Source organism: Bacillus coahuilensis m4-4, from assembly GCF_000171615.1.
Classification (GTDB): domain Bacteria; phylum Bacillota; class Bacilli; order Bacillales; family Bacillaceae_K; genus Bacillus_T; species Bacillus_T coahuilensis.
In genome coordinates this window covers 57,672-108,135 of sequence record NZ_ABFU01000042.1, presented here as the reverse complement: position 1 = coordinate 108,135, position 50,464 = coordinate 57,672, and the positions used below count along the sequence as shown (strand labels likewise).

Below are 50,464 nucleotides of genomic sequence, written 5' to 3'. Positions count from 1 at the left end.
AGAACTGGCTCCTATCATAGGAACCATTTCTCTGCCACTTCTTCTATTACATTTTTCCTCCAAGCGTCATGTAACCAGCATGACATGCATATAGCATTTTACTTTAATATAGTAAACTATTTTACTCATACATCGTAAAAAAGTGATGCCATTATGCATCTACTTTTTTTATTTACTTGTAATAATTGGTCTACGGCTTCTCTCACATTCGTTGTACCTTCCTTTACTTGTTCTTTCATTAAAGGAAGTAACGTCTGAACTTGTTGCTTTTGATAAAATTGGTCTAGTATTTCTTCTTCTAAACTTGAACGAAGCCATTCCAGTCTCTGATTTGTTCTTCTTTGAATAAATTGTCCGGACTCTTTTGTTGTTTGGATAAATGCTTGGATGGTTGTCCAAACTTCCTCTAACCCTATTTTGTAGTGGAAGAAAGTGGATAGGCCTTCGTCGTCCAGCCTGGTGTGGACGGCTGTAAGAAATGAAGTAGTTGATTTAATTCACTCACAGTCTTATTTGCTTTACCGACGTTATCACCATCTGCTTTATGAACAAAGAGTCCATCAGCGAGCTCCATAATCCCTTTTTTCATCCCTTGAAGTTCATCACCTGCACCCGTTAAGGTTAAAAGCATAAAATAATCTACCATTTCACGGACAACATACTCACTTTGACCTACTCCTACGGTTTCTACAAGCACGATGTCATATCCAGCCGCTTCACAGAGTAACATCGTTTCTCTTGTTTTCCTGTGAACACCGCCAAGTGTACCCGCTGTAGGAGAAGGCCGTATAAACGCAAGGTCATTTCGTGCAAGAGATTCCATTCTTGTTTTATCACCAAGAATACTTCCACCTGAAAGACTAGATGACGGATCAATAGCAAGAACAGCGACGTGTAGTCCTTGATCACAAAGCATGCTTCCAAAGCTTTCAATAAACGTACTTTTCCCTACTCCTGGAACGCCTGTAATTCCAACACGAATGCTCGTCTTCCTTGTTATAGAAGACAGTTTCTTCAACAGTTCTTTTGCTAAGATTTGATGATGCTTGGCCTGACTTTCAATGATCGTAATTCCTTTTGCCAGCCACTTTCGTTCGCCCCTTACGATTCCACTCACCATTTCATCTAGGTTAAGAGACTCATCTTCTGCACGTTTAAATCGCTTATTTTTCACGAATATCTTCCTCATACCCTAATCTAATAAAGATTTCCTCCAGAACTTTTGCCGCTGCGACAGGAATGACAGTACCAGGACCAAAGATTGCAGACGCCCCGTTGTTTAAAAGGAAATCATAATCTTTATACGGTATAACGCCCCCTATCACAACGATAATATCTTTTCTCCCTAGTGCTTCCAATTCATTCATTAATGCAGGAAGAAGCGTCTTATGTCCCGCTGCAAGTGAACTCACGCCAATCGCATGAACATCATTTTCAACCGCTTGTCTGGCTGTTTCTTGCGGTGTTTGAAATAATGGACCAATATCTACATCAAAACCCAGGTCTGCAAATGCTGTGGCAATAATTTTGGCTCCGCGGTCATGACCGTCTTGACCCATCTTCGCAATGAGAATGCGGGGTCTACGACCTTCACTTTCTAGGAACTCTTGAGAGAGAGCTTTAACCGTTTCAATCTCTTCTTCATTTGCATAATTAGACTGATACACTCCGCTTACAGATCGAATAAGAGCTTTGTGCCGACCACAAACTTGTTCGATGGCTCCAGATATTTCACCTAATGTCGCCCGAGATCTTGCCGCTTCAACAGTACGTTCTAGTAAATTACCTTCACCTTTTTTTGCCGAATCAGTTAATGCCTCTAACGCTGCCTTTACGTTTTCATCGTTACGATGTTCCTTTACGAGGGCAATCCGTTCTAACTGCTTTTTACGCACTTCTGTATTATCAATATCCAATACATCAAGGGGATCTTCTTTTTCTAAGCGATTCATATTCACTCCAACAATCTTTTCCATACCTGAATCAATCATGGCTTGGCGTTTGGCGGCCGCCTCTTCTATTTTCATTTTCGGGAGTCCAGTCTCGATTGCTTTGGTCATTCCTCCTAGCTCTTCTATCTCTTCAATATGTTCCCACGCCTTTTTCATCAGTTCATCTGTTAAGCTTTCCACATAATAAGAGCCACCCCATGGGTCAATAATGTCTGTAATGCCCGTTTCTTCTTGAAGGAATAACTGAGTATTTCGAGCTATTCTCGCTGAGAAATCTGTTGGTAAAGCGATGGCCTCATCTAGGGCGTTTGTATGAAGAGACTGTGTATGTCCCATGACAGCTGCGTGTGCTTCCATTAACGTACGCACTACATTGTTGAATGGATCTTGTTCCGTTAAGCTCCAACCTGATGTCTGGGAATGAGTGCGTAAAGCAAGGGATTTAGGGTTCTTAGGATGGAACTGGGACATTAATTCTGCCCACATTCTTCTTCCAGCTCTAAGCTTTGCCACTTCTTTAAAATAATCCATACCAATTCCCCAAAAGAATGATAGCCTCGGGGCAAACGCATCAATATCAATGCCAGCTGCTAATCCCGTACGTACATATTCGAGTCCATCTGCTAACGTATAGCCGAGCTCTAAATCTGCTGGAGCCCCTGCCTCTTGCATATGATATCCTGAAATACTGATCGAATTAAATTTCGGCATGTTTTTAGCTGTATATTCGAATATATCAGAAATAATTTTCATACTCATTTGTGGTGGATAGATATACGTGTTTCGGACCATATATTCTTTTAAAATATCATTTTGAATCGTACCTGAAAGCAGGTGCTGCTCAACCCCTTGTTCTTCCGCTGCTACGATAAAAAAAGCAAGCACCGGAAGAACTGCTCCGTTCATCGTCATGGATACACTCATTTGATCGAGAGGAATCTCATTGAATAGGATCTTCATATCTTCCACAGAATCAATCGCAACGCCCGCTTTACCTACATCCCCAACTACCCTCTCGTGATCGGAATCATATCCTCTATGAGTCGCTAAATCAAACGCAACCGATAATCCTTTTTGACCCATTTTTAAATTTCGCTTGTAAAAGGCGTTACTCTCTTCTGCTGTAGAGAAGCCGGCATATTGTCTAATTGTCCAAGGTCTCGTTGTGTACATAGTTGGGTATGGTCCTCTAGTATAAGGCTGCATACCTGGGAAGTCTCCTAAATGAGTAACAGATTCCAATTGTTTTTTGTAAAGAGAGAATCTCTTGATTCCTCTAGCTCTTTTTGAGTACTATATTCAGGTACTATTCTATCAAATTCGGCTTACTCACGAATCAACCCCTCCACTCTACTTACTATGGTACTAATTTTTTCTGGAATATCCTGACCTTTAATGATAAATCCATCTACATCAAATTGATCGGTTCCAGCTATATCTAATACGAACGATCTCGATTTAAATTTCTGTATAATTTCAGGAACCAACTGGTTATAGCTATCTTCTGTTCCGCACAAACAATAATAAGCATGATTGGTAGTGTTTATAAATGTTTCTACATCGTGGGCTGTTACACATTCTTCGCTCCAAATGGTTTCAATCCCTCCAGCCGCTAATACACCTGAAACATAATCTGCACGAGGCTTATATTCTTTTAGCTTTCCAAGTCCAATTACCCCTGCAGTAAATGACTGTTTAGGCAGGTCTTCAAATAATACGGGTAATCTTAACTGTGATAATGGGAGGATCTCCTCTCCCGTTAATCTATCGCCTATTGAATGCATCCCCTGCTTTTCTAGTTCTTCCTTTTGTCTTATATCTACATAGACATTCGTACCAATAAGAGAACACTCGCGAGTTTGAACCGAATGTTTCAATGCTTCTAGCTCAACTTTAAGTTCCCTTTGGATTTTTCCTGTTTTCATTAACTGGAGGATTCCACCTTCTCTTTGCTGCTCTTGAAACTTACCCCATGACTCTTTGATAAAATCATGTGTTATCGTCTCCACTGAGTAGGATCCCCCAGCAGGATCGATGACTCTATGTAATTGACTTTCTTCTTTTAATAAGGCATGTATATTATGTGCAATTCGATTAGCTAGATGTGATGTATTAAAGGGACAAATACATAAATAATCTATCCCTCCTACGACACCTGCAAAAGCTGCTTCAGCATGCCTTAATATATTTACATGGGAATCAATTTGGGAATGAGTGAGACAAGAAGTAGAGGCACTAATGACCATTTGAGTCTTATCTTCTTCTATGCCATATGCTTTTAGTAATGTCGTCCACACGCCTCTTGCTGCTCTGACTTTACTAATTTGAATGAAAAATTTTGAATCAATCGGCATCATAACAACCAATTTACTCATCGTTTTTTCAGGTGTCCAACCTATCTCTTTCCCCAACTCAATATATTCAACAGCAAGACTAAGCATACAGGCTAGCTCCATGAATGGATTTGCACCTGCCATATGATACGGGGTCAAATGGATTCCAATGGTTTTTAAGTTTGGTACTATTTGATCTAACCGTTCAAGACAATCTAACCAACTCTTTTTTCTTTATCGGACCACAATTTTCCTGTCGACACCATCTCAGTAATAGGGTCTGACTGGAATACTCCCCTCGTAGTAGATGGAAACGTTAATTCTTTCGCTAATTCAGATTGCTCGTTTGTCGATAAAGAAAAATGAATAGGTGTATGTATCTCATTTAATGCCGTTTGAATAATAGCGATTGGAAATTTCTTTTATTTCTTGACTGGTAAGAGACAAGCTATCCTGATTTTCTCGTGCTTTTCTTGAAAGATCAGATGGATTCACGTTAATCCAATTATTAGAGGATTTAGTAAAGCCTCTTGTGCTTAGTCCCTGACCTGGGAGTTCATCTACAGGAATATTCTCTATATCTTCTTGTGTGTATAGTGGTTTCGTCGAGTAGGTAGTGTGAATGCGTTTATTTAAAACATCACTTGATTTCCCTTTTAATGTTGTATCAACTAACGTTAACCATTCTTCTTTGGTTCTCTGCTCCATACGATTTGAACGAATCATCTTACCTATTCCCCCTTTATTTGTAATCGTTTTCAACCATCCCTACTATTATTTTAGTCTATTTAGAATTTTCGTGAAAGAGTTTTCCTCTTTCTATCATCTGTATTGCGAACAAAATAAAAAACATTCATTTTTGTGAATGTTTTTCAAGGACTTTACATTATACTGTTTAGTAGATGAATTCTTGTGCTTGTAAATAGAGGAACTAATTTATCATGGGGTATAAAGCTTTTATGTGTCAAAAAATGTTATTATACCGACTATTGCGATCAAAGTAGAACCAATGGAAAAAAGTAAGTCCCTCCGTTCTTTCTTCCTGAGCCAATTCGTATCAATATCCTTTTCTAAGATTAACCTTAAATCGTCTATAAATTCTACATACGTACCTTTGTCCGATCTATCCTTATAATACAGTTCCACATCTTTATGTTCTCCTCGTGCAGCATAATTTTTTATCTTAATGTGAATCTGTTCCCTGTTAAGCAATAAAGTGTAATTATCCCCGCTGTCTTCATAGTTCATTTGGAGATCATACCCTCGTTTTTCTTTCCACTTATGAATAGCTCTTAAAACGTTTTCTTTCGTTGTGCCTTTAACCTTTACTTTCTTTCCTCTTAAGAAAATTTGGCAAACCAACGTACTAAAAACAACGAGTAGAAGCATACCGATAAATTCCTTTGGTGCACCAAATAGTGTAGGTATAAAAGTTAGAGGAACATAATAAATGGTATCCATGGGGTCAGATTTTATCACACCACTTTGATCACTCTCTTTTATATAGTTATACACCTCATAGAGTGTTACTAAAAATAGCATAGTGACAAAAATTATAAATTCCTGTTCAAAAATATCCATGTTTTCACACTTTCATTTTTCTTCTTATTTTACCAATCTAGTAAAGATTTTTACACCTTATTAGGAATTTTTTTGACAATGATATGGTTTTCATGTAGTATAAATACGAACATTATTTATAAGCATAACTTTATTATTCGTTTTTAGGGGGATCCACCATGGAAAATGTATTTGATTATGAAGATATTCAACTAATCCCGGCAAAGTGCGTAGTTAACAGCCGTTCTGAATGTGATACGAAAATAACTCTTGGAAAGCATACGTTTAAGCTTCCAGTGGTACCTGCAAATATGCAAACCATTATGGATGAAAAAATTGCTCTCTATCTTGCTGAAAATGGATATTTCTATATCATGCATCGTTTTGAACCAGAAAAAAGAATCCACTTTATTAAAGAAATGAACAAGCGTAAGCTGTACTCCTCTATTAGTGTAGGAGTAAAAGAGGATGAATATGAGTTTGTCAAACAGTTAGCGAACGAAGGATTAACACCTGACTATATTACGATTGATATTGCTCATGGTCACTCTAACGCAGTGATTTCGATGATTCAACATATTAAAAAGTACTTACCTGAAAGCTTTGTGATTGCAGGAAATGTCGGAACACCCGAAGCGGTTCGTGAATTAGAGCACGCTGGAGCAGATGCAACAAAGGTTGGAATTGGACCTGGTAAAGTGTGTATTACAAAAATTAAAACGGGATTTGGAACAGGTGGATGGCAGCTAGCTGCCTTACGATGGTGTGCAAAAGCTGCAAGTAAACCAATTATTGCAGACGGTGGAATTCGTACACACGGTGATATTGCAAAATCAATCCGGTTCGGCGCTTCCATGGTGATGATTGGTTCTTTATTTGCTGGCCACGAAGAATCTCCAGGAGTTACAGTTGAACAAGACGGAAAGATGTACAAAGAATATTTTGGGTCAGCATCTGAATTCCAAAAAGGTGAAAAGAAAAACGTTGAAGGAAAAAAATGTTCGTTGAATACAAAGGACCACTTCAAGATACGTTAACCGAAATGGAACAAGACCTACAATCGTCTATCTCTTATGCTGGTGGTACAAATCTTGATGCCATTCGTCACGTAGATTATGTTGTAGTAAAGAACTCTATTTTTAATGGGGATAAAGTGTATTAACTACGTGAATTAAAAGCTGTAACAGGTTCTCTGTTATGGCTTTTTAGTCTGCATGAATTTTTGAATAGCAACCTGTTAGGCATATCACCTTAATTATGCTATATTCAACTATATAAAAAAATTGACCCCTACCCCACTTTAGAATGAAAAGGGTACGATGTTAGGAGTGTGGATAGTGAAGACATTTAATATTCCAGTAGAAGCAGCACTTGAAGTGATTGGTGGTAAGTGGAAAGTTGTGATTCTTTGTCACTTAATTGACCACGGGACCTTACGCACTAGTGAATTAAAACGAAGAATGCCGAACATTACTCAAAAGATGTTGACTCAGCAGTTACGAGAATTAGAAACAGACGGTGTACTTAGACGTATTGTGTATAATCAAGTTCCTCCTAAAGTTGAATATGAATTAACTGACTACGGAAACTCCTTAAACCCAGCCCTTAAGATGCTTTGCTCTTGGGGAGAACAACATATCGAAAAATCGGTTTCTGAAGGAGAAGAGGTAAGCTTACTTTCTGTGAAAGACTAAACACGATTAAATTGATTATCGGGTGAAATATGGGACATGTGTCTATTCCAATTCATCTCTTGTTAACATATTTTAGTTTATAAGAGGTGAATTTTTATGGTAAATTATCCAAAGTGGAATGAAGTTTCTTATGCAGGAGAAAATGCACCGCCAAAGAACGTGGAAACACCCTATGCTGAATCATGGAATATGTATTATTATACACATATTGGTGTAGGGTATGTTGAAGATGGGAATTATTGGAATCAATTATTTATTGGAAAGTAAAGGGGAATAGACAAAATGCAGAAGCGATTAGCTTCTGCATTTTACTGTGATGATTAATAGACAGATGTATTTTCCTTAGAAATGTTTTCTAAGATTTCTTTTACACGTTGTAAGAACTTACCGCAAATTAAGCCGTCAAGAACACGGTGATCAAGAGACAAGCATAAGTTCACCATATCTCTAACACCAATCATGCCATTTGGCATGACAACTGGACGTTTAACAATCGATTCGATTTGAACGATCGCTGCCTGAGGATGATTGATAATTCCCATCGATTGAACAGAACCGAACGAACCCGTATTGTTCACTGTGAACGTTCCACCCTGCATATCTTCGCCTGTAAGTTTTCCACTACGTACCTTAGTAGCAAGCTCTGCAATTTCACGGCCGATTCCTTTGATGGTCTTTTCGTCTGCATGCTTGATAACAGGCACAAACAGACTATCTTCTGTTGCCACTGCAATAGAAATATTGATGTCTTTCTTTTGAATGATCTTATCTCCAGCCCACATGCTGTTGATTTGAGGATATTCTTTAAGGGCTTGAGCAATGGCTTTTACAAAGAATGCAAAGTACGTTAAGTTAAACCCTTCTCGCTGTTTGAACTCTCCTTTTATGCTGTCACGGTACTCCACTAAGCTTGTAACATCCACTTCCATCATCATCCATGCATGAGGAGCCTCATGTTTGCTCTTCAACATATTTGCCGCAATGGCTTTACGTACTCCAGATACAGGAATTTCAATATCTCCTGCAGCTACAGGAATGGTAGTTGAAGCAGCTTTTGGAGCTTTTATATGAGAAGCTTCTGTCTGAACTGCTTGAATAGGCTCTGGTTTAACCTCTTCAACTTGAACGTCTCCTGCTTTCGGTATCGTTCCGGCTTCAATTAATTTTTGAAGGTCTTTTCTTGTAATACGGCCGTCTTTACCAGATCCCTCTACTTGATTTAGATCAATATCATGTTCATTTGCCATTGTTAATACGGCTGGGGAGAAACGCGCTTTTCCTTTTTCTCTTTTGACAGGAGCAGAGCTAGCCTTTTTCTCTTCTGAGCTTTGGTTAGCAGTAGCCTCCTCCTTCATAGGCTCTTTCTGACTACTTGTAGAAGCGGCTGATCCGCCTTCCGTTTCAATAGAGCAAATTACTTCTCCAACAGCAAGAGTATCCCCTTCGCCTGCCACTAGTTCTTTAATCGTACCAGTGAATGATGATGGAACTTCAGCATTTACTTTGTCTGTCATCACTTCTGCGATGGGATCATATTTATTCACTTTATCTCCAGGTGATACTAACCACTTGCTAATCGTACCTTCAGTCACACTTTCCCCCAGCTGAGGCATCGTCATTTTTTCTAAAGCCACACTATTTCCTCCTTTACGTCTACTTAAAATTCCGCCAGTTCACGCATTGCTTTTTCAATTTTATCTGGGTTTACCATAAAATATTTTCCATTGTTGGTGCATAAGGCATGGCAGGTACATCAGGTCCTGCTAAACGTTTAACAGGCGCATCTAGATCAAACAGACAGTTTTCTGCGATAATCGCCGCTACCTCGCCAATGATACTTCCTTCTTTGTTATCTTCCGTAACAAGTAATACTTTTCCTGTTTTAGAAGCTGCCTCAATAATAGCTTCCTTATCTAATGGATAAATCGTACGTAAATCTAGGATGTGTGCTTCAATCCCGTCTTGTGCTAAGCGCTCTGCAGCTTGTAATGCAAAGTGAACACATAGTCCGTACGTAATAACTGTTATATCATCACCCTCACGCTTCACATCAGCTTTTCCAATTGGAAGAGTGTAATCTTCTTCTGGAACTTCGCCTTTAATCAGGCGGTACGCACGTTTATGTTCAAAGAATAATACCGGATCCTCATCGCGAATGGCGGCTTTTAATAACCCTTTTACATCATAAGGAGTAGATGGCATAACAATTTTTAATCCTGGTTGATTCGCAAAAACGGCTTCAACAGATTGAGAGTGATATAAAGCACCGTGAACCCCTCCGCCGTAAGGAGCACGAATAACCATTGGACAGCTCCAGTCGTTATTAGAACGATAACGAATACGTGCAGCTTCTGAAATAATTTGGTTTACAGCTGGCATAATAAAATCAGCGAATTGCATTTCTGCAATAGGACGCATCCCATACATTGCCGCTCCGATTCCTACTCCAGCAATGGCAGACTCAGCAAGAGGTGTGTCGATCACGCGTTCTTCACCAAATTGATCATATAGTCCATGTGTGGCTTTAAACACCCCACCTTTTTCCCTACATCTTCTCCAAGTACGAATACTTTTGGATCTCTTTCCATTTCTTCACGAATGGCTAATGTAACTGCATCAATATAACTCATAACTGCCATGATTGATCTCCTCCTTACTGCTCTTCTGCGTATACGTATTTTAATGCACTTTCAGCGTCTGCATAAGGTGCATTTTCTGCATAATCTGTCGCTTCGTTCACTTGCTTCATGATTCGGTCATTGATTTCCTTTTCAAGGGCATCGTCCATTATGCCAACTTCTTTTAAATACGCACCAAATGTAATAATTGGATCATTTGTTTTTGGCTTTTGCCACTTCATCAGGAGAACGATATGTACGATCATCATCATCTGAGGAATGTGGAGTCAGTCGGTAGGATACCGTCTCAATTAATGTTGGACCTTCTCCTCTACGCCCTCTATCTGCTGCTTCTTTTACAGCTTTATATACTTCTAGAGGATCGTTACCGTCAACCGTGATTCCAGGCATTCCGTAACCAATGGCACGGTCAGAAACTTTTTCACATGCTAATTGCTTTTCAATTGGTACACTTATGGCATATTTGTTGTTTTCACACATAAAAATAACTGGTAATTTATGAACTCCCGCAAAGTTTGCTCCTTCATGGAAATCACCTTGGTTCGATGAACCTTCACCGAATGTTACGAACGTGACTAAATCTTTTTTCTCCATTTTTCCAGCAAGTGCAATCCCTACTGCGTGAGGTACTTGAGTCGTTACAGGTGAAGATCCTGTCACGATATTATTTTTCTTTTGTCCAAAGTGCCCTGGCATTTGTCGTCCTCCAGAGTTTGGATCTTCTTTCTTAGCAAAACCAGAAAGCATTAATTCCGTAGGAGTCATGCCAAAGTGAAGAACTACACCCATATCACGATAATAAGGGAGTGCATAGTCTTTCTTAGGATCTAATGCGAAAGACGCGCCTACCTGAGCTGCTTCTTGACCTTGACAAGAAATAACGAATGGAATTTTTCCCGAACGGTTTAGTAACCACATACGCTCATCAAGACGACGAGCCATGAGCATTGTTTCATACATTTGTACCACTTGATCATCAGATAAGCCTAATGCTTTGTGACGATTTTCTGCCATTTTGAAAAACCTCCTAAAATTCTTATCTATACGAATGAATTATGAATGAATTGCTTTTCCATCAACAGCTAGCGCTGCTTCTCCAATTGCTTCTGATAGAGATGGATGAGGATGAATGGTATGACCCACTTCCCAAGGTGTAGCGTCAAGTACGCGGGCAAGGCCAGCTTCAGAGATCATATCCGTAACATGGGGACCAATCATATGGACACCTAGAATATCATTCGTTTCTTTATCGGCAATGATTTTTACAAAACCATCTTTTCACCATAGACTAATGCTTTACCTATGGCACGGAATGAAAACTTCCCTACTTTTACATCGAAGCCTTTTTCTTTTGCTTCATTTTCTGTATACCCAACGCTAGCAATTTCAGGAGAGCTGTAAATGCATTTGGATACTAATGAGTAGTCAATTGGAGATGAGGTTTCACCTGCGATATGCTCAACCGCTAAGATTCCTTCATGAGACGCTACATGTGCAAGCTGTAGACCTCCTATAACGTCACCTATTGCATATATATGTGATTCTTTTGTTTGACCAAAAGCATTCGCTTGAATAAAGCCTTTTTCCACTACTATATCCGTATTTTCAAGACCGATTCCTTCTGTATTTGCTTGACGGCCTACAGATACAATTAGTTTTTCAGCAGAGAACTCTTTTGTTTCCCCTTTATGCTCAGCGGAAATGGTAATCCCTTCACCCTTTTGAAGAGTTTCAGGAAGTACTTTAGCACCTGTCACAATTTTAACGTCCTTTTTTCTTCATCAAACGTTCCATTTCTTTAGATATTTCATGATCCTCTGTTGGAACGATACGATCTGTGTATTCAACAACGGTTACGTCTACATCAAAATCACTTAACATAGAAGCCCACTCGATGCCAATAACTCCTCCACCTACTATGACAACTGACTTTGGAAGTTCTTCTAATTCTAAAAGTTCGTCAGATGAAAGCACAAATTCCCCGTCAATATCTAAACCTGGTAGGGTTCTTGGACGTGAACCAGTTGCGATCACGACATTTTTTGGAATAAGCATTTCATTTTCTTCCCCACTGTTTAACTCAACAGAGATAGTTCCTGGCATTGGAGAAAAAATAGAAGGTCCTAGAATTCGTCCTATTCCTTCAAACACATCAATCTTTCCTTGTTTCATAAGATGTTTGACACCCTTATGTAACTGTTCTACGATCTGTTCTTTACGCTCCTGAACTTTCGTAAAGTTTAAAGATACACCGTTAACTTCTACACCAAACTCGTCACTTTTCTTTGCAGTGGCATAGACTTCAGCACTTCTTAGTAGAGCTTTACTAGGAATACACCCTTTATGTAAGCATGTACCACCTAATTTTCCTTTTCAACGATTGCCGTTTTTAACCCTAATTGAGAGGAACGAATGGCTGCTACATATCCACCAGTTCCGCCACCTAAAATGACTACATCATACTCTGTTGCCATATGTTTCTCCTCCGTTCTAAACGTTTAATCCTGTCTTTACCTGATTTGGATATACTTTTGCTTTTTCTTCTCCAGTTAATACACGAAGTGCGCCTTCCGCTAACGCTTGAAGTTCATTTTCTCCAGGTTTAACCATAACATCCGCAATCCAACTAACTTGTTGAACGATTGTTGAAACAAAGTCCTTCCCATATGCAAGACCACCAGTAAGAATAATTGCATCTACTTGACCTTGTAATACGGCACTAGCGCTTCCAATTTCCTTCGCTACTTGATAAGCCATAGCATCGTATACTAGCTTTGCTTTTTCATCGCCTTTTTCTATTCTCTTTTCGACTTGAATCGCATCATTCGTTCCTAAATATCCAACAAGTCCGCCTTGACCTACTAGCTTTTTCATGATTTCCTCACGGTAAAAATCCCCAGAAAAACAAAGGTCTACTAAATCACCAGCTGGAACAGTACCTGCACGTTCAGGGCTGAATGGACCATCCCCGTGAAGACCATTATTTACATCAATTACTTTTCCACCCTTATGAGCACCTACTGTTATACCACCGCCCATATGAGTCACAATGAGATTTAATTCTTCGTACGATTTATTCAGTTCTTTCGCTACACGCCTTGCTACAGCCTTTTGATTTAACGCATGGAAGATACTTTTTCTTTCAATTAAGGAAAATCCAGACACCCTAGCAACATCTGATAATTCATCTACTACAACAGGATCTACAATAAATGAAGGGATATTAAGTGCACCAGCAATTTCATTTGCAATAATTCCACCTAGATTGGAAGCATGTTGCCCTGAATACCCTTTTCTAAGATCTTGAAGCATTTGTTCATTTACTTCGTATGTTCCACCCTCAATTGGACGTAGTAGTCCACCACGGCCACACACAGCACTTAGCTTCGAAACATTGATTCCCTCTTCATCTAATGCATGTAAAATCGTTGTTTTTCTGAATTCATATTGATCAATAATAGATGGATACTGATTAATCTCATCTGAGTCATGACGTAGCGTTTTTTCAAATACCACATCATCGTTATCAAAGACGCCAATTTTTGTTGAAGTTGAACCTGGATTAATGACTAATATTCTAAATTGTTCTTGCATTTTTTGTAAGACCTCCGTGTATTGCTAAATTGCAAAGGGGAAACGCTTTGCGCACAAAATAGAACACAAAGCGTTTCATTCATTATCTGTAGCTTAAAATATGCTTTCCATTTTGAAGGAATTGACTACGGGAACGTCTCATTCTTTCAATTCGTTCTTCTGCCATCCGATCGGCCGCTACATACGTCGCAATTCCATCTCGCTTAGAAATATTAAATACTTTTCAACATTATTATAAATAAGTTCTACTTTCTTCATCGCACGTTCAGCATTATAACCGTATAATTCATCTGCTACGTTTATAACACCACCTGCATTAATAACATAGTCAGGAGCATACGAAATACCTAATTCATGAATAAGGTCACCATGTCGAGTTTCTTTTAATTGATTGTTTGCAGCACCAGCAATAACCTTCGCTTTAATTTGAGGAATGGTCTCGTCATTAATGACAGCACCTAATGCACATGGAGCAAAAATATCACAATCAACATTATAGATTTCTTCAGGATTTACAGCTTTTGCACCAAATTCTTCTACAGCACGTTGCACAGCTTCTTTGTTGATATCTGTAACAATTAACTTCGCACCTTCTTCATGTAAATGACGGCAAAGGTTAAATGCCACATTTCCAACACCTTGAACCGCAACGGTTAAACCTTCTAACGAATCATGTCCGAATGCATTTTTCGCAGCTGCTTTCATTCCAACATATACACCGTAAGCTGTAACAGGAGAAGGATTTCCAGAAGAACCAAACGCAGGAGAAATACCTGTTACGTATGAAGTTTCTTCATGAATTAAATCCATATCTGCCACTGTTGTTCCTACATCCTCAGCTGTGATATAACGACCATTTAAACCTTGAATGTAACGACCGAATGCACGGAACATTTCTTCATTTTTATCTTTACGAGGATCTCCGATAATAACCGTTTTCCCCCCACCTAGGTTAAGACCAGCTGCTGCATTTTTATACGTCATACCACGAGAAAGTCGAAGAGCATCTTCAATTGCTGCTTCTTCAGAATCATATGTCCACATACGGGTTCCACCTAATGCAGGTCCTAAAGTTGTATCATGTATCGCAATAATTGCTTTCAATCCTGATTGTTCGTCTTGACAAAATAGTAATTGCTCGTAATCATATTGTTCCATGTAAGAAAAGATTTTCATTAGTGTTTCCTCCCCAAAATGTTGTTTATTTTGCTGAACAAATTGCTAGTGCCATTGAATATAATTTACTTTCTGCACTGTCTGCTCTAGAAGTTAGCACGATGGGTGCTTTAGCTCCAGCAATAACAGCACCTACTTTAGCATTTGCAAAGTACACAAGTGATTTATATAGAATATTTCCAGTTTCAATTGTTGGAACAAGCAAGATATCTGCTTGACCAGCTACTTCACCTGATATTCCCTTATGCTTTGCAGCTTCCATATTAACTGCGTTATCTAAAGCGAGTGGACCATCAACGATACAGTTAGGTATTTGTCCCTTCTATTCATAGCCGTTAAGCTAGCCGCATCAATTGTTGCTTCCATATTAGGATTAACCACTTCAACAGCACTTAATGGCGCCACCTTTGGTAGTTCGATTCCAATTGACCTAGCAACAGATACAGAGTTTTGAATAATTTGTGCCTTCTCTTGAAGAGTTGGTGCAATATTCATAGCAGCATCTGTAACAATGGTGAATCGATCATATCCTGGGATTTCAAACACGGCCACATGCGATAAAACTGCACCTGTTCTTAATCCAAATTCTTTATTTAACACAGCCTTTAATATAGTCGCTGTAGGTACATTCCCTTTCATTAACGCATTTGCTTCATTCTCTCGAACGGCTTTAACCGCTTGTTCGGCAGCTGCCTTAGGAGAACTGGCATGCTTAATTCGAACTTTTTCATGTTTTCTTAGCTCGGGTGCATATTGTTCAATAGCAGTATCTAACTCATCCTTGTGCCCAAAAAGAATGAATTCCCCTAATTCAAGCTGGAGTGCCATTGATACAGCTTCTAAAACTTCTTTATCAGAAGCTTCTGCCACAGCAATGGTGGATGTATCTTTTTCTTTTGCCATCGTAATTAGTGCAGATAATTTCATCGTATCAGCCTTTCATTAGTTGGAATCCTATTCAATATCTCCTTCAATTCCATATTTTTCAATCTTATAATATAGATTTCGTAATGAGATATTGAGTGCTTTTGCTGTAGCTGTTTTATTACCTTGTTTATCTTGAAGCTTACTCGTTAAGATTTGCTTTTCATATTCTTCTAGTAAGGTAGCCAAATCCTTCTCTTCATCAGTTAGTGGTTCTTTATTTTGAACGTTTTCCATACCATGGAATAAGTGGTTTTCCGATACATATTTTTCACTATGATTCATAAAAATAATGGCGTGACTTAATACATTTTCAAGTTCTCTTAAATTACCAGGCCAGTCATAGGATTGAAGTTTTTTTAGTGCCTCACTAGAAACACCAAAAATATTTCTTCCAAATTGCTGATTAATCTTTTCTATAATGTGCTCAGATAACATAGGTATATCTTCTTTTCGTTCTCGCAAAGATGGTAAGTGAATGGTTAGCTTTCCTAGTAACGAATATAATTCTTCATTAAACGCACCCTCTGCCATAAGTTTTTCAATATTAGCAGAGGAAGCTGCAAAAATTCTTACATCGCTCGTAAAATTTGTAGAAGCTTGAAAGGGTGTAAAGGATTTTGATTTAATAAAGGTGACTAGTTTATTTTGCACGTCTAATGGTAAAAGATGAATTTCATCTATGAATAGTGTGCCGCCGTTAGTTTCTAACAAAATGGACTCTTTTTTAAATAAATTAGCACCACTTAACTCACCCATTAGTTCCCACTCAATGTCTTCCACATTGTAGTTGGCTAAGTTCATCGTCGAAAGCTTATGGTGCTTTCTAGGACTAGTGTGATGTATGGCGTGTGCAAACAATTCCTTTCCAGTACCAGCTTCACCTCTTAGTAGAATGGAATGATTCATACTAGCTCCAATTTTCCCTTGAGCAATGGCTAGCTTAATATCGTCACTACTTCCAATAACATCTTCAAATGTATATTTCGCTTCAAGGGTTCGGATAATTCTTCTGGCTCTTTTTAAATCATTCGTTAATTCTTCAAGTTCTTGTCGATCATGTATGACACCAACACTACCTTTTAACACCCCGTCAACAATGATTGGAGCAACATTTACAAGCACTTCTTTTTCTTGTGGCCCTACTCTCAATCGCTTTCCGCGTATGGAACGTCTAGTTTCAAGAACCTTAAGATGAATACTTTCACCTTCACTAATGTCTACCGTTGCAGGCTTTCCTATCACTTGAGCTTCCTCTAACCCGGTTAATCTCGTATAAGCAGGATTAATTAAGAGTCCTCTACCTTTTTCATCAACAACCGATATAGCATCATCGCTAGAATGTATAATCGCTTGGAGCATAGTTTGAATTTCTTTTAGGTTGGTCACCTCTTCAGCCAGTGTCAATACTTCTGTGTGATCTTTAAAGACCGTAAGTGCGCCCATCGATTGATTATTGTGATCAATGATAGGAATTTTAGTGCACATGACCTTTAACTGATTTGGCAATACCAATTCTTGATTAGATTCTACACGTTTAGTCATAATGGTGTCTGATAATTGAAATACTGGGAAAACCTCATCTATATCTCTACCTAAAGCCTGTTCTTTCCTCATACCTGTTAGTTTTTCTGCTTGTCGATTAAATAGGATAATGTGGCGCTCTTCGTCAACACCAATCATACCTTCTTCAGTTGAGTTTAAGATTAAATCTTGTTTGAACGATCCTTCTTGTAACTGAAGAATAAGCTCTTCTTTTTCTTCAATTAAATTTGATAGAAGGTACGCTACTGATCCTGGTATTATCACCATATCCGTGGTTCTAGCATTAATAAGTTGTTGGAATAGAGTAGGATCTCCAGTAACATCCACAACGATTTGTACATCTTCGTTAAAGTAATCCCGCCAATCCATGCTGTAGGGAATTTGATACTGCTTTGCTAACTGAATCGCTTTAGCATCTGGGTTTTTATCCACGACTGCTACTACTTTTAAGGAGGAAGAATCAAGTAGCATAGAAAGAATGGCAGTACCACCTTTCCCTCCTCCAATGACGAGTACGTTGTGCAATTTCATTCCACCTCTTTGTGATTTTCCGTGCAAATCACTTCATACATTACTTATATTGTATATGAAAGCCCTTTCCTTGACAAACATTTTCTTTGCATTATAGTAAAATTGAACAAACTTGAAGGAGAGTATGTATGTCGAGAATTATTGCACTATTCATTATGTTAGTCCCTGCAATCCTTGCTGTTGTCGGAATTAAATTAATGAGAGATATGTTATTCGGAATCCTGCAAACACCTTTTCCATTTTTATGGTTACAATTTTTAATTGGTTTACTACTCTTTTTATTTGGCCTTGCTTTTGTTGCCGGATTCATATTTTATAGAGACAGAAAACGAAACAAAGTGCAAAAGCGATTTCAGAAATAGTCACTTCCTGTTAAATAACGGCACAACAAAAACTCCCTTGAAGCAGTTCTTCAAGGGAGTTATACTAATTTTTCATCTTTTTTCTAGCCTCTTCAGGAACATCAGTAAATACAGCTGTACATCCTAATTGGGCTAATCTTTCAATCGTTTCCATATTATTCACAGTATATGGTCTTATAGGAACGTTCATTTTTTTACAATCCACCAACAATTCATCGGTAACATAGTGGACAGGAGGGTGTATCCCTTCCACCTTTATGCTTTCTATATATCTTTCAGGGTGCACTAATTTGTCACTATACAAGGCTGCACATTCAATGCTGTTATTTAATTCTTTACATTTTAGTAAAGAATGGTGGTTAAAAGAAGATAACACAATACGACGATCAAAAGAATAATCTTTTATTAGTTCAACAACCTTTTTTTCCAATCCCTTGTATTCATATAGATTGTTTTTCAATTCTACGTTACACATTAATTGATTTTCTTTCAACCATTCAAAAACCTCATCTAAGGTGGAGATTGTTGTATTAAACCCAGTAAAGCGATAATCGTATGTAAAGGATTTTAATTCCTTTACGGTCATGTCTTTAATTTTCCCGCTTCCGTTCGATGTACGATTAATTGTTTCGTCATGAATCACTACGATTTGATGATCTTTTGTAAGATGAACATCTAGCTCTATGCCATCTGCACCCACTTGTTCAGCTGCTTTGAACGCTACCATTGTATTCTCGGGATAATTCCTTGAGTACCCTCTATGAGCAAAAATTTTCATGGTTAATCTCCTTCTACTGAATAGTGAAGTCTCCTCTTACTTAAAGAATACAGTCCCATACCGTGATCACCAGGTCTAATGATACGGTCATTTGACTTGATGATGGTGTTTGGAAAAGCGTGTAACGTAACATGAACTTGTCCCTCATTATTTAATTTAAGCCATGTTTCAAATCGACTTCGCTTCTCTTCAAGCTTATTTAGTTCTCTTAGCTCTTTATCTAACTTCGTTTGGAGATCATCTTTTATGACGGATTCCTCTATCATTTTCTCAATAGTCACTTTTTTCTGTTCCGAGGACTGCAATAATCTCTTGTAATTGTTTAAGAGCGTCATGTACTCCATCTCAAGCTGAAGTGGATCAAAGCCGCTTAATTCAATGGTGGTTAGCTTTTCCATTCGATTTCCGAGAGTAGAAACTGATAGCATACCTTCTACATGGACGATCCCACCAATTATACTCCCTTTTGGAGAAGTAACGTGAATATTCCTACATTTCACATGACAGCCTTTTATGTAATACCCTACACTTATTGTTTCATCGGCTTCTAAAATGCAATCGTTCCCGTGCTTGAGGTAAAGATTTTTCCCTGCCTTCACCATTGTATGCTCTGATCCAAAAATACCTCCTTTAATAAAGATATCTCCTTCAGTAGACACAATTTTTTCACAGTGATGAATGCCCATATTCCCAACTATTGCAATATCTCTCGATGCATTTACACTGTATCCTGGTTGAACAGTCCCCTTCACTGTCACATGCCCGTCAAACTCAATATTACCTGTTTCAATACCAAGATCTCCATGTACTACAAGATGATTTGCCACTGTTAATTTACCCGCAATGAATTCAATGATTCCTTTCTTTTTTGGCATGAAGAACCGTTTTTCACCATTTTCTACAGCTTTGATAACCCGTCTATCAAAATTTAAAGGAGCATTCTTTCCAGGCTTTGCTACCACTTTTCTACCTGTAACTGTCAGTCCGTCTTGACCGATAGATGGAGGTGTTTTTTCACCTACCCAGTCACCTTGTTGAACTTGCACAACAAAATTCATATCATAATAATCAGCTGTTCCATTTTCATTTATGGTTGGTTTTTTCTCAGGACCTTCGATATATTTTACGGTAGCTTGATTACCGTTGACCGCTTCTTTCCCTTCAGCAATGATCACCCATTTATTAGCTTCTAAATCGCTTTCAATTTTTTGTTCAAGTATCCCATATGTTATTTTTTTCTCCTTCAATTGTTTGAGAACTTCCTCTTTATACTCTTGATATTGCTGTGCTAGCTCATTAGAGGAGCAATTAATTCTAATGGACGCTTTCATTTCATCTTTAGATAGTTGACATTCTACGATAGGCTTTAAAAATCCTATTTGGTGCTTTCCCTCGCCTGTCTGTAACGCCTTTCGAAGAGCAACGACAGCAGTTATTTGTATACGTGGGTACTGTTTAAGAATTTCATTAAATGAATGAATGGAGTAGTCTACCCCCTCCATAGCAATCCAAACATCCTCCTGCTCTGTGAATAATGAAAATGTTTCATTCCTGAATATTTCCATTGTCTCACCCCCAAACTTCTACACTTTTCTTTATTTAGTTTATCGGCATATATCCCTAAATCCATAATGAAAAATTTAAAATAATTTATTTAAACAAAAAAAAGAAACCTAACACGTTTAGGCTCATTAACATGATATAAATGAATAAATAAGTACCTTTATTCCTTACTCTTTCAAGACGCTCTGTGTTCAAGTCTTAATTTATCTGCCACCATTGCAATAAATTCTGAATTTGTAGGTTTTGCTTTTGTCATACTCACTGTATAACCGAATAGGCTTGAAATGCTATCAATATTACCACGACTCCAAGCTACTTCTATTGCATGACGAATGGCACGCTCAACTCGAGAAGCCGTTGTGTTATACTTTTTGGCGATATCTGGATATAAAACCTTTGTAATGGAGCCAAGCAATTCAATATCGTTGTATACCATTGAGATTGCTTCTCTTAAATACAAATAACCTTTAATATGAGCTGGAACTCCAATTTCGTGAATAATACTTGTAATGTTAGCATCCAAGTTTCTAGTTTTAGGTTCTCCATTAGATCTTGAGGAAGATGACATTTGTTTCTTTATTAATGGATTAGATTTTCCACTGACTTGGCGGATATGGCTAACCAGATTTTCCATATCGAATGGCTTTAAGATAAAATACGATGCTCCTAGTTCCACTGCCTTTTTCGTAACATCCTCTTGACCAAAAGCAGTTAGCATAATAACGTTAGGAATTTTGCTGCGATCCTGCTCACGTAGCCTTTCAAGTACCGCTAAGCCGTCTAAATGAGGCATAATGATGTCAAGTAATAATACATCTGGCTCGATATCTGCTAACATCTCTAGGCAATCTTGACCATTATGAGAAACTCCAACCGTTTCCAAATCCTCTTGGCTGTCAATGTATTCTTCAAGTAACGAAACAAGTTCCCGATTATCATCCACAATAGCGACTTTTACTTTATTCACAAAAAGTTCCTCCTACATTTCATTTTCTTGTCTATTTCTATACTATAAATTATTTTCGACAAAGCTGTATGAAATCCTTTAATTTTTAAAAAAAATCCTAATTATTTTAGTTTTTCTTTCATTTGCTTTTTGTTTTTCTTAGATTTTCGACTAATATCGAGAATAAAAAAATGCATTTGTCGAAAAATCTTTATAGCCATAGTATAGCATATTTGAGAGGGACTGCACTTTCCTTAGCAAACAAAAAAATACGTCTCATAGCGAGACGATTGAAAGGTTAACTTGCTTTTTGTTGATCAGGGTTATTCTTATATATGTTAATGCCGGCTTCACTCAACATCCATTCTATATGAACTCCATATCCACTCGTTGGATCATTGACAAAAACATGAGTTACGGCACCTACAACCTTACCGTCTTGAATGATTGGACTTCCACTCATTCCTTGAACGATTCCACCGGTCGCTTCTAACAGATCAGGGTCTGTAATTTTGATAATCATCCCTTTGACTGCTGGAAATTTCTGCGGGATGGAGCTCATAATCTCTATATCATATTTCTCGACTTTATCATTTTCAACGACAGTCAAAATCTCTGCAGGACCTTCTTTTACTTCATGAGATAGAGCAATCGGCATTGGTTTATTCATGACTTTATTGTTAATGTCACGATTTAACTTTCCGTAGATACCAAAAGGGCTATTTCTGTTAATATCCCCAATGACTTCTCTGTCGGCAGAAAACCTTGCAAGTTTTTCACCAGGCTCACCACTTGCTCCTTTTTCAATACTCGTAACAGTAGAATGAACAATCTGTCCATCTTGAACCACAATCGGTTTCTTTGTGTCCATATCAGATATAACATGACCTAATGCACCATATTTCTTTGAAATGGGGTCATAAAACGTCATCGTTCCAATACCAGCTGCTGTATCACGTATATATAATCCAATTTTTCGTTGACCGTCATCTGGATCTTTAATCGGATTTAACGTGGTTTCAATGGTTTGATCTTCTCTTTTTAATTCCACTTCTAGCGCTTTATCCGATGAATTCACTACTTCTGCGATATCTGAAAGGTGATCTATTTTCTCACCGTTAATATTCGTAATTAAATCTCCAACTTGAACTCCTGCTTCCTCACCTGGAGATACCTTTGCATTTCCCTTTTGAATTAAGTGATGTCCTACAACAAGAACACCCACAGAATTTAATTTAACCCCAATAGATTGACCACCGGGAATGACCTTAAAATCATCAATAACCTCAACTTCAACTTTTTTCACTGGAATCCCAGCTAACTCTAATACCATTTCTTCGCTACCCGTTCTCGTTGCTTCAATGTTTCCGTTTGTTTGAACATTCAGTGACTGTGAAGTAGAGGCAGGTACCGCTTTAAAATGAGAAGGAATACTTGTAATCGTAGAGCCTTCCATAATTTTTATACTTTTTGGAATGTTAACATACTCCAGAAAGCTTGTATTTAATCCCACGAAACCTAACGAAACAAGGAGAATCAGACCAATCAGTTTTCTTACCATATCTATTTTCAACTTATTTTCACTCTCCTCGCTTCTAATCCACACACTGATAAATGGCTACAGTTATAATTTAGCCTTCATAGAAGACAAATATAAGCAAACTTAAAACAAAAAAAGCTATCCACTCTTGGATAGCTTTTCATGTATAGGCTTTTTTCATTTTGTTTGCAATCTCTAATAATTCTTTTGCATGATCTTTTGTTAGCTCAGTAATTTCTACTCCAGAAATCATACGACCAATTTCTGTAATTTTTTCATCTTTTGTTAATACATTTACCTTAGTACTGGTTCTTTCATTTTCCGTTTATTTTGCTAATATAAAGGTGAGTATCAGCCATTGCTGCAACTTGAGGTAAATGAGATATACATAACACTTGAGAATTGGTAGCCACTGTATAAATCTTTTCAGCTATCGCCTGCGCAACCCTTCCACTTACACCAGTATCAACCTCATCAAATATAATGGAGGTAATTCCTTGATGCTTAGAAAAAATGGTTTTAAGTGCTAGCATAATTCGGGATAGCTCTCCACCTGAGGCCACTTTAGACAATGGTTTCAATGGTTCACCGGGATTGGTTGAAATATAAAATTCGATCACATCCTGACCGTTCTTACCGAACGAACGTTGAATCTGATCAAACCTTACTTGAAAACGGTTTCGCCATATATAGCTCTTGAAGTTGGTCATGAATGCTGTTTGTTAATTCTGTAGCAACTTTCTTTCGTACATCTGTTAGATTGTTTGCTTCGATTTCTAAATCTTTCTCAAATGAAGCTAACTTGTTTTGTAACTCTAGAATGTGGGTGTCTCGATTTGTAATTTGATCAATCTCTTCTTCTATTCGAGCACTATATTCAAGAATTTCTTCAATGGAAGTACCGTACTTTCTCTTTAAAGAATTGATTTCATTTAATCTATCTTCAATCTCGTGTAATCTTTCTGGATTGTACTCGAGACCATCAAGCTGATAACGTATCGTCCTAGATGCATCCTCTAATGCATAATAGCTTGAAGATACGCTGTCTAATACTGTATTCAATTCTTCATCAATATCAGAAACTGATTCCATATGGCTCATTGCTAGGCCAGTCCAATCAAGCGCCTTCTGCTCACCTTGAATGCTTTCATAAGCAGAATTTAACGCTTCATAAAGCTTTTCAAAATTATTGAGCTTTCGTTTTTCCTCCATCAATTCTTCATCTTCATGGAGTCGTAACTCCGCCTTTTCAATTTCTGATAATTGAAATTGAATAAGATCTAAGCGATGAGCTGTTTTCTGTTCATTATCATTTAATTTATCTAAGTGATTTTTTGTTTGATCATACACTGTATAAATTTCTTGATAATTAGAGAGTGCACTAATAATTTCATTACCACCGAATTGATCTAGCAGTAATAAATGGAAACGTTCATCCATCAATTCTTGATGCTCATGTTGTCCGTGGATATCCACAAGCGTTGATCCTATCTCACGTAAAGTAGAAATAGTCACCAGTTTTCCATTTATCCTGCAAACACTTTTACCTGATGCAGAGATTTCTCTGCGAAGAATGAGCATGTCGTCTTCTATCTCTACACCTACAACTTCCGCTTTTTGATAGCAAGGATGATCTTGACGATCTAAATAAAATAAACCTTCAATTTCAGCCTTCTTCTCTCCATGACGGACAAATTCAGCAGACCCTCTTCCACCAACTAATAAATGGATAGCATCAATAATGATGGATTTACCCGCACCTGTTTCACCAGATAATACCGTTAAGCCTTCTTCTATTGATAAATTTAAGGATTCTATAATAGCAAAATTACGAATTGATAGCTCTTGCAACACTACAGTTTCACCTCAACTTAAAGCATGTCTAGTAAGCGATTAGATATCAAAACAGTATCTTGTTCTGTTCTACATATGATGAGACACGTATCGTCACCGCATATCGTCCCAAGAATTTCTTCCCATTCAAGATTATCAATCAAGGCACCAATTGCATTGGCGTTTCCCGGAAGAGTTTTCATGACAAGAAGATGTCCAGCTGAATCGACTTTAATAAATGCATCCATCATCGTTCTTTTTAATTTCTGTAATGGATTGAACCGTTGATCTGCCGGTAAACTATATTTATATCTACCGTCCATTAACGGTACTTTTACCAGGTGTAACTCTTTCATATCTCTAGATACGGTTGCCTGAGTCACGTTAAATCCTGCTGCTTTTAATTGATCTACGAGTTCATCCTGTGTTTCAATTTCATTTGCAGCTATAATTTCTCGAATCTTTATATGTCTTTGCCCTTTATTTACCATACTAATCACCTCTAAAAACCTCTGCATAAATATACCGATACATTCATAGTACCTTATTGTTTTTGATTTGTATATGGATTCCTCAAACTATAAGAACGTTCGTTCTAAAAATGTTGATTAAAAAACGAATTCCCAAAATTGAGAATTCGTCAAATCAAGATTCTTTTTTTTGTATTTTAACTCATGATGCGCTTCCATCACGACATCCTGTAAGTCTTTTAGAACTTCATTGGTGCCTGACTCTTTTTCATTCCACTGAAGGTGTAGGAGGAATTCTATATTCCCATCTCCTCCTGTAATAGGCGAAAAGGAAAGATTTTTCACATCATATCCTTCTGCTAAGGAAAACTGAACAATCTTTTCTAAAACTTTTTTATGCGTTTTAGGGTCTCTGACAATGCCCTTTTTTCCAACTTCTTCCCTACCTGCTTCAAATTGAGGTTTTACCAGTGCGACTGTATCACTTCCCGGAACAAGTAGTGTTTTTAAAACAGGAAGAATAAGCGATAAAGAGATAAAAGATACATCAATGGAAGCAAATGTAGGCATCTCTCGTTCTAAGTCTTCAGGCTTAACATACCTAAAATTTGTACGTTCCATCACCACGACTCTATCATCATTTCGTAGCTTCCACGCGAGCTGATTGTACCCTACATCTAGTGCATAAGACATTTTCGCACCGTTTTGTAGAGCACAATCCGTAAATCCTCCAGTGGAAGATCCAATGTCTAATAAAACCTTATCCTCTACAGAAATATCAAATACTTGTAGAGCTTTTTCTAGTTTAAACCCACCTCGGCTAACGTATGGCATGACCTTACCTTTAATAGAAAGGGTTATATCTTCCGCTACTTTTTCACCTGGTTTTTCTAGACGTTCTTCATTTCCATAAACAAGTCCTGCCATAATGGCACGTTTAGCTTGTTCTCTTGTATCATAATACCCTTGTTCTACTAAGAGAACATCTACTCTTTGCTTTTTCACTTTCATTGATTACGCCCTTTTTTGTTTTTTTGGAAGAAGTGATTGAACGCGATCAATAATTCCTTCTTTCGTTAATCCAATTTCATTTAATAGCTCTTTTACACTACCATGCTCAATAAAATGATCCGGAATACCAAGACGGTCTACTACCGCATTATGGTAGCCAACATCATGAGCGAACTCAAGTACCGCACTACCAAATCCTCCTTGAAGAACAGCTTCTTCTACAGTGAGGACCGGAAGTTCACTTGAGAAAATTTCATGAAGCATATTCTCATCTAGTGGTTTAATAAATCGAGCGTTCACGACCCGTACTGATACACCTTGTTTTTCAAGAAGCATAGCGCTTTCCATTGCCATAGGAATGGTCGTACCAAACGTTAAGATTACAGCATCTGTACCTTCTCTTAATACTTCCCATTGACCAATAGGAATAGTATGAAGTTCGTTATCCATTGGTACTCCGTATCCATTACCCCTAGGGAAACGCATCGCGATTGGACCATTATCATACTTTATAGCCGTATTCACCATATGCTGACCTTCATTTTCATCTTTTGGCATCATTAAGACCATATTCGGTAAGTGTCGTAAAAACGCGATGTCAAAGACACCTTGATGTGTCTCACCATCTGCCCCGACTAGTCCTGCACGGTCAATCCCAATGAAAACATTTAAGTTTTGACGACAAATATCGTGAACGACTTGGTCATAAGCCCTTTGTAGAAACGTAGAATAAATCGCCAAGAACGGTTTCATATTCTGTGTAGCCAGACCAGCTGCAACTGTTGCTGCGTGTTGCTCCGCAATTCCCACATCAAACATTCGTTCAGGAAATTCTTCTGCGAAGCCGGTTAATTTTGAACCTACTGGCATGGCAGGAGTTATCGCAACAATTCGTTCATCTTTACGTGCTAGCTTTTGCACGGTACCACTAACTAATCCACTCCAAGAAGGCGGAGCATTTACTGGCTTAATGATGTCACCCGTATCAATTTTATATGGGCCTGTACCATGCCAAGTTCCTGTTTTGTCTGCTTCTGCAGGATGATAGCCCTTACCTTTTTTTAGTGATCACATGGAATAAGACAGGACCTTTTGTCTTTTTGGCATACTGTAAATTTTCAAATAACTGTTCATAATCGTGTCCATCAATTGGACCTAAATACGTAAATCCTAGCTCTTCAAAAAACACACCAGAAACTAATAAATACTTTAACGAATCTTTTACTTTTTCAGCCGTGGTTGCTAGAGTTCCGCCAACAGCAGGTATTTTCTTTTAGTAGCCACTCAAGCTCTTCTTTCACCCAGTGGTATTTCCCTGCAGTTCTTAATCTTCCTAATACATTATGAAGGGCTCCCACATTCGGGGCAATAGACATTTCATTATCGTTTAAAATGACGATCATATCTTTTTGTTCATGCCCTATATGGTTTAATGCTTCTAACGCCATACCACCTGTTAAGGCCCCATCACCTATGATTGGAATGATATGTGATTTTTCTTTTTTTAATGTCACGTGCAATCGCCATTCCCATTGCTCCAGATAAAGAGGTTGAACTATGCCCCGTTTCCCACACATCATGCTCACTCTCTACCATCTTAGGAAATCCACATAACCCTTTATATTGACGCAATGTATCAAATTGTCCTGCTCGTCCTGTTAGTATTTTATGAACATAGGATTGATGCCCTACATCCCATAAAAATTTATCTTTAGGACTATCAAAAACTTTATGTAAAGCGATGGTTAACTCCACAACCCCTAAATTGGGTCCAATATGTCCTCCTGTATTTGATAGGTTTTCTATTAAGAATTGACGTATCTCTTCACTAAGTTGTTCCAATTCAGAAATAGACATGTCCTTCAAAAATGAAGGGTCTTTAATAGACGTTAGATCCATATGGATCACTCACTTTCATGTCGAATTTTTCTACGAATATTTTCCCGTTTTTTATTTCTTTTTATTCTTTTATTATAACGATATGAAAATTTTCCTCAACAAATTGTAACACTTTCCCTACTTGAAAAATAATATCCTTTGAAAAATGTATCGCTATCGTTTTTCCAATTGCTTTTCCGCCTACGGTTATAGCCGCAATAATACTTGTCAATATAACACTTATTGTATATTCTGTCATACTTCCACTAGAGATTTCAAAGTTTAAGGCTAATTGAATGATTACGATAGCTGTAGCGGTACCGCTAATAATCCCTGAAATATCACCAATAACATCGTTACAAAAGCTAGCAAAGCGGTCGGCATTTCTTACAATTCGTATAGAATGTCGTGCCCCGTATACTTTCTTTGATGCCATCGCATGAAAGGGCGTCTCATCGGCCGCTGTCGCTGCGATCCCTAACATATACAAAAAAAATACCGATTAACACGATCATTAATACGACTAACAGTCCAATTGTCCAACTTACTTTATTTAAGACTAGGCTAGATATAATTGAAAAAATAGCCGCTAACACTAATGTGATAACGGCTATAGAAACACTCCATTTTATTGATTTTCTTAAAAGATCATTCATATATGGTTTTACACACCGTTTCATCATTATGTATAGTTTGGATGGCCACACAAAGGATAAAAATTACGGCTTAGGTCCAGTAGGTTTTCCCAGACAACTACCAGATGTTGCCATTCTGGCGGTTTCCCTTTAAAGTCGCCTTAACTGTGTCACCATCAGTTAGACTGGATTACCACTTAGTCCGTACTATAATCCCCTTTATATGTCTTTTGGAACAGTCTAGGAGTTTTCCTCAACAGTCTTTAACCTGTCCTTAGCCTCTTTTGCAAAGCAGATTTCATATGGACGAAAAAGCACATATTAATGGCCAACTAATGTGTACTCTGTTACCATAATCCCCTCATACCTCACTCAAGGCAGGCTACGCTGCTCACTGACCAAGTAGAATGGCCCGTCTCACAGGTTCATACTCTAAACATGCAGTAATCGCCCTTTGAAAATCTACACATTTAGAGCCTCCGCGGCGAAAGGGTCAACGCCCACATGCCATTGTGGATCGCCCTAATGCCTTACTCCCAACATCAACCCAAGGCTGGGCTGGGCTCCTCAAGCCAAAACCAGGAACTTCATCGATGTGCCCTTTAGTGGATTTTTAGGCCCACCTTCATGACAGGAAGACTGACTAGAATACTGCACCACCCAAACGAATTGCTTCTATTATAACATATTTTATGCCACTTTCCCAATGAATGTCACCGAATGACGTTAATGGTCACGGGAGACAATCATCTCAATTAGATCATTTAATAAGACCGTTTTCTGTGACGTTTTATGTAAAATAGAATGTGCTTCGTTTCTGTGATACTCTAATTTTTCTTTGGCTCCTTCAAGAGTCAGAAGAGATGGGTAGGTTGATTTGTCATTGTTCACATCACTACCGACTCTTTTACCTATTTTGTCTTCAGTACCTTCTATGTCTAATATGTCATCCTTGATTTGAAAGGCTAATCCAATATGCTCTGCATACTCTTTATACAGTCGTACCTCTTCTTTAGAAGCTCCACCAATAATTGCACCTGCTACAACAGCATACTGAAGTAATTTCCCTGTTTTATTTCGATGAATATACTCCAACTCTTCTAGAGTTAAGGTTTTTCGTTCACCCTCCATGTCTGCAACCTGCCCACCTACCATGCCTTCTGGACCAGCTGCCTTTGCAAACAAACGGACTAATTCAATTTTAGTTTGGGGTAAAATATCTTTCATGCTCGCAATCACTTCAAAGCTGTAGGTTAATAGTGCATCACCTGCTAAAATCGCAGTAGCTTCACCAAATACTTTATGATTCGTCGGCTTTCCTCGCCTTAAATCATCATCATCCATACTTGGGAGGTCATCATGAATAAGAGAATAGGTGTGAACCATTTCTAAAGCAACGGCTGCTTTAATCCCTAAAGCAGGCGATTTTCCAAACGCTTCTATAGTCGCTAAAAGTAAAACAGGTCGAATTCTTTTTCCGCCAGCACTTACTGAATAGATCATACTTTCCTTTAAGCTCGTTGGAATAGATAGATAGTCAATTTGCTCTACTAATTCCTTGTCAATAATTGCTTTATATTCTGTCATGAAAGACCGGAGATTCGTTGTCATTCCTTTGCCTCCTTAGGTAAAGTAAATTCAACTTCTCCTTCTTCAGTCAGAACCGTCGCAAGCTCTGATTCGACTTTACGAATTTTCTCATGACAAAGTTTAGAAAGTCCCATTCCTTCTTTATAGATTTCAATTGCTTCTTCTAATGGGACATCTCCCTCTTCTAATCGTTGAACAATTTTTTCAAGATTCTCCATTGCCTTTTCAAAACTTAATTCTTCTGACATACGTTTCACTCCTTCTCCACCACTTCACAATATAATTCTCCATCAGCTAGCCTAACATTGATCTTATCTCCCCGGTCAACTTGAGCAATACTCTTTACTACTTGTTTTTCCTCGCTAAATAAAACACTATAACCGCGTTCAAGTATTTTTAACGGACTCAATGCATCAAGCATGGCAATGTGACGATAAAGTTCTTTTTGAGATGATTCAATCATACGCTTCATATGATAGTTCTGTTGTTTGGTTAGTCGGTCTAGCTGTTCTTTTTGATTCGACATAGCCTTACCTGGATGAATGAATTCTAATCGTCTAGCTAACCCTTTTAGTTGCTCTGACTTTTTATCAAGCATGCGGTTTTGCTCAGTACCTAACGATTCAGTTAGTCGGTCCAGTCTCTCCATATGTTGCTCATAAAGCCTCTTTGGGTTTCTTAAAGCATAGGAATCTGTTAATGCTTTTAAGGCAGTTTGACTTTGTCTAATCCGTTCATTTACAGCCCGGTTTAACCGTAACTCTCTACTTAGTACACGCTCCGTAATTTCTTCTATATGAGGGACCGCGAGTTCAGCTGCAGCAGTAGGAGTTGGTGCTCTTTGATCCGCCACAAAATCGGCAATCGTAAAATCCGTTTCATGTCCAACAGCAGAAATGACTGGTACATTTGATTGAAAGATGGCTCTAGCCACTGCTTCTTCATTAAAAGCCCATAGCTCTTCTATGGAACCCCCTCCACGCCCAACAATTATGACATCCATTTTTGGAATCGAATTCGCCTGCGCAATTGCTTTCACAATGGATGGAGCTGCTTGCCCCCCTTGAACCAGGGCAGGAAGAACCAGTATTTTGGCTATCGGGTACCTTCTTTTAATGGTCGTAATTATATCTCGCACAGCTGCTCCAGTAGGAGAAGTCACTACACCAACCACTCGAGGATAAAGAGGTAACGGCTTTTTATGTGCGGTATCGAATAGCCCTTCTTGTTCTAAATTCGCTTTTAACTGCTCATAAGCTAGATACAAAGCTCCAATACCGTCAGGCTCCATAGTTTTTACATAAATCTGATACTGACCGCCTGATTCATAAACGGTTACATCCCCTGTTACTAGAACCTTCATGCCATTTTCCGGGTTAAACTTTAAAGATTTTGCGCTAGAAGCAAACATAATGCTTGAAATTCTAGCTTTATCATCTTTTAATGTAAAATATAAATGTCCAGAGGAATGTGATTTGAAATTAGATAGTTCTCCCCTTATATGAACGCCTGTTAAATGAGGATCTCGTTCAAACTTTCGTTTTATGTATTTCGTTAAGGCTCCTATGGATAAATAACGGTCTTCTGTCAAATGAAGTCATCCTTTATTTCTTTATAAGAAAGAGCTGTTTCAAAGTATGAACCATAAGTCAACACTTCTCTACAACTCTTTGTATTCTTATTCTATTGTAAATAACTTTAGAGGGAATAGCTAGAATCTAGCACGTTCGCAGCAGATTTCACAGTATTAAACAGTAGCATTGTAATCGTCATTGGTCCTACACCACCAGGGACAGGAGTAATAGCCTTTGTCATATTCCGAACACCTTCAAATCAACATCCCCGCATAATTTATCTTGTTCATCCCGGTTCATCCCCACATCAATCACAACAGCTCCAGGCTTAATGTATTCTTCCGTAATAAATTTCGCCTTCCCAACCGCTGCCACTAATATATCAGCCGACCGCGTAACACTAGCCAAATCTTTCGTACGAGAATGACAGTACGTAACCGTTGCATTTTTGTTTAAAAGAAGTTGTCCAACTGGTTTCCCCACAATATTACTACGCCCGATCACTACCACATGCTTGCCTTCAAGATCAATATTCTCATGTTCAAGCATTTTGATAATCCCATAAGGAGTACAAGGTAAAAATGCATCTTGACCTGTCATCATACGTCCAATATTAATCGGATGAAAACCATCTACGTCTTTTTCTGGAACAATCGTTTCGATTACCTTAATTTCAGAGATGTTATCAGGTAAAGGTAATTGAACTAAAATACCGTGAATGGACGTGTCTTGATTTAACTCATGCAGTTTTGCTAAGAGTTCTGTTTCAGATACTGTTGCAGGATAATGGATAAGAATGGAGTGCATTCCAACATTCTCACAAGCCTTCTGTTTCATTCTAACGTAAGTCTCCGACGCTTGATTATCTCCTACTAACACAACCGCCAGACCAGGTGTGATGCCTTTATCTTTTAAAAACATAACTTCCTCTTGAATAGAATCTCTTAAAACTTGAGCAATCTGTTTCCCATCAATTATTCTACCTGCCACGATATCTCCCCCTATTTTTCTTCTTTTTAGGATAGTGATAATTGCACTTTAGAAAGAACTGCGTTAATAAATTTACTTGACTGATCATCACCGAACGTTTTAGCTAACTCAATCGCTTCATTGATCGCTACCTTATTTGGCACATCCTCGATGAACATCATTTCACAAACTGTTAATCGAAGTATACTTCTGTCTACTTTTGCTAGACGCTCAAAAGACCATTTCTCTAAGTTCTCCCGAATCTTTTGATCAATGACTTCTAAGTTCGTTTCTGTTTGAAGTACAAGTTTGGATAGGTAATCATCCATTTCACTTTCTTCTGTTACATTGGTTAACGCTTCTTGCCCACTCAACTGGCTCATATCCATTTGAAAAAGGGCTTGGAGTGCCTTCTCGCGAGCCGTATGTCTTTTCATCATTTATTGCTCCTTTAGTAGATAAAATACTCTAATGTTCTTAATATAATAAAGATAATAGCATATCAACAGGACAAGCGCACGAATTCCTCGAAAAAACCTTATTTTCGCAAAATTCTAATAGAGAATGTTCGGATGTGGAGGAATTTTATTGAATTATTATTGTTAGATTAGAACGGAGAGTGAAGAATAAAGTAGTAATGCGGGACGATTGTGGGATGCATGAATGAGATAAATAGAAGTAGATTGCTTCGCCGGATGCTGGCGCGGGGCTCAAAGCACCTTCATTACTTGAGATGTGCACCGCGCCTCGCCTGCGTGGGGCTCAAAACACCATTATTACTTGAGATGTGCACCGCGCCTCGCCTGCGCGTGGCTCAAAGCACCATCATAACTTGAGATGTGCACCGCGTCTCGCCTGCAACCCCAGCCACGCAGGATTCAAGGAACCCTCTAAATCCCCTACTCCCAACAAAAAACACCAGACATCAAAGATATCTGGTGCTTCTTTCATTTCATCCTTACATTTGCTCTTCCATTTCTGGCTTTTGTGTTTCAAATTGAATGCCGACTACATGTACATTGACTTCTTTTGCTTCTAGAGCTGTCATGTTTAATAGTGCTTCACGAATATTGTCTTGTACCTGTGCTGCGATGGTTGGAATAGATAGTCCAAAGCCCATTACGCAATAGATGTCAATGATGATTCCATCATCGTGTAGTTCAACTTTTACACCTTTTCCGTGATTCTTTTTACCAAGTCGCTCTACTACACCAGATGCGAAGTTTCCACGCATTTGAGAAACTCCTTCAACTTCAGATGCCGCAATACCTGCGATTACTTCGATTACTTCTGGAGCTATTTCAATTTTTCCATGATCATCTTTATTATGATTCATTTGTAGTAGTGTTTGAGTTTGAGTTTGATTTTCAGCCATTTGGCACACCTCCAAGAGTTGTTTCCTTCATAATATCATATTTCTCTAAGAATTTCGTATTAAAGTCGCCACTTATGAAAACTTCGTGGTCTAACAGCCTCAAATGGAAAGGTATGGTCGTGTATACACCTTCAATAGCAAATTCTTTTAGAGCACGCTTCATTCGTGCAATGGCTTCTTCTCTTGTCTTGCCATATGTGATAACTTTGGCAATCATGGAATCGTAATATGGTGGTATGTTATAGCCTGGGTAGGCAGCTGAATCTAAGCGGACGCCGAAACCACCAGGTGGCAAGTACATGTCAATTGTTCCTGGAGAAGGCATGAAGTTTTTCGAAGGATTTTCAGCGTTAATTCTACACTCAATTGACCAACCTTCTAATTTTACGTCTTCTTGGGTTAATTCTAACCGTTTCCCACCAGCTATCTCGATTTGTTCTTTTACAAGATCGACCCCTGTTACCATTTCTGTTACAGGATGCTCTACTTGAATACGTGTATTCATTTCCATAAAATAAAATTTCTTTTCATGATAATCAAATATAAACTCAACGGTTCCAGCACCTTGGTAATCCACAGCCTGTGCAGCTTTTACAGCCGCCTCTCCAATTTGCTGACGCAAGTCTTCCGTGATGGCAGGAGAAGGTGTTTCTTCTAATAGTTTTTGAAGACGTCGCTGAATCGTACAATCTCGCTCACCTAAGTGAATCACATTTCCATACGTATCAGCAAGAATCTGAACCTCAACATGTCTGAAGTCTTCAATATATTTTTCAAGATACACTCCTGGATTTCCAAAAGCAGTTAACGCTTCTTGCTGTGTAATTCGTACACCTTTTTCTAATTCCTCTGGAGTTCTGGCAACGCGGATCCCTTTACCACCTCCACCAGCAGTCGCTTTGATGATTATTGGGTAACCTATGCCTTTTGCAATTTGAAGAGCGTCCTCTACATCTTTTACAATTCCTTCAGAACCAGGAACAATGGGAACACCCGCATCTTTCATCGTATTTCTTGCAACATCCTTTGTTCCCATCTTGCTTATGGCTTCTGGTGTGGGTCCTACAAAGATTATGTTACATTCTCTGCAGCAATCTGCAAAGTCAGCATTTTCTGACAAGAATCCATATCCTGGATGAATCGCATCACAATCGGTTAGTTTTGCCACAGATAGGATATTGGTAAAATTTAAGTAGCTATCTTTTGAAAGCCTTGGTCCAATACAATATGATTCATCAGCAAGTTGTACATGAAGTGCTTCTTTATCAGCTTCAGAATATACGGCTACCGTCTCCACGCCAAGCTCTTGACATGCACGAATGATCCGAACAGCGATTTCTCCTCGATTTGCTATTAACAATTTTTTTATCATGGTACCGCTCCTTATTCCTTAACTAAGAATAATGGTTGACCAAACTCAACAAGTTGTCCATCTTCTACTAGTATTTCTACAATTTCCCCTTCAACATCTGCGTCAATTTCATTAAAAAGCTTCATAGCTTCTACGATACATACAGTAGAATCTTTCTTGACCTTTGTCCCTATTTGGACATATGGATCTGAATCTGGTGATGACGCTTTGTAAAATGTGCCAACCATTGGAGATGTGATTTTATGTAACGTATCATCATGGGATGGTGCTGCAGCTTCTTCTTTTACAACCGGTGATTCGACAGTAACTTTTGCTTGTGATGCTTTCTCTTCCTCTTGAACAGGAAATATCGACTGGGCTACCTCAGGTTGCTGAGAAGAATGTGGAACGTCTGCCCCTGTTCTTTTTTAATTTAATGCTATTGCCTTCGTATTCATATTCAAATTCGGTAATACTGGATTTGTCGATTAATCGGATTAATTCTCTGATTTCTTGTACTTTTAACATATTCTTCACCTCTTGAATTTAGTACCAGATACTAAAACTATACTATATAACCTGTTGATAATTCAATCATGATTTTTACCGTTGTAAAATTGCTGCATCATGTAAAAAAATAGTAAAGCGTTTTCACTTCTCTATTTTAATCTTTTTTCTTACCAGATAAAATAGAAAAGGGGATATTCGTCAAAATTTAATGAATTTTTCGCTTTTAATAAAAGGGGGACAAAAGATGACTACAATAGAAATATTAAAAGAAAAAGATTTACTGAGTAAACATAAGTTGATGATTCAATCTACGTTTGCTTCCGTCCTTCTAGCCATTATTGTTGATGTTGCTATGGGCAAAGAATTACAAGTCATACTAGCGATCCTTATAGGGGGTGGCGTTGGTGTAGGAATTGTTTCAATTATGTACTGGAAACGCTTTCTATTACACTTACTCCCTTATATCGCTGTCATCATTGTATCATGTGTGATGTGGATTATCATGGAAAGCAGTCTATCTGCAACTTCCTATTTTTTAACTTTTTTTATTACTTGGATTAGGTGCACTCTATCTTAGAAGAAGTGTTTTACTCATGTGTTATATATCTGGCTTAACCGTTATCACACTTTTTATCGTCCTTCACATTGATGACTTGCCTTTAGAACTTAAAAATTATGTAACAATATATTTACTATTTACCCTGCTTACGATTCTTCTATTATTTCAAACAAAACTTTCAAGAAATCTTGATCAAAGCCTCCTGCGGGCCATTACAGATTCACAAGAACTTATTGATCGAAATTCATTCCTTCAACACACTATCTCTGAGAGTGCCGTATCCCTCTCTCATATGATAGATGATACAAAATCAAAGAGCACATCCTCTTCCTATGCGTTACAAGAGATGAATCATACGATACATAGTATGGCCCTAGGACTACAATTACAATCTGATCAAGTTATAGACCTTCACCAACACGTAAAAGAAGTGACACATTCAGCCCTACAAATGGTTTCTGATATAAGCTCTATTGAAGAGCACGCTAAAACGGTTTCTAACACGTCTGATCATGGGGCAAACGACATGCTTCAGCTTCAAACTGACTTAAAAAAAAGTTAATAAGCGAAGTGAAGGAACTCTATACTCAGCTTCAAACAGTTGAGAACCAGCAGCGAGACATCTCATTACTGACAAAAGATATTCAAGATATCGCAAAGCAAACAAATCTTCTCGCACTAAACGCATCAATTGAAGCCTCCAGAGCTGGAGATTCAGGCAAAGGCTTTGCAGTGGTCGCGGATGAAGTAAGAACGTTAGCTCATTTATCCAATTCATTTGCAGCTAAAATTTCTGACACCCTATCTAGCACTCTACAAAATTCAAAAGAATCGTTGTTAGCTGCTGAAAGGGTGGTACACGATATGAGCAAGCATGATCAGCTCGTAAGGTATACATTTGGACAGTTTTCCGAAATCAAAAATGGATCATATAGTCTATTAACGAAACTAACGAATTTTAAAGAGTACACCCTACAGGTTTCATCGTCTATGGATTCATCTGAAGCCCAACTAAAATCGGTAAGTGAAATGATTGAAGAGTTTACAGGAGCGCTCGAAGAGTTATCCTCCCATACAGAAAACCAGCTTCAGCAATTTGTCCTATTAGATGATGAAATACAAAGCGCTCACTCTGCTATGAACGATTTAAAAGAACTTAGCTCATCAACATAAAAAGGGCCTGCTTCTTGGGAAGCAGGCTCTTTACTTTATTGTTCAATAGGTTGGAACTCAACAGCTACTCTGTATAAGGACCCCATTTCGTCCTTTACCAATTGGATGATTTTATTTGCTTCAGCCGTGGATTGTTCCGTTGCTTTTACCGTAACCTTTACTTCACTTTCAAGAGCTCTTACTAATGCATCATCATATCCTAATGTTTTAATCATCATTTCTAGGTACGATTCTTTTGTTGCAACTTCTGTTAATTCTTGCATCTTATCGTATGCTGCATTTTTGTCTTCAGCCGTTACGTCAGCTGATGCGACAACAGCTGTTAAATCTTCTCGCATTTTGTCTCGTTGAATCGTCATATCTAATCTCATTTGGGCAAATGCATCGTCCCCACTCATCACTACTTCTTCTCCAGAAGCTGAAGCCTCTTCATCGGTACCTTCTTCCCCTTCAGAACCTTCTGTGTTTTCCTTACCTTCTTCTTCACTTGTCCCTACAGATAGCATATTAGTTGGTTCAGTTGGAGACGTAACATAGAACACAGATAAAACAACGACTAAACTTAGCATAGTTAAAAGCCAAACGGTTTGTTTTTTAATAACACAATCAATTCCTCCTCTTATTTCTTTGGCATTACAGAAACACGATGAGTCGGGACGTCTAGAAATCTCGACACAGCTTCTACAATCCAGGTTTTTACTTGTATATTATCAGCACCCTTAGCGACAACTAGGACGCCGCGGATAGGTGGTTTTTTTGTTTCTAAAATGACGGGTATTTCCTTTTCGCCATCCCGAATGATGACAATGGTATCTGATTCACTTTGTTCTTGTATCTCACGCTCTCCGCCTTGAGTGTCTGTTTCAGTAGTCGCTTGTTTTTGAGTGGTTGTGTTTTTTTCATACACTTTTAATTCTGTTGCATCGACATTTACTTCAACCGTCACCTCGGACACTCCAGCTATTTCTTCTAACGCTTCTTTTAACTGATTTTCGTATTGCACTTCATAATCTGTGATGGATTTAGGGTCTGATGACTCTTTTCCAAACGTTTCAACTGTTGATTCTTTTGGTGGATCACTACTTGTTACGATGGCTGCATCATTTGTATTTGTTCCAAAAAAATCTGTACCTATCATAAACGCTACACCGATACCGAGTATGATAATGACATAATGACTTTTTTTCATCCCGGTTGTCGTTTGATCTTGGTTTACTTGACCCTTGATCCATTCAAATGGATTAAATTTCATTTTCTTTGTCAATCCCCCCTTCACCAACAATGACAATGGATTCCTCATTAATTTCCCAAATGGTAGAAAGCAACGAAGAGATCTCTGACCAGTCTTTTGGCTCTTCTTCGTTTGGAGAGGTAGATACAACCACTGGCTCTACTATTGGAACTGACTCATCTTCTGTATATTCTTTGATGCTAACCATAATTGAAGTTAATCCATCAGGAAAGTTATCTAAATTTTCTACTGATAATGAGATCGATTCGATTTCTACGTTTTTCTGATCAATCAACTCCTCATTTGCTTGTTCTTTTTAGTTGGACAGCCATCTGTTCTAAAATATATGCATCTTGTGAGGCTTGTATTTCTATTTTCTTCTCTTCTATTGAATTTTTACTTTTTCGTCCATCCCTTCATTGTAAACGGGGATTTCTTTTAACATTTGTTCAAAGTCTTGGGATAGTAATTTAAATAGTGGAGTTAAAATAATGCTGATTAAGAGTAGACCAATAACCATTTTGGTATACTTTTTCATCTGGTTTGAAGGTAGTAGCATTTCGATGACGGTCGCAAGTAAAATAAAGATAATAATGTTCGTAATCCATTCAATTAAATAATTCATAACTTCCTCCTATCGAACCATCATCGTAATATTTCCAGCGGTAATGATAATGGTCAGACACAAAAAGAACATGAGAGATACGATGGCTAAGGACGCAAACACATAGATGATATTTTTACTAATAATATCTAAGCATGCTATAACTGGTCCCCCTCCAAGAGGTTGAAGCAAAGCTGCTGAAAATTTATAAATAAAAGCCATCATTAGGATCTGTACAGCGGGAAAGGCCACAATCATTAAAAGAATGGCGACCCCCACCACACCTACCGTATTTTTTAGTAAAACGGAAGCACTTATGACGGTATCTGCTGCATCGGTGAACATTCTTCCTATAACAGGCACAAAATTTCCTGTAATAAATTTGGCTGTTCTTATCGTAATTCCATCAGACACTGCGGCCGTTGCACCTTGAACCGAAATAACACCTAAAAATATGGTCATAAACGCACCAAGGAGTCCGATGCTCCAATTTCTTAACATATTGGCTAACTGGGTGACTTTATATTCAGCATTTAGCGTACTAACGATGCTAAGCAATGCCGATAAGAAAAGGAGTGGCAGAACAATGAATTTGATCATTAACCCACTAGTGTTCATAATAAAAATTAAGACAGGATGAAAAAAAGCTGCCGATAACAATCCACCAGAACTAGCAATTAACGCTAAGAGAATGGGAATTAAGGCTAAAATAAAATGAATCATGGTATCAATGGCATCCATTGCGTAATCCATCGCCACACGGAAGCTATTAAGAGCAAGTATGATCAGTACCATATAGACGAGAGCATATGCGACTTTACTAACCGTACCTGACTCAAACGCATTTTGGATGGATTGTAGAAACATACTAAATAAGGTAAGCATAATGAGCGTTCCTAATAATTGACCATTCATCATTAATTCTTGGAACGCAAACCTAGCGATGCCCTTTACCCATTCTTCAAATGAAAACTTTTCTCTCCATTAATAAAATCAATAAAGCTGCCCTTTTGACTTTCTGGTAAGTACCCGCCATAATTCTCAACAATATCCTCCCAAAACACCTTCAGCTCCGTAACATCAATCCGTTCTAGCTGACTTGCTACGGACTCTCCTCCGAAGTTTGTTGATTGTTGACCTTCTGGTCCCGTAGCTCCAAATGCTTCTTTTGAACCTAGCATAAGAAGAAGGAAAACAAACAAGAAGACAACCCATCTCTTCATCATATCTTCACCCCATTTATTGCTCTATCAATTAGTAGGTATCATTGCGATGATTGTTTCAATAAGGACTGTTAATATGGGCACAGCCATGGCCAGGATAAGGATTTTTCCAGCTAACTCTACTTTTGATGCTAACGCTCCTTGCCCAGCATCCTTAGTAATTTGTGAGGCAAATTCCGCTATATAAGCAATTCCAATAATTTTTAGAATCGTTTCTAAATACATCATGTTAATATTGGCGTTCACCGCTATTTTTTCTAGCATAGATAGAATGTAATAAATCTGTTCAATTAAAAAGAGGAAAATAACGCACCCAACAAACACAACAAATAGAAAGGCATAATTTGGTTTTTGTTCTTTTATGATGATGGCTAAAAATGTTGCGATTAAGGATATTCCTACAATTTGAAGAATTTCAATCGGACTAACCTCCTAGCTTTAGCTTTGAAATAGAAAGACTGATTTTAATTTTTTGGAATAATTCATTAACGATAGATGCCACCATAAATAAAATGTAGAGGAACCCCATTAAGGTTACCCACTGGGCATATTCTTTCTTCCCTACCTGATCTAAAATCGTATGAATAAACGCTACCACAATACCTACCCCTGCAATTTTAAAAATGACATCAATATCAATCCCCATCGTTCTCCTCCTTATAGCAACAGTATGACTACTAATAGTCCTGTTAACACACCTAAGCTTTTCGCCATCTTTTCGTATTTTTGTTGAGTTTCATGAGCTTCTTTCTCGACCCGTTCCAAGTGGGTTAATGCCAGAACAATTTGTTTTTGTTGAGTGGCAATATCATACCTACCTAAGCTTTCACCAAATTGCTTGAGTATTTCTAACTCACTCTTCTTTAAAGCAGTAAATTTCCATACCTCTTCCAAACTCTCTTCCCATGCTTCTTGTACAGTTGTCTCCTTCGTCGTTAACTTTGAGGAAAAGGCTTCGAAAAACCAAGATAGAGGCTTTGTCAATTGCCTTGATAATTTTCTCGCTGCTTCATGAAGAGGAGTGTGACTGTATAGAATTTCGGCTTCTAAGCTTTGTAGCGCACTCTTTAAGCTTCGCAGCTGCTTTGGTCGTTCGCTTAAATACGAAGATGCTTGAAGACCAGCCCAGGTTGTCGCGATAATGATAAAGGCGGCACCTATAAGCTTAACCATAAGGAACACTCTCTCTTGTTTTGCAAGCTCTTCCTAATTGATCATAGATGGTCGTAACTGTCCCAGGTCCACTCTGGCGTGATAATTCAATAAATCTCTCGAAAACGCCAAGCTCAATAATTTCCTTTGCAACCGGTCGTTTTTGACGTCCTGTAATGATGATCCGTGGATACTCATCATAAGCGTAACACCTGCATTCACCGCTTCTAAAATGGCGTCCCCATCTTCTTTTCTGCCTATTTCATCTACTACTAGAACATCTGGGCTCATAGAACGAATGAGCATCATCATTCCCTCTACTTTAGGACAACCATCTAAAACATCTACACGATTACCCAGTTCAAGCTGAGGGACACCTTTGACACAACCAGCTATTTCAGAGCGTTCATCGACAATCCCAACTTTAAAGGAAGGGATGCCTTGTCCATTACCTGATGATACGAATCGTGCAAGATCCCGTAATAGTGTGGTCTTGCCTGATTGAGGTGGACCAATAATCATCGTGTGCTTCCATTTTTGGTCAAACAGACTAGGAACAAATCGTTCGCAAGTGCCAATTTTCTGTCTAGCCACTCGTATGTTGAAAGAAGAAACCTCTCGGATCCCTTTTACTTCACCGCTTTGGAGTATAACTTTACCTGCTAATCCTATTCGATGACCTCCAGGTATCGTCAAATACCCACGTTTCAACTCTTCCTCTAACCGATAAAAAGAGTGCTCTGCTATTTGCTCCATAAACCGCTGGGCATCCCGCTCATTTGTTACGTGATGAAGATACCGATGATGCTGCTTATGAAGAATCTCAACGGGCTTCCCGATTCGAATTCTAATTTCCTCTACTTCCTGCAAAATATCCACTGGCAGTTCCAACAGCTTACTAGAAATGGTTTGAGGTAAGAGCGACAATATTTCCTTCATAGAATGCCTCCTTTAGAACCCAGCTTGTCTACTATTCATATGTATTCTAGCAAGAGGAGATTATTCCAAATGGGGGGGAGTGAAAATCGAAATTTAATCAAGGAGAATTTAACAAAATGATTGTATGAGAACCCAGATGTTCTAGAATGGTGATATCGTTCTATCAAAAAAATCAGTGAACTTTGGAGCTTCTAAATTCTCTCCACCGTAATCCAATTAACAATATCTACAATAACGCATAAAAAGATCACACCATTGAAATTGGAGTGATCACATATTGTATCTTTAGTTGTGTCTACAATTAGTAAAGAACTTAAAACTATGTATAATGTTTTTTAAATTCTACTTGTATCGTTTCTTCACTTAACCCGCTCATAACTAGTTCTTTTGATGTTACACATAATCCTCCACAGATGGTAGCAAATCTTAAGCTTTCTTCTGTCGTGTATCCATGAAGGTACCCATATAAAAATCCAGAAAAGAAGCTATCCCCTGCACCATTGGCATCTACAAAGGGATACGATGATATTATTGGCATTTCTACCCATTTTCTGTCTTGGGTTAGAGCTGTCGCCCCTTTTTTTCCATGAGTACAAACAACTAATTGCTTTCCTTCGCTAATCCATTTTTCCATAATAGGTTTGTATTCGTTCAATTGATCAGAGCTGAGAAAAATGTAGTCTGCTATTTCAATATAATCTTGGTGATAAGGATTTCCTACATCATAATCATGGAGATCCGTCCACACAGGCTTCTTGTGTTTTTAATGAGAGGAATCAGTTGTTTTGTGTAGCTAATAATATTTAATACGATAAGATCGCAATCCTCTATGAGTTCTTCTAACCGATTCATATTAAGGGGTAGCTCATCGGAGGAATTTGAAACAAAAATGGAAATCCTGTCACCCTGCTGATTCATGATGTTAACATGTCGTTCTGTCCCTTTAGGGTCAAAGTCATAGACAAAATCTACGTTTCCACCCTCAAGATATTGAATGATTTTTTCACCATAATCATCCTTCCCAATGATAGAATGAAGGGTTGTTTGCACGTTTAATTTTGCCAGATTCAAGGCCTTTCCTGCTCCAGTTGAACCAATTGTCTCATGAAAGGGAGCATAATGAATGGTTTGTGACTTAGGTTCTGGTAAGTGTTCTAGCGTAATGATTGAATCGTAAGTCGTTCCACCGATTACTAATATTTTTTTCATATACATTCAACTCTCCTTACTATAAATCATCTTATATATAGCTTATAAAAGATTTTATCAACCTTCACTAGAGGGAACGTACTTGGCAGCTCTTCTTTTTCTAGTTTAGTAAATCCATTTTTCTCATAGAATTTATGAGCTGCCAGAAACTGAGTGGTAGTCCCTAAAAATAGTTGGTGAATCGCTTTTTCCTTTGCCCATGCTAAGGCGTGTTTCAATAATCTATAGGCCACTCCAACCTTAGCCCCTCTATATTCTTTATCCACAAACATTTTTCTTAATGCCACCATATCATTCCCAATATCTAATAGAGCAATCGTTCCTACTACTCGATCCTCTATTCGAGCAATCCAGAAATTCCCTTTCCTTATTTGATAGAAACCTGGAATTATGAGTAAATCTGGCTGGTCCTCTTTTGTGATAGATACACTATATTCATGTTGCTGTATGTTCAGTATTAGGTTTGGTACTGGTTTGTGTATTCTTCAATTGTTATATTTTCCAGCATAGAATCATTCCTTACTTCCATAGATAATGGTTAATATGTTTTTTGGTTAGACATATTTTTTAAACTACTAATAAGATAAACTAGCACAGATAGCACAACGGTTAACAATATAACAATCATTGAGCCCATCGTATAAATGGCTGATTCGTATGGAAGATCGCTACTGAAAAAAGCCCCTAATGATATAAATAGAAAGAAATTACAGACCATCAGAAGTATGAAAATCCCTACTAACTTCATTATAATTGATATCCTTTTTTTACTTTCTTCAAGTATGTATTTTTTATTCGTGGATTTCGCGTAAGTTTTGTATAATAATCCCCTCATCCATTCTATGATTGGTTAAAATTTAGACATTCAATTGTTTTCACCATAAGTTCTATGTTCATAAAGGTTTATTTAAACGTTTTTAACAGAGTAGTGCATTAATCTACTAACCTATGATTAGATAAGATTGCCTACTCTATTTCTCTAGTATGTACCCTATAAATGAATTATGTTTGGTTTAATTTGACTTTCAAAACGTTTGCTTGATGAATGCCATACTCATTAAGAGGAAGGCCCATTCTACCTTGCAATTTTCTTTCTTTATTTAGGTCGGTTTGTCCGTGTCGAATGACGTATATCATAGGAACTTCTCTTCACTTCCTCCCTATAGAATTGATTAAGATTATCCACTATTTTCTAATATATGACAATACCACACAACAAAAAAGACTAAGTCCCTTAAGACTTAGCCACGATCATCTATTTTTAAAAAGTTTATGATTAGCCTCTTGATACGTAAGATCCATCCGTTGTATTTACGACTAACACATCACCTTCGTTAACGAAGAAAGGTACGTTTACGATAAGACCTGTTTCAACTGTTGCTGGTTTCGATCCACCTGTTGCAGTGTCTCCTTTAATTCCTGGTTCTGTTTCCGTTACAGTTAAATTCACTGTGTTTGGAAGCTCTACCCCAAGAGTTTCTCCCCCGTACATCATGATGTGGACTTCCATGTTTTCTTTTAAATACTTTAGTTCGTATTCAATAGAAGTTGCAGGCAGTTCAATTTGATCGTACGATTCTGTATCCATAAATACGTGCATATCTCCGTTAGCATATAGATATTGCATTTTACGGTTATCAATTTGAGCTTTTCCTACTTTTTCACCTGCACGGAATGTTTTCTCTTGGATGGCACCTGTACGTAGGTTACGAAGCTTTGAGCGTACGAATGCTGCACCTTTACCTGGTTTAACGTGTTGGAAGTCTAATACTCTCCAAATACCGTTATCCACTTCAATGGTTAAGCCTGTACGAAAATCGTTAACAGAAATCATGATATTGTCCTCCTAGACATTAAAGAATTAGTAAGTCTTTTGTAGAATGTGTGAACCTCTCATTTCCACTCTCAGTTATAAGTGTGTCATCCTCGATACGCACTCCGCCAACACCTGCAATATAGATACCTGGCTCAACAGTTACTGTCATACCTGGCTCTAGAACAACGTCAGAACGGAAGGATAGTCCAGGTCCTTCATGAACCTCTAATCCAATTCCATGACCTAGTGAATGTCCGAAGTATTCACCATATCCATGTTCTTTTATGTAATCTCTTGCTATTGCATCTGCATCTTTACCTGTTAAGCCTGGTTTCAGTAGTTCCATCGCTTTCAATTGAGCCTCAAGTGTTACGTTATAGATCTCTCTAAGTTTATCACTAGGTTCACCAACAGCTACAGTACGAGTAATATCGGAAACATAGCCCTTATAGTAAGCACCAAAGTCTAATGTAACCAGTTCGCCTGTTTGGATTACTTTGTCACTAGCAACACCGTGTGGAAGTGCAGAGCGATATCCTGATGCCACGATAATATCAAAAGAAGATGAAGTAGCTCCACATTTTCTCATAAAGAACTCTAGCTCATTAGATACTTCAAGCTCTGTTTTACCAGGTTTGATGAAGTCTAAAATATGCTTAAATGCTGCGTCCGCAATGTCTGCAGCTTCCTTTAATATCTTAATCTCTTCATTAGTCTTAATCAAGCGTAATTTTTCAACGACACCACTAACAGGTACAAGCTCTCCCTCTATCGCTCCGTTAAACAGTTCAAAGCTTGAGTATGTAACGTGGTCTTTTTCAAATCCTATGCGAGAAATATTCAGTTCTTTTACTAGACGAGCTATCTCTAGAGGAATGTTACCACCATGTTCAACAATTTCAAAGTCCGCGCATTGTTCAGTTGCTTGCTCTACATAACGAAAATCTGTGACAAATAATGCTCGTTCCTTCGTGATTAGAGCAACTCCAGCAGAACCAGTGAAGCCCGTTATGTATCTTCTATTAAATTCACTTGTCAGTAAAAATGCATCCACATTCTCATTGTCCAGCTGTGCTCGTAACTTTTCTACTCTATTCATTCTCTCTCCCCTTAAAACATTTAGTAACGCAATTAACGCTAATTCATATCCATGATGACCTAACCCTATGATTTGTCCCACTGTAACAGGTGCAGTAACAGACTGATGCCTAAATTCTTCTCGGCTATGAATATTACTTATGTGAACCTCCACAACAGGAATGTCTATGGATGCAATGGCATCCCGAAGACTGTAGCTATAATGTGTAAGAGCACCTGGATTTATTATAATTCCATTTACGCCCTCATCATACGCTTCATGAATCTTATCAATTAACGCACCTTCGTGGTTCGACTGAAACGTATCCAATTCTACTCCAAGTCCTGTTGCTACCTTTTTCACTTGTTGTTCTACCTCATTTAACGTTGTACTGCCATAAATCTCAGGTTCCCTTTTGCCCAATTGATTTAAATTGGGACCATTCATCATCATTATCTTCACATGGATTCACACCTATTACTAAAATATTCAACAAGAATATTCTACCATAGTTAGAGGGGTAACTCTATGTAGAAACCTCGTTTGATGAAGAATCCTGCTCTTTGTCCTTATTATGTGGCTTTCTCAATTCATTCTCTTCATACGATATGGAATAACCAACAAACAGGCCATATAGACTATATAAACAAATAGATGTAATGAGTGTGTTAGCATCTGTCTCAAATAGTGGGTTCATGCTCTTAAACAAAGGATGTAGAACTAAAAATACAACAAGGAATAATCCTAATCCATAAAGAACGCCTACCCACATACTTTTAAATCTGCGTAATACTGCATAATACACATACGCCACCCCTATGGATACAATTCCATAAGCAACAATCGAAAGAACGATCCCTAACCAAGTAGACTTCCAATCACCAACAGCCCAAGGTTCAAAAATGATGCGTGGATCTAACTTAGTGAAATGAAACATATAACAAATAAAGCCCAGCGAACTCCAAAATAACCCTCCAATAAATCCAGTTAAAGCTACTACACTTAAAAATGATAATGGCTTCTCTTTCTGATTTTGCTCTAATTTTTCATTCTTTTGCGCCATCACGATACCTCCATGCTTCTACTGTAGTTCTTTTTCTATTTTGACCGTTTTGAACAGATTCTATGAGAAAAATAACCTAAACCTAGTGTAAAGGTAGAATTTTTAGTAGAATAGGGATAATCTTTCGTTTTATAAGAGCATTCTCTCAGTAAAAGTGCGTATGCTCTTATGAGTATAAACACAAAATGAAACGGAAAATAAGTAAACTAGGTTGGTGTAGACTACGATGAACGAACAAAAACCAATATACGGAGGTCAAGCTGTTGTGGAAGGTGTTATGTTTGGCGGAAAAAAACACACCGTGACAGCCATTCGCAGAAAAGATGGTAGTATTGACTATTTCCGTGCTCCAAAGAAAACGATTTCGTCCATACAAAGACTAAAGAAAATTCCTTTCTTACGTGGAATTGTAGCTATTATTGAAGCAAGTGCCAATGGCACTAAGCACTTAAACTTTTCTACAGACCGGTATGATGTAGACCCGGCTCAGGATCATGAAATAAAACCTGAGGAAGAAACGAGTAAGCTTACGATGATACTAGGAGTAGCAGCTGTCGGGGTGTTATCTTTCTTATTTGGGAAAATTTTATTCACTTTGATTCCTGCATTTTTAGCAGACTTTACTCAGCCCCTATTTCCTTCTGTCTTTGCTACGGTGTTAATCGAGAGCTTGATTAAGTTAATTTTATTACTTTCGTATATTTATGTGATTTCGTTAACCCCGTTAATTAAACGAGTATTTCAGTATCATGGTGCAGAACATATGGTGATTAATGCCTATGAAAACAATTTTGATTTAACCGTTGAGAATGTACAGAAACAATCTAGATTGCATTACCGCTGTGGTAGTAGCTTTATTTTATTTACCGTTATTGTCGGATTTTTTGTCTATTTACTCGTTCCTGCTGATCCGTTATGGTTTAGACTGTTAAACCGATTACTGCTCATACCAGTTGTTCTTGGCATTTCATTTGAGGTACTACAGTTAACCAATAAAGTCCGAGACATTCCAGGTTTAAGATTTTAGGGTATCCAGGGTTATGGCTGCAGCTTCTCACAACGAAGGCGCCGGATGATCAGCAAGTTGAAGTAGCGATTGCGTCGTTTAATGAACTGCTAAACGTGGAAAAAGAGGAAAAACAGGAGTAAAAGAAGAAGAGATTGTCTAAACTACTTATTAAGGAATAGCCCCTAATTTCTTTCCTGTCATAACAGGAGGAGGTGCTTTAATTGAAAGCTCGTTCACTTATAGTTGGTGCGATTGTTCTATTTGGTGTCGTTGGCTTAGTCAGTACGCTTATTAACGATCCATTTTCACTTTTTCAACGCCTACTAACGATTGTTGTCATTGGCGCCATATTTTATGGAATTTATCGTTTCTATATTTCGAGGCGCTCAGGTAGTTCTGCAAATTGGTCTTACCGGAAGGCAGCTAAGCAGTCTAAAAGACGCTTTTCTGCTTCCCAAACAAAGCCAAAGAAAACAAAAAAGATTCAAAAACCTTTACGCAAACGCTCCGATGTTAAGCTAACTGTCATTGAAGGTAAAAAAAGACAAAAAAAATAACCGCGCCCTTTAATAAGACCATTTCTTAAAAAATTGCTCGGCTTGGTCGTACCCTTGTTTGACAAGGGTATTTTTTTGTTCTTCTGTAATCGCAAACTGGGTAGTTAAGATATCCTCAATAGGAATAAAGATGATATTTTTTTCATGCTTTCTTGATACATATCTAGCATCATGAGCCTCTTTCATCGTTTCAAATAAGGCCCCAAACATTTGAATGGCATTTTTAATGGTATTTCTCTCTTGCTGGGTATAACTATAATTTAATTTAATACCTAAGACTGGACGAATTTTCTTCACATTATCCGAATCAAAAAGCCACATCGGAAAGCTACTTAATACGCCCCCATCGACTATATAATCAATCGTTTTATCCGTTTCAGCTTCACTGGTTGAAAAAAATACGGAATGGCACAGCTCATTCTAATCGCACGTGCGACAGAAAAATCACTTGGTGACCTCCCGTATTTCTCTAAATCATCTGGAAGAATGAGCATGCGACCCGTTGATAAGTTCGATGC

Annotated in this window: 37 protein-coding genes and 21 pseudogenes (1 of these 58 running past the window's edge); 9 read left to right on the top strand and 49 right to left on the bottom strand. The window is 38.1% G+C overall.

What is annotated here, in order from left to right; translation table 11 throughout:
* Positions 1–125: 125 nt before the first annotated feature.
* From M44_RS29005 to M44_RS11080, 6 genes and pseudogenes are all read right to left on the bottom strand, one after another.
* The gene (locus M44_RS29005) at positions 126–377 is read right to left on the bottom strand and encodes a hypothetical protein (RefSeq protein WP_272941195.1); all 252 of its coding nucleotides are present in this window, start codon (positions 375–377) and stop codon (positions 126–128) included.
* 35 nt (positions 378–412) lie between these two features.
* Positions 413–1,174, bottom strand: coding sequence for a methylmalonyl Co-A mutase-associated GTPase MeaB (gene meaB, locus M44_RS22495; protein WP_010173599.1), 762 nt, complete (start codon positions 1,172–1,174; stop codon positions 413–415).
* Positions 1,164–3,173 (bottom strand): annotated as a pseudogene (scpA, locus tag M44_RS22490) (methylmalonyl-CoA mutase); the annotation flags it as partial. The pseudogene scpA and the gene meaB, both read right to left, overlap by 11 nt.
* A 104-nt stretch (positions 3,174–3,277) precedes the next feature.
* Positions 3,278–4,489: pseudogene (locus M44_RS29945) on the bottom strand (methylmalonyl-CoA mutase family protein); the annotation flags it as partial.
* Positions 4,490–4,666: 177 nt separating this feature from the next.
* Complete coding sequence (locus tag M44_RS11085) at positions 4,667–5,047, bottom strand: hypothetical protein (RefSeq protein WP_237705266.1); 381 nt, start codon at positions 5,045–5,047, stop codon at positions 4,667–4,669.
* Positions 5,048–5,242: 195 nt separating this feature from the next.
* Positions 5,243–5,866, bottom strand: coding sequence for a hypothetical protein (locus M44_RS11080; RefSeq protein ID WP_010173592.1), 624 nt, complete (start codon positions 5,864–5,866; stop codon positions 5,243–5,245).
* A 158-nt stretch (positions 5,867–6,024) separates the two neighbouring features.
* On the opposite strand from M44_RS11080, the pseudogene guaC reads away from it, so the two are divergent.
* The 3 genes and pseudogenes from guaC (at position 6,025) to M44_RS27005 (ending at position 7,806) form a co-directional block, all read left to right on the top strand.
* Positions 6,025–7,007 (top strand): annotated as a pseudogene (gene guaC / locus M44_RS22485) (GMP reductase).
* 157 nt (positions 7,008–7,164) lie between these two features.
* Positions 7,165–7,539 (top strand): winged helix-turn-helix transcriptional regulator, encoded by a 375-nt coding sequence (locus M44_RS11070; RefSeq protein ID WP_162013665.1) that lies wholly within the window; start codon positions 7,165–7,167, stop codon positions 7,537–7,539.
* 96 nt (positions 7,540–7,635) lie between these two features.
* On the top strand, positions 7,636–7,806 hold the full coding sequence (locus M44_RS27005; RefSeq protein ID WP_010173589.1) for a hypothetical protein: 171 nt from the start codon (positions 7,636–7,638) through the stop codon (positions 7,804–7,806).
* A 53-nt stretch (positions 7,807–7,859) separates the two neighbouring features.
* On the opposite strand, the gene M44_RS11060 is transcribed toward M44_RS27005, so the two are convergent.
* From M44_RS11060 to M44_RS11010, 8 genes and pseudogenes are all read right to left on the bottom strand, one after another.
* Positions 7,860–9,173 carry a dihydrolipoamide acetyltransferase family protein gene (locus M44_RS11060; protein ID WP_010173587.1) on the bottom strand — a complete coding sequence of 438 codons (1,314 nt, stop codon included), beginning with the start codon at positions 9,171–9,173 and terminating at the stop codon, positions 7,860–7,862.
* Between the two features lie 23 nt (positions 9,174–9,196).
* Positions 9,197–10,178, bottom strand: a pseudogene (locus M44_RS22480) (alpha-ketoacid dehydrogenase subunit beta).
* A gap of 14 nt (positions 10,179–10,192) precedes the next feature.
* Positions 10,193–11,192, bottom strand: a pseudogene (locus M44_RS22475) (thiamine pyrophosphate-dependent dehydrogenase E1 component subunit alpha).
* 39 nt (positions 11,193–11,231) lie between these two features.
* Positions 11,232–12,652: pseudogene (gene lpdA, locus M44_RS22470) on the bottom strand (dihydrolipoyl dehydrogenase).
* Positions 12,653–12,668: 16 nt separating this feature from the next.
* Positions 12,669–13,772: a butyrate kinase gene (gene buk, locus M44_RS11025; RefSeq protein WP_010173582.1), complete on the bottom strand. Its 1,104-nt coding sequence runs from the start codon at positions 13,770–13,772 to the stop codon at positions 12,669–12,671.
* An 82-nt stretch (positions 13,773–13,854) separates the two neighbouring features.
* A pseudogene (bcd, locus tag M44_RS22465) lies at positions 13,855–14,948 on the bottom strand (branched-chain amino acid dehydrogenase).
* A gap of 25 nt (positions 14,949–14,973) precedes the next feature.
* Positions 14,974–15,875, bottom strand: a pseudogene (yqiS, locus tag M44_RS22460) (phosphate butyryltransferase).
* Between the two features lie 27 nt (positions 15,876–15,902).
* Entirely contained in the window at positions 15,903–17,942 is a 2,040-nt protein-coding gene (locus tag M44_RS11010; protein WP_010173579.1) for a sigma 54-interacting transcriptional regulator, read from the bottom strand.
* Positions 17,943–18,076: 134 nt separating this feature from the next.
* Here M44_RS11010 and M44_RS11005 point away from each other — a divergent pair, with 134 nt between their 5' ends.
* Positions 18,077–18,310 carry a DUF2627 domain-containing protein gene (locus M44_RS11005; protein WP_010173578.1) on the top strand — a complete coding sequence of 78 codons (234 nt, stop codon included), beginning with the start codon at positions 18,077–18,079 and terminating at the stop codon, positions 18,308–18,310.
* A gap of 64 nt (positions 18,311–18,374) precedes the next feature.
* Here M44_RS11005 and M44_RS11000 read toward each other — a convergent pair whose 3' ends face one another.
* From M44_RS11000 to accB, 17 genes and pseudogenes are all read right to left on the bottom strand, one after another.
* Positions 18,375–19,088, bottom strand: a complete 714-nt coding sequence (locus M44_RS11000; protein ID WP_010173577.1) for a glycerophosphodiester phosphodiesterase — start codon at positions 19,086–19,088, stop codon at positions 18,375–18,377.
* A 2-nt stretch (positions 19,089–19,090) separates the two neighbouring features.
* Entirely contained in the window at positions 19,091–20,653 is a 1,563-nt protein-coding gene (locus M44_RS10995) for a DUF342 domain-containing protein (RefSeq protein WP_010173576.1), read from the bottom strand.
* Positions 20,654–20,826: 173 nt separating this feature from the next.
* Complete coding sequence (spo0A, locus tag M44_RS10990; protein WP_010173575.1) at positions 20,827–21,618, bottom strand: sporulation transcription factor Spo0A; 792 nt, start codon at positions 21,616–21,618, stop codon at positions 20,827–20,829.
* A 277-nt stretch (positions 21,619–21,895) separates the two neighbouring features.
* A complete protein-coding gene (spoIVB, locus tag M44_RS10985; RefSeq protein ID WP_010173574.1) occupies positions 21,896–23,170 on the bottom strand; it encodes a SpoIVB peptidase in 1,275 nt (424 codons plus the stop codon).
* Between the two features lie 127 nt (positions 23,171–23,297).
* Positions 23,298–24,991 (bottom strand): annotated as a pseudogene (recN, locus tag M44_RS22455) (DNA repair protein RecN).
* 17 nt (positions 24,992–25,008) lie between these two features.
* Positions 25,009–25,461, bottom strand: coding sequence for a transcriptional regulator AhrC/ArgR (gene ahrC, locus M44_RS10965; protein WP_010173570.1), 453 nt, complete (start codon positions 25,459–25,461; stop codon positions 25,009–25,011).
* 117 nt (positions 25,462–25,578) lie between these two features.
* A complete protein-coding gene (locus tag M44_RS10960) occupies positions 25,579–26,451 on the bottom strand; it encodes a TlyA family RNA methyltransferase (RefSeq protein WP_010173569.1) in 873 nt (290 codons plus the stop codon).
* A gap of 3 nt (positions 26,452–26,454) precedes the next feature.
* Positions 26,455–28,350, bottom strand: a pseudogene (gene dxs / locus M44_RS22450) (1-deoxy-D-xylulose-5-phosphate synthase).
* A 5-nt stretch (positions 28,351–28,355) separates the two neighbouring features.
* Positions 28,356–28,985: pseudogene (locus M44_RS22445) on the bottom strand (hypothetical protein).
* A 705-nt stretch (positions 28,986–29,690) separates the two neighbouring features.
* The gene (locus M44_RS10945) at positions 29,691–30,575 is read right to left on the bottom strand and encodes a polyprenyl synthetase family protein (RefSeq protein ID WP_010173564.1); all 885 of its coding nucleotides are present in this window, start codon (positions 30,573–30,575) and stop codon (positions 29,691–29,693) included.
* A complete protein-coding gene (gene xseB / locus M44_RS10940) occupies positions 30,572–30,802 on the bottom strand; it encodes an exodeoxyribonuclease VII small subunit (protein WP_010173562.1) in 231 nt (76 codons plus the stop codon). Before xseB ends, M44_RS10945 begins: the two co-directional genes overlap by 4 nt.
* A gap of 5 nt (positions 30,803–30,807) precedes the next feature.
* Positions 30,808–32,145, bottom strand: a complete 1,338-nt coding sequence (gene xseA / locus M44_RS10935; RefSeq protein ID WP_010173560.1) for an exodeoxyribonuclease VII large subunit — start codon at positions 32,143–32,145, stop codon at positions 30,808–30,810.
* Between the two features lie 107 nt (positions 32,146–32,252).
* A pseudogene (gene folD / locus M44_RS22440) lies at positions 32,253–33,118 on the bottom strand (bifunctional methylenetetrahydrofolate dehydrogenase/methenyltetrahydrofolate cyclohydrolase FolD).
* A 26-nt stretch (positions 33,119–33,144) separates the two neighbouring features.
* Entirely contained in the window at positions 33,145–33,534 is a 390-nt protein-coding gene (nusB, locus tag M44_RS10925; RefSeq protein ID WP_010173554.1) for a transcription antitermination factor NusB, read from the bottom strand.
* Between the two features lie 521 nt (positions 33,535–34,055).
* Positions 34,056–34,472 (bottom strand): Asp23/Gls24 family envelope stress response protein, encoded by a 417-nt coding sequence (locus tag M44_RS10920; RefSeq protein ID WP_010173551.1) that lies wholly within the window; start codon positions 34,470–34,472, stop codon positions 34,056–34,058.
* Positions 34,465–35,844 (bottom strand): acetyl-CoA carboxylase biotin carboxylase subunit, encoded by a 1,380-nt coding sequence (accC, locus tag M44_RS10915; RefSeq protein ID WP_010173550.1) that lies wholly within the window; start codon positions 35,842–35,844, stop codon positions 34,465–34,467. Before accC ends, M44_RS10920 begins: the two co-directional genes overlap by 8 nt.
* Positions 35,845–35,855: 11 nt before the next feature.
* A pseudogene (gene accB, locus M44_RS22435) lies at positions 35,856–36,351 on the bottom strand (acetyl-CoA carboxylase biotin carboxyl carrier protein).
* A 226-nt stretch (positions 36,352–36,577) separates the two neighbouring features.
* On the opposite strand from accB, the gene M44_RS10905 reads away from it, so the two are divergent.
* From M44_RS10905 to M44_RS10895, 3 genes and pseudogenes are all read left to right on the top strand, one after another.
* Positions 36,578–36,910, top strand: coding sequence for a hypothetical protein (locus tag M44_RS10905; protein ID WP_010173543.1), 333 nt, complete (start codon positions 36,578–36,580; stop codon positions 36,908–36,910).
* A gap of 16 nt (positions 36,911–36,926) precedes the next feature.
* A complete protein-coding gene (locus M44_RS10900) occupies positions 36,927–37,454 on the top strand; it encodes a hypothetical protein (RefSeq protein WP_010173541.1) in 528 nt (175 codons plus the stop codon).
* 65 nt (positions 37,455–37,519) lie between these two features.
* A pseudogene (locus tag M44_RS10895) lies at positions 37,520–38,065 on the top strand (methyl-accepting chemotaxis protein); the annotation flags it as partial.
* A gap of 35 nt (positions 38,066–38,100) precedes the next feature.
* Here the strand turns inward: M44_RS10895 and M44_RS10890 are convergent.
* The 17 genes and pseudogenes from M44_RS10890 to M44_RS10825 all read right to left on the bottom strand — a co-directional run bounded on the left by M44_RS10890 (position 38,101) and on the right by M44_RS10825 (position 48,380).
* Positions 38,101–38,664, bottom strand: coding sequence for a SpoIIIAH-like family protein (locus M44_RS10890; protein WP_337444085.1), 564 nt, complete (start codon positions 38,662–38,664; stop codon positions 38,101–38,103).
* Between the two features lie 20 nt (positions 38,665–38,684).
* Positions 38,685–39,329 (bottom strand): stage III sporulation protein AG, encoded by a 645-nt coding sequence (gene spoIIIAG / locus M44_RS10885; protein WP_237705265.1) that lies wholly within the window; start codon positions 39,327–39,329, stop codon positions 38,685–38,687.
* On the bottom strand, positions 39,307–39,591 hold the full coding sequence (locus M44_RS28225) for a hypothetical protein (RefSeq protein ID WP_010173534.1): 285 nt from the start codon (positions 39,589–39,591) through the stop codon (positions 39,307–39,309). The genes spoIIIAG and M44_RS28225 overlap by 23 nt, the downstream gene beginning before the upstream one ends.
* 90 nt (positions 39,592–39,681) lie before the next feature.
* Positions 39,682–39,921 (bottom strand): stage III sporulation protein AF, encoded by a 240-nt coding sequence (gene spoIIIAF / locus M44_RS28220; RefSeq protein ID WP_010173532.1) that lies wholly within the window; start codon positions 39,919–39,921, stop codon positions 39,682–39,684.
* A 9-nt stretch (positions 39,922–39,930) separates the two neighbouring features.
* Positions 39,931–41,123 (bottom strand): annotated as a pseudogene (gene spoIIIAE, locus M44_RS22425) (stage III sporulation protein AE).
* 27 nt (positions 41,124–41,150) lie between these two features.
* The gene (spoIIIAD, locus tag M44_RS10870; RefSeq protein WP_081447509.1) at positions 41,151–41,537 is read right to left on the bottom strand and encodes a stage III sporulation protein AD; all 387 of its coding nucleotides are present in this window, start codon (positions 41,535–41,537) and stop codon (positions 41,151–41,153) included.
* A 24-nt stretch (positions 41,538–41,561) separates the two neighbouring features.
* A pseudogene (spoIIIAC, locus tag M44_RS22420) lies at positions 41,562–41,769 on the bottom strand (stage III sporulation protein AC).
* Between the two features lie 11 nt (positions 41,770–41,780).
* Positions 41,781–42,296 (bottom strand): stage III sporulation protein SpoIIIAB, encoded by a 516-nt coding sequence (spoIIIAB, locus tag M44_RS10860; protein WP_010173527.1) that lies wholly within the window; start codon positions 42,294–42,296, stop codon positions 41,781–41,783.
* Positions 42,289–43,214: pseudogene (gene spoIIIAA, locus M44_RS22415) on the bottom strand (stage III sporulation protein AA). Before spoIIIAA ends, spoIIIAB begins: the two are co-directional and overlap by 8 nt.
* 319 nt (positions 43,215–43,533) lie before the next feature.
* Positions 43,534–43,962 carry a carbohydrate kinase family protein gene (locus M44_RS27640; protein WP_202795624.1) on the bottom strand — a complete coding sequence of 143 codons (429 nt, stop codon included), beginning with the start codon at positions 43,960–43,962 and terminating at the stop codon, positions 43,534–43,536.
* Positions 43,932–44,423: a carbohydrate kinase family protein gene (locus M44_RS27635; RefSeq protein WP_202795623.1), complete on the bottom strand. Its 492-nt coding sequence runs from the start codon at positions 44,421–44,423 to the stop codon at positions 43,932–43,934. Before M44_RS27635 ends, M44_RS27640 begins: the two co-directional genes overlap by 31 nt.
* Positions 44,424–44,449: 26 nt before the next feature.
* Positions 44,450–44,905, bottom strand: coding sequence for a GNAT family N-acetyltransferase (locus M44_RS10845; RefSeq protein ID WP_029326846.1), 456 nt, complete (start codon positions 44,903–44,905; stop codon positions 44,450–44,452).
* 532 nt (positions 44,906–45,437) lie between these two features.
* Positions 45,438–45,560: pseudogene (locus M44_RS26240) on the bottom strand (histidine phosphatase family protein); the annotation flags it as partial.
* Between the two features lie 139 nt (positions 45,561–45,699).
* Positions 45,700–46,257, bottom strand: a complete 558-nt coding sequence (efp, locus tag M44_RS10835) for an elongation factor P (RefSeq protein WP_010173520.1) — start codon at positions 46,255–46,257, stop codon at positions 45,700–45,702.
* 19 nt (positions 46,258–46,276) lie between these two features.
* The gene (locus M44_RS10830) at positions 46,277–47,338 is read right to left on the bottom strand and encodes a M24 family metallopeptidase (protein WP_010173518.1); all 1,062 of its coding nucleotides are present in this window, start codon (positions 47,336–47,338) and stop codon (positions 46,277–46,279) included.
* Positions 47,339–47,356: 18 nt separating this feature from the next.
* Positions 47,357–47,767, bottom strand: a pseudogene (aroQ, locus tag M44_RS28215) (type II 3-dehydroquinate dehydratase); the annotation flags it as partial.
* A gap of 76 nt (positions 47,768–47,843) precedes the next feature.
* Positions 47,844–48,380, bottom strand: coding sequence for a YqhR family membrane protein (locus M44_RS10825; RefSeq protein WP_010173516.1), 537 nt, complete (start codon positions 48,378–48,380; stop codon positions 47,844–47,846).
* Positions 48,381–48,606: 226 nt separating this feature from the next.
* On the opposite strand from M44_RS10825, the pseudogene M44_RS22405 reads away from it, so the two are divergent.
* Together M44_RS22405 and M44_RS10815 are read left to right on the top strand one after the other, a co-directional pair.
* Positions 48,607–49,529, top strand: a pseudogene (locus tag M44_RS22405) (DUF1385 domain-containing protein).
* Between the two features lie 81 nt (positions 49,530–49,610).
* Entirely contained in the window at positions 49,611–49,946 is a 336-nt protein-coding gene (locus M44_RS10815; protein ID WP_010173512.1) for an SA1362 family protein, read from the top strand.
* A 9-nt stretch (positions 49,947–49,955) separates the two neighbouring features.
* On the opposite strand, the pseudogene M44_RS22400 reads toward M44_RS10815, so the two are convergent.
* Positions 49,956–50,464, bottom strand: a pseudogene (locus tag M44_RS22400) (patatin-like phospholipase family protein); it runs 375 nt beyond the window's last position.

What these genes read in the sequence shown, in the direction of transcription:
- M44_RS10825 (WP_010173516.1), bottom strand. Translation starts at nt 48,380, where the DNA reads ATGGCGCAAAAGAATGAAAAATTAGAGCAAAATCAGAAAGAGAAGCCA.
- spoIIIAB (WP_010173527.1), bottom strand. Translation starts at nt 42,296, where the DNA reads ATGGTTAAGCTTATAGGTGCCGCCTTTATCATTATCGCGACAACCTGG.
- xseB (WP_010173562.1), bottom strand. Translation starts at nt 30,802, where the DNA reads ATGTCAGAAGAATTAAGTTTTGAAAAGGCAATGGAGAATCTTGAAAAA.
- nusB (WP_010173554.1), bottom strand. Translation starts at nt 33,534, where the DNA reads ATGAAAAGACATACGGCTCGCGAGAAGGCACTCCAAGCCCTTTTTCAA.
- M44_RS10945 (WP_010173564.1), bottom strand. Translation starts at nt 30,575, where the DNA reads ATGACAACGAATCTCCGGTCTTTCATGACAGAATATAAAGCAATTATT.
- M44_RS10900 (WP_010173541.1), top strand. Translation starts at nt 36,927, where the DNA reads ATGTGTTATATATCTGGCTTAACCGTTATCACACTTTTTATCGTCCTT.
- accC (WP_010173550.1), bottom strand. Translation starts at nt 35,844, where the DNA reads ATGATAAAAAAATTGTTAATAGCAAATCGAGGAGAAATCGCTGTTCGG.
- M44_RS10830 (WP_010173518.1), bottom strand. Translation starts at nt 47,338, where the DNA reads ATGAATAGAGTAGAAAAGTTACGAGCACAGCTGGACAATGAGAATGTG.
- spoIIIAF (WP_010173532.1), bottom strand. Translation starts at nt 39,921, where the DNA reads ATGAATTATTTAATTGAATGGATTACGAACATTATTATCTTTATTTTA.
- M44_RS11070 (WP_162013665.1), top strand. Translation starts at nt 7,165, where the DNA reads ATGTTAGGAGTGTGGATAGTGAAGACATTTAATATTCCAGTAGAAGCA.
- M44_RS10920 (WP_010173551.1), bottom strand. Translation starts at nt 34,472, where the DNA reads ATGGCTGAAAATCAAACTCAAACTCAAACACTACTACAAATGAATCAT.
- buk (WP_010173582.1), bottom strand. Translation starts at nt 13,772, where the DNA reads ATGCAAGAACAATTTAGAATATTAGTCATTAATCCAGGTTCAACTTCA.
- M44_RS27005 (WP_010173589.1), top strand. Translation starts at nt 7,636, where the DNA reads ATGGTAAATTATCCAAAGTGGAATGAAGTTTCTTATGCAGGAGAAAAT.
- M44_RS27635 (WP_202795623.1), bottom strand. Translation starts at nt 44,423, where the DNA reads ATGAAAAAAATATTAGTAATCGGTGGAACGACTTACGATTCAATCATT.
- M44_RS10995 (WP_010173576.1), bottom strand. Translation starts at nt 20,653, where the DNA reads ATGGAAATATTCAGGAATGAAACATTTTCATTATTCACAGAGCAGGAG.
- efp (WP_010173520.1), bottom strand. Translation starts at nt 46,257, where the DNA reads ATGATTTCTGTTAACGATTTTCGTACAGGCTTAACCATTGAAGTGGAT.
- M44_RS11005 (WP_010173578.1), top strand. Translation starts at nt 18,077, where the DNA reads ATGTCGAGAATTATTGCACTATTCATTATGTTAGTCCCTGCAATCCTT.
- ahrC (WP_010173570.1), bottom strand. Translation starts at nt 25,461, where the DNA reads ATGGTAAATAAAGGGCAAAGACATATAAAGATTCGAGAAATTATAGCT.
- M44_RS10960 (WP_010173569.1), bottom strand. Translation starts at nt 26,451, where the DNA reads ATGAAAGTGAAAAAGCAAAGAGTAGATGTTCTCTTAGTAGAACAAGGG.
- M44_RS11000 (WP_010173577.1), bottom strand. Translation starts at nt 19,088, where the DNA reads ATGAAAATTTTTGCTCATAGAGGGTACTCAAGGAATTATCCCGAGAAT.
- M44_RS10905 (WP_010173543.1), top strand. Translation starts at nt 36,578, where the DNA reads ATGACTACAATAGAAATATTAAAAGAAAAAGATTTACTGAGTAAACAT.
- M44_RS11080 (WP_010173592.1), bottom strand. Translation starts at nt 5,866, where the DNA reads ATGGATATTTTTGAACAGGAATTTATAATTTTTGTCACTATGCTATTT.